The sequence below is a fragment of the Pseudovibrio sp. Ad37 genome (genome assembly GCF_001623075.1).
Classification (GTDB): domain Bacteria; phylum Pseudomonadota; class Alphaproteobacteria; order Rhizobiales; family Stappiaceae; genus Pseudovibrio.
Window position 1 is genome coordinate 1 of sequence record NZ_LMCF01000092.1, and the last position, 57,671, is coordinate 57,671.

Here is a 57,671-nt window from a genome sequence, read left to right on the forward strand (position 1 = left end):
GCCCCATCAGAACTTCAACCTGCCGTAACTTCACAACAATATCTTCAGGTTTGGGGCGCTTGATAGCCATCTATGGTCCTCCGGTTTCCTAACTATAGGCGTGGACCACTTCAAAGGGGGAGGCTCAGCACAACCATCGGCGTTGTCATGATGATGGTGCTTATGGTGCTCATTGTCAGTCAGTTTCTGGTGTTTGAGAACATTCCGGCAATGGCAAAGGATCTGATTTATTCAGTTTCTGACAATCCGATCATCATCTTGCTTATGGTCAATCTGGTCATGATCCTCATTGGCATGCTCATGGATGATATTTCCGGCGTGCTGTTGTCCGCACCGCTTTTGCTGCCAATCGTGCAAAGTGTTGGCATGGAGCCAGTTCATTTCGCAGCGGTGCTTGGCGTCAATCTGGGCATGGCAAACATCACGCCGCCAACAGCACCACTGCTTTACCTTGGAGCGCGCGTGACGGACGCCCCGGTCAACAAGATGATGAAGCCGACACTGATAATGATCGCGTTCGCTTGGCTACCAACACTGGTAATCACAACCTTTATTCCGCAGGTTGCTCTATGGTTGCCAGAACTGGTGTTCGGCTGATCAGAGTTTAGCCTCAGCTCACTCTAATGAACTGAGGCAACTCACCAATATTACTTTCACATCGGCATATATGAAGATGGCAACACCAATGTATTCCTCTTGGTGCGAGATTTCGTGCACCCAAATTGAAGCGAATTTAAAGATTGCGCTCGGGCTCTTACCCGACAAAACCAAGTTTTGTGCAGTTGTTAAAGCGGACGCCTACGGACATGGTATTGCAAACGTAATGCCTATCATCCAACGCAACAATGTTCGTTATATTGGCATCACGTCCAACGCAGAGGCACAGGCTGTTCGTGACACGGGTTACAAAGGTGATTTGCTCCGGTTGCGGGCAACAACTCGTGATGAAGCAGAAGCTGCTTTGCCTCTTCAGGTCCAGGAGCAAGTGGGCAGTCTGGAGGGGGCATTGGAACTTGCGAGTGTCCAAAGAAACAACAGTGCACCTGCAAATTACCATCTCTCACTAAATGCGGGGGGAATGTCGCGGGATGGCTTGGAGCTTTCCTCCTCAAAAGGCAAAGAGGTTTGCAAACGCATTGTCGACGTTTTGGGGTCGCACATCATTGGCGTGAGTACCCATTTTCCCTCAAATCTGCCTGAGGATCTTGAGACGAGCATCGCACGGTTTCATAAGGACGTGGATTGGGTTGTCGCCAACACCTCATTGCAACGTGAAAACTTGCTGGTGCATGCCGGTAGCACACTGACACTTGTCTCACGATGTAACCCTTACTCAGACATGATGCGCTGTGGAGCGGTGTTATACGGAATTGTAAATCCAGAGCTTGGCTTCAAAACCACCATGACATTAAAGGCAAGAGTCATAAGTCTTGGAGAATTCCCTGCTGGCAGCACGATTGGTTATGACCGTGCGACGGTGCTGAATGAAGACAAGCGGCTTGCGACAGTATCATTGGGATACGCCAATGGATATCTGCGGCGCTTTGCTGGGCTAAGCAGCGTCCTCATTCAGGGCAGAAAGCAACCGGTTCTGGGGAAAATTTCCATGAACACCATCGTTGTGGATGTCACAGATCTGACTGGTGTTGCATTGGGAGAGGAAGTGGTCTTGTTTGGCCGCCAGCAATTCGCTGAAATCACAACCCAAATGGCGGAGGCGTCCTCAGGAACCATCATGGCTGATCTCTATACAGATTGGGGTCAACGCAATCCGCGCGTCGAAAAACACACTCAGGACGTCCCGAAGGAAGAAACGTTGCTCATCTGACTTCAGATAATCTCTGCAACTGATATAAATACGCCCGCCGGAACTTCTCTGGCGGGCGTATCTCGTTTCGCTGGAATTAGTTGCGCGGTGACAGGTGAAGACCTGCAATTGTGCAGCGTACAGAACCACCAGCCAGCTCAAGCGTTGGGATAGCAAGCGGCACCAGTGTCGCAGAAGCAGAGATCCTGTCGCGTTGCTCTTCAGTCAGAATATCGTAGGCAGTTTGCGAAAGTGCGAGCAGGGGGCCATTCTTGCCCATCAACTCTATTGCATTCCCGGCAAAACCTGAGATCTGAGCATTACTCAGCTCAATCACGTCACGACCTGTCGCCTCAAGGCGTGCCACAACTTCTGACCGTCGCGCCGTATCCGTGATCATATCTGTACCGATCAGCGCAAAGTTGGTCCCAACGCACATCAGCACGTTGGTGTGGTAGATCGACGTGCCTTTGTCATCTTCAGCAGCGAACACCATTGGCTCAAAGTTGAAGTGCGTGCAAAAACGCTCCAGTGCAATTGGATTGGTTCTGTCGCTTTCCACCGCATAGGCAACACGATCAATGTGATCGAGCACCATCGCGCCGGTTCCTTCAAGATAAAGCCCATCCTGCTCAAGGCCGGAGTAGTCGATGACATCTTGAACACGATAGTCGGACTTCAGCATTTCAAGGATGTCGTGACGACGCTCCAAACGTCGGTTTTCCGCTTTCATCGGGAAAATCGCAACGTGCCCACCAGCATGCGTAGAGAACCAGTTGTTTGGGAACACACAATCGGGAAGGCCCGGAGTGTCACCTTCAAAAACATGAACGCGTACACCATGAGATTCAAGCTGCTCCACCATTGCGGTATGCTCATCATACGCTTGTTTGGCATGCTTTGAATCTGTTGTGACCTCAGCCTGAAATGCGTTATCAGCTGCTGTCTCTGCATTCACTGAGAAGTGGTGCGGGCGAACCATGACGACGGCGCCAGGCGCCTGAACGGATGTGCGGTTCATGCAGCGTCTCCGCTTTCCGGTTCTGCGCGCATCACCATGCCGAACAGGTCACGTGGGTCATCAGGATCAGCCAGCATATCAAGGTCATGGTACAAACCAGTGCCCTTAAGCTGGTCACGTACGTAGCGAAGTGCGGAGAAGTCCTCAGTTGCAAAGCCGACACCGTCAAACAAGGTGATCTGACGCTCGTCCTTACGGCCCTCAGCCTGACCCGTAATAACTTTCCAGATCTCAGTGACCGGGAAATCCTCAGGCATCTGCTGAATTTCGCCTTCAATGCGTGTCTGAGGTGGGTACTCAACGAAGACATCAGAGCGGGTCAGAATGCCACTGGCAAGTTCTGTTTTGCCCGGGCAATCGCCACCAATCGCGTTGATATGCACGCCAGTGCCAACCATATTGTCGGAGAGCACGGTGGCATTTTGCTTGTCAGCAGTACACGTTGTGATGATCTGCGCGCCCAAAGCTGCTTCTTCTGCGCTTTTGCATGCCTGCAAGGTCAGGCCACGACCTTCCAGATTACGCATGAGTTTCTCTGTTGCTTTAGGATCTACATCATAAAGCCGCAGTGTGTTGATCCCGCAGATTTCCTTCATCGCCAGAGCTTGGAATTCTGACTGAGCCCCATTGCCGATCATCGCCATGGTATGGGCGCCTTTAGGAGAAAGATACTTTGCCACCACTGCAGAGGTCGCCGCTGTACGCAGGGCGGTCAACACGGTCATTTCAGTCACAAGGACCGGATAACCGGTATAAACATCTGCCAGAAGGCCAAATGCAGTAACGGTCTGCAGGCCTTCCTTGGTGTTCTTTGGGTGTCCGTTGACGTACTTGAAGCCGTATGTCTCACCATCGGAGGTCGGCATCAGCTCAATAACACCTTCTTTGGAGTGGGAGGCCACCCGGGGTGTCTTATCAAACAACTCCCACCGGCGAAAATCTTCTTCCACATAGTCAGCGATGCCAGAGAGCATGGTCTCAATGCCAATGCGATGGACCAGCTTCATCATATTGTCGACACTGACAAATGGAACAAACGCGAGTTCTGACGGGGCAGGGGCTGACATGAGCTTTCCTCAAGTAATTACAGTTTCCCTAGTATTAACTGTACAAATTGCAAAAAACATATCAATATTGCTAAATATGAGAGATAGTTTTTGACAGATTGCTAGGCAAATTTTATATTATTGCTAAACTTATTGGTTGAGAGCACTTATGAAGCAAAACCATACAGCGAAACATATTTATGATGAGCTCGACAGGCAATTAATCAGCCTTCTGCGTTTGGATGGCCGTGCTCCAGTCTCCAAACTCTCACAGATTATGGGCGTGTCACGCGCAACTGTACAAACACGCATGGACCGCTTGCTGGAAACAGGGGCTCTGCTTGGTTTTACGGCACGAGTGCGAGAAGATTATGACAGCGGCGAAATCAGAGCTGTCATGATGATCGAAGTGATGGGACGAAACACCACCCAGGTCATCCGCAAACTGCGTGGTCTGCCTGAACTACAAGTCCTCCACACCACAAGCGGCAAATGGGATCTGGTCACAGACATCCGCGTCGAAAACCTCTCAGAGTTCGACCGCGTCCTGCGCGAAGTCCGCCTGATCGAAGGCGTCATGAACAGCGAAACAAGCATCTTGCTGTCCAGCGTTTGACTGCAAACAATTTGTCTTGTTTTCTTGCCTAATTGATCCGCAACAAGCGTTTAAGCATAGTTTGGAAGCCGCCGCGTTTCTCTTTCCGTGCTAATTCCTCTTCAGAGATGAGAAACGTTACTTGCACCACATAGCGTTCGCCTTTGAACGAAGGATGGCCGTGCCAGCTTGTTTCTGAACGTTTGAATGCAAACACGTTCCCAGCAAGCGGAGAGACTTCCTCCGCATAATCGCCCATATCGGTGTCTCCATTGAGCGCACGAATGGCACCTCCGGCGGCGTCATCCCAGTCTTCATTGAGATAGATGAGCATGGTGCAGATCTTGGATTTGGAATCGTTGTGAATACGGCCATCACCGTGTTTGGACAAACGTCGGACTGTGATCATTCGGGGCTTGTCCATTAGATCCAAACTGAGTTTTTCCGAAAGAATTTCAGCCAGTTCAGGTTTATAAAGATCATCTACAAGTTGCTTGAATGCACCAGTCGATTCAAGTTTAGATAAGGGAAGATACCCAGTCTGTTTGATGTCAGGATAATCACGACGAACATCAGCAGCTTGCTTTTGGGTCAGTACATTTCTCCCCACCAGATACTGGAAAGGAGTTATACGAGTATTGGAGTCTCTGAGAGCATCGAAATTGATCATTTTCCAACTTCCCTGACGCAGCAAAAAACAAGTGGTAGCTGTAGCACAGGTTAGAAAAGCCAGAAATTCTCAGTTCTGAGTGCAGAAAATTTGAGACTGTAATTTAAATGGTAAAGGATCAAATCGACCAGAGAGATCGCTTATGTTGATTAGGCTGTAAAATAATAGTTCACTATCAAAAAGTCTATTCTACGCGCCTAATTTCTGAGATCTAGAGAACAAGTGCATAGGGAAATGCCATTTGAAAGAAATCCTCCAATCAAATGGCATTGCAGTCTTTTTACAGATGCCACTCAGCAAGACCGATGCGTTCTGAGCTGTCTATTCGCAACGTGATAGGTTGGCTATCTTTGTCGTGCATGAGTACCGTATCCGCCCCCACACATTCGGTGAGCATGATTACGATGTTTCCTCGTGACAAACTGTCTGTGTGAATGGTTCCACCCGGAAGCATAATTGCTTTGCCATCCGGAACTTTAATATTGGCCAGCGCAAATTGGTCGTCTTTGATCTGTTTACCCACGGTAATAACGATCTCGTCCTGATCTGACGAAGCCATAAAGATATGAGGGAACTCATGTCTTTCGACGAAAAAACCATTGGCTTCTTCGAGAGAGTATTGGTGGTTAGCTGGTGTAATTTGGTATTCAACGACGTTGAGATCACATTTGTCGAACTTCACTGGAACGGTTTCGCCTTTATCAAAGACTTTCACGCCAAAGGCTTGCGTTACATCTTCGAATGCAGGCGATAACTCCGTTACCATCGGAATTTCCAGTAAAACATCTGTGCAGGAAAGACGTCCAGATGCTCCAAACACGTTTCCAGGCGCGGCGATGCTGACTGTGTTTGCATCATGCCATGTCCCTTCGATAACAGAAAAGGCGCTATCTGGGAGCGAAGACAATGATGTTTTCGTCTCCAAGATACTCTGGTGAGTGCCCGCGACCGTTTGTGAAGGAGAAGCTGGAGTAATGTGTGGGGCACTTCGATTAATAACCACATCACTCCCCGGAGGGATGATGCTATGAAGAGCATTGGTCGTGACAGCAACTTTATGGTTGACCACACGGTGTATCGATACAGCCTTTAAAGAGCTCTCTACTTTCTGACTTGGGAGTTCTGCATTGTACTTGACCGTAATTCCAACATCATTCAGGCGCCGTTCCTGATAATCTGGCAGCTTTATGCTCTTATCGGAAGAGCTTGAGCACACTGTATTCTGTAGGTTTTCTTGTACCTGCGGTGTTGATGTGGCAAGTGTGACTGGCATTCTGGTTTCCTCTCAGAACTTGCAGGACTGATGAGCCTTTCGCTCACGAAAGGTGCTCATCCTCGTCCTGACTTAATTGAAATGAACATGCTGCGTTGTGCGGTCACGTCTGCACCAAACAGACGATGAACGAGCAATCAGCGGTTTGATGAACTCAGGCCTTACTCAGAAAGCCCCTGCAACTCAGTTTCAAACTGGGCGCGTTCTTCCGGCGTGAAACCGCGTAAGTGGTTGCCATCTGTGCGTTGCGCGATTACGCTGGCGACGAACTCATTGGCTTTGTCCGCAGGGATGTCCGGATAGTTTTGAGCCACATAAAGGGCAACGGTCTGCTGATCTTCGTTGAAGTTGATGCCACCCGGTGTCGTGATCTGCTGTGGTTTAAAGCTTTCAGTCTGGGCCGCAATGTTCAGCTGTGCTCCACCAATCAGGCGTGGGTCTGCAACGGTTGCGGGCTGTGTGCGACTCAAGCCTTGCGCCAGCAGGTCTGACACGCGGATTGGTTTAGCCGCGCCACCTAGATCGTTTGCCGCTTTGCTCCGTAAATCAAAGGTATACAGCAGCTCATTAACGTTACTCAGAGATTGCTCAGCATCGTTTGCTTTGAGTGCGCTTAACAGTGCTGCCTTCTGATCCTCATATTCGCCCAGTTTTTTCAAACCAGAATCTTGCTTCAGAAGTTGCTCAAATGGCTTTGCATCCAACAGAGCCGGAAAATGTTCTGTGGCCAAAGAGCGGAACTCAGGATTGTTCTCAAGGACAGTTTTGAGCTGCGAGCTGTAATCTGCATCAAGATAATTGTGTTGGATCCCACGGCTGGACTGCATCGCAGCAGCGCCGACCACTTCCAGACCTTCAGTCTTGGTCGTACCTGTAACTTCCAGGCCCACCACGTGCTGCCAGGCCCCACCGGAAGAGAGGTCACTGAAACGCTGGTTGACGTCGTAGACTGGTTGCAATTGAGAGGCCAGTTCTCTTTCAAGGAGCGGGACTTTCTTAGCCGCCCCTTCAACCACTTCGGTTCTGCTGATTCCGCCACCACGCTGACCGACTGCATAGACCAGGTAATCTGCTTCAAAGTCTCCACCATCTGTGCTGATGGTCAAGGGGCGATTTTCACCCGCAGAGACTTTGTTGATCTGCTGATAACGGAATACAGTGCCACCATCAGAACGGTCATTACCTGCTTCCTGTGCCGTAAAGGTGGCCTCAATACCAACAGAGCGCACATCCCATGTCAGTGCCACGCCAGGCTTTTGATGGGGCTGCATCATCCAGAAGATGTTTTCCTTATCAACACCGCGTGTTGAAAGCTCCATAATCGCATCTGTGCCCGCATTCGGACCCATAACAGCCACAACACGTCCGGTCAGGTCTCGTGTGCCTGCTTCGTTACGCTGGAACTGATCCAGATCCAGACAGTTTGCAGCATTGGGGTGACCAGATTTTCTAAAATCAGCAACTTCCGGTGGGACGTGGTGGTACTCGTAGTCTGAGCGTTCAATGCCGGCGCCTGTAGCAAGGACGACCTTCTTGGCCAGAAGCGGCTCGCTATCTGCATCAGTCTGCACCTTAAAAAGACCAGTCTCGCTGTCTCGGCTGATCTGGCGGACTTCGGCATCAAGGATGTTCCCACCAGAGACCTGATCGATGCGTTGCGCATTGAGCTGAGACCATTCCTGTCTGTCAACCGGGTCCAGACTGGAGGATGCAATTGGTTCATCGCCAGGGTTCACAAGCTGTTGTGCCTGGTTGATGCACTGAGTGTAATGGCCTTTCTCATAGCCTCGTGCACCGGCCCATGGATCATTTTTGCCAACCACAAGCACGTTGTTCTTTGTGCTGTCCGCAACAATAGAGCAATCACACCGTTTCAGGCTGGTGAGGTAGGCTGCTGCCGATGTGCCTCGCCCGACACAAATCAGATCATATAGTGATTTATCAGCACCAGCGTTTCCTTGCGTCGTTGCGAGTTGATCTTTAACAGAAGACTGGGTTTCAACCGCTTTTTGTTGGTGGGATTGCAGCGCAGGGTGGGTAGTGCTCGACGCTGGACTGCTTGTTGTGTCAGCCTGTGGTGGGATGTTGGCAGGAGCAATTGTTGGTGTCGCAGAAGTCACTTGCGGGATGGTCATGGGGGAAGCCCTCGTTCTTATGAGATCAGATTTTTAGAGAGTTTTGGGGAATTTCTGTAGCGAGCTCCTGTGTGAGGAGAACGCCAGCTTTCAAAAGCTCCCTCCAACCCTGCGCGCGTTCTGCAAACTCAGAAAGGGCAGCAAAAAGGTCGTGGCGAGCCAACCCATTCATCGGAATATCCCAGAGGAGGGTGATGGTCTTATCTGTATCTGCCAACATTGCAAACCGCAGGCTGCCGGTGCCCGCCCAAGACTGATTGACCTTTAAAAAGTACTCCAGCAGATCAACCCGGTTTTCTTCTGGTAAAATACCCAACTCCGCACTGATAGCGAGGGCATGCCGGTCTTCTTCCAGCGTCGCAATCACGTCCAAACCTGAAGTGAACTGAAACAGCCAACTGTCTCTTGCCGGATCCGCAAACACGGATGCATCAACGAATAAGTCACTCACTTCCGTGACGAGTTTCGATACTTCACTCGTATCAACCATAGTTTTCCGCCCTATGTCTTGCCGCCGTCCACGGCCTTGTGTCTGCGGAAAACATTAGAACAGGTTGCAATAGGTGATTGTGCCGATAGGCATAGCTCACAGAGGTGTGATGAAAATGTTTACCTATCGGAAGCTGAGTAATGAAGCAGCGTTACCAAAATGGTCTCAGCAGGGAAGATATTCGCTGGAGCCAAAGCTGCGAAGCCTACCAAGCATTTAAGAGAGACCGTCTTCGAACTTTTGGCTCGAAGACAGTCTCTTTAGATCAAAGCAATTCTGACTGCGACAAGTGCAGGTACTGCATGAAGCGTTCGTATTGTGTGACGACGTCCGCTATCAGCTGTTCTTCGGTGTAGCCGAGCACGTCGTACTCCTGACCGCCTTGGGCAAGGAACACCTCGACGCGGTAATAGTTGGTGCCTTCTTCTTCGGTCTCGTCTTCATTTTCATCTTCGTCGATGAGATGGCCGGGGCCGATGGCTAATGCTGTTGTGAAATAGCGTTTTCGCAAGCCGTAAACAAAGACGGTCTCTTCAGACTGTTCAATGGTCAAACGATAGTTCTTTGAGCCGGTCAACGTGGCGTTGAAACCGCGCTTTTCAAACTCAGCCTGTACTTTTTCCAAAGCGGGTTTGCCGACAGTGGCCATGAAGTGGCGTGCGTCTTTCAAAGTCGCGTTTTCAGTCAGAGTTCCGATGCGTTGCCGCCAATCCACTGTGCTCTTTGTGTATTGAACGGTGGTGTGGTGCATTTGCAGGTTTTTGGTGCGCAAAGCGTCATCTTGCAAGGCTTTGTAAAGGCCAAAGCACATGAGCAGCATAACAATGAGGAAGGGCAGCGCACTGGCAATTGTTGCAGTTTGCAATGCCCCAAGCCCACCTGCCGATAACAGCACAATTGCAACAGCCCCCTGTAGCACAGCCCAGAAAACGCGCTGCCAGACAGGTGAGTTGATGTCACCGCCGGAGGTTAAACTGTCAATGACCAAGGAACCGGAGTCGGAAGAGGTTACAAAGAAGACGACCACCAGCACAACGCCTAGCATGGAGAGCACTGATGAAAATGGCATGTATTCAAAAAATTTAAACAGAGCCAGAGACACGTCAGTCGAAACTGCTTCTGCAAGGTTATCAGCTCCGCCATGGAGGATCAGATCGATACCTGTGTTGCCAAAGATTGTGAACCAGATCAGACTGAACCCTGTCGGCACAAACAATAGTCCAACGAGAAACTCGCGAATGGACCGACCACGCGAAACACGTGCGATAAAAGTGCCCACAAAAGGTGACCACGAAATCCACCAGCCCCAATAGAGCAGCGTCCAACCTCCCAGCCAGTCATCTTTTCGGTCATAGGCGTAAAGGTTGAAGGTCTTATGGATCAGGTCGCCCATATAGGCACCAGCATTTTGCACAGCAGTTTGGAGCAGGGTGACGGTTGGTCCAACAATCAAGACCAGCAACATGATGCATACAGCCAAAATGAGGTTGGTTTCAGAAAGACGCTTCACCCCGCGATCAAGGCCGGAAAAAACCGAAGCCGTTGCCATGCTGGAGATAAGCACAATCAGAACAATCTGAGAGGTTGTCGATACTGGCACATCAAACAGGTAGTTCAGACCAGCATTCACCTGAAACGCACCGTAACCGAGTGAGGTAGAAACACCGAACAAAGTGCCCAATACCGCGAATGTATCAACTGCATGACCAATCGGGCCATAAATCTTCTCACCAATCAGCGGGTAAAGTGCAGACCGTGGCAACAAAGGCAGTTGGTGGCGATAAGTGAAATACGCCAGTGATAAAGCCACCACTCCATAGATTGCCCAGGCATGCAGGCCCCAGTGGAACATGGTGATCTTCATTGCCTCACGAGCAGCTTCGATGGTTTGCCCTTCCATGCCAGGGGGCGACATGAAGTGCATGATCGGCTCAGCGACCCCAAAGAAAACCAGTCCGATGCCCATACCCGCTGAAAACAGCATGGCGAACCAGCTTTTGTAAGCATAATCGGGCTCGGCATGGTCAGGACCCAGTTTGATATCGCCAAACCGGCTCACCATGATGAAAAGGATGAACAGCAGAAAAATCGCAACTGCCAGAATATAGAGCCAACCAGTATTAGTTTCGATCCAATCCTGAATGTTGCTGTAAAACCTCTGAGAGCCTTCTGGCCAGATAACTGCTGTAATCAGGAGCAGAAAAATCAGCGATATGGAGCTGATAAAAACAGGAGGATTAAACTTGTGCTTTATTCTCATCACGTGCTTCAACAAGCGCCGAAAAATGCAAAAAAAGGGCGCACGAGTGACGAGGACTGCATTTTTCAAAGCAAAGCTATCTCAGTTGTGTAGACGGCCTCTTAAAACAATGTGTCCAACTCAGGATGGTTCTAAGCAAAACAAATATATATGCTTCGAATGACCAAAGCTGGGGCCGAGCATTTACTCCTGCCGTCACCAAGAGGCAATAGCTTTTATGTCGCGCCTGAAAGTACGCATTCTTTTTTAATTTCAAAGGCTTGTAGATTTGAGTTAAGAGTGCTCGTGCTGTGCTGTAAAGCAGCGCTGTCAAATTCAGCGGTTTCGCCTGAGAGCCCAGTTCAAAACAGCATAAAACGAGATATCTGATCGCGAGTGGGCTTTGAAATGCTCAGTTCAACTCTGTAGGGAACATCAAAGCCGGATGACTGCCATTTTGTCTTGTGTCATGTCGTGCATGGTGTAGCCGATACCCCCGGTGTTGTAGCCAGACTGACGACGACCTGCAAAGGGCATCCAGTCCACACGGAAGGCGGTATGGTCGTTGACCATGACGGCAGTGGCATCGAGACGTTGGACGGCTTGGAAGGCTGTCTCTAAGCTTTGAGTGAAAACAGCGGCCTGGAACGCAAAGGGCAGGCTGTTTGCAGTCTCAATAGCCTGTGCAATACTATCAATGCTGTAGACGCAAATCACCGGACCAAAAATTTCCTGTTGTGAAACGCGGACATTGGCGGGCGGATTCAGCAACACGGTGGGCGCATAGGTTGTCGGGCCCAGGCGTTTTCCGCCTGCCAGCAACTCGGCACCTCCATCGATAGCCTCATTCACCCATTCCTCAACCCGGTCCACCTCACCAGGTCGGATCAGAGGACCGCAATCCGTTGTCGCATCAGTCGCATCACCCACTTTCAGCAGTTTGGCAGCCTCTGCCAGCTTTTGCGCGATCTCCTGCGCTTTAGAGGGAGGAGCAAATACACGCTGAACAGAAACACAGACCTGACCAGAGTGATAAAAGCCTCCCTTGATTAAAAGAGGGATCATGTCGTCGATATGGGCATCTTCGCTGACAATGACTGGCGCTGCTCCGCCATGTTCCAAAGCGCAGCGCGCACCTGGTGTCAGCTTTGAGCGAAGCATCCAGCCAACACGTGCAGAACCGATAAACGAGAAGAATCCAACCCGCTGATCAGTGATCATCTGCTCAGCCACTTCGTTATTACAAACAACTGCACGGCACCAATCCGCAGGCAATCCGGCTTCATGTAACATGCTTACAAAAGCTAAACAGGACAGTGGTGTATCGGGAGCTGGTTTGATGATAACCGGACAGCCGGTGGCCACCGCCGGTGCCACCTGATGGACAATCAGGTTGAGTGGGTGGTTGAAAGCGCTCGCTGCAACGACCACGCCGATCGGCTCGCGCTGGGTGAACGCGATGCGGCCTGATCCAGCCTCTGTCAAATCCATCGGAATTTCGCGGCCAGTCATTTGGCCAATCTCGTGCACGCAAAGTTCCACACCATCAATGGCACGCATAACTTCCACACGGGCATCAACCAATGGCTTACCACCTTCGTTGGCGATCTGGAACGCCAACTCGTCAAAACGAGCCTCCATGAGCTGAGCTGTTTTCTTCAGGATGGCAATTCGTTGAAAGGCAGGAAGCCACTCATCACACTGACGAAAGAGACTATGCGCAGTCTCCAGAAATGCATCGACCTGCTCCCATTCACTGGTCTCCACACTGCCTATGTATTTCAGGCTGTACGGGTTGACGACATCCAGTGTCTTGCTCATATCAGACACACCTTGGCTGCAAGCTCATCAATCAAGACCCGCTGATTTTCGCTGTAATCAACGGGAATATCAACCAGATGGACCCCGCCAGCGGTAAAGGCCGCTTCAAAGGTCGGTAGCAGGTCTTCTGTGCGGGTAATCCTGTGGCCAGTGGCACCGTAACTGTTCGCATACTCGACAAAGTTAGGGTTGCCAAACTGCAAGCCCCAGTCTTCAAACCCTGCATGAGCCTGCTTCCAGCGGATCATACCGTAAGAGCGATCATCCAAAACAGTAACCACCAAATTGAGCTTCAACCGAACAGCCGTTTCCAGCTCCTGACTGTTCATCATAAAACCGCCATCACCGCAGATCGCCATGACACGACGATCTGGATAAAGCTTGGCTGCCATCATAGCCGAAGGCAGGCCAGCACCCATTGTCGCCAATGCGTTGTCCAGAAGCACCGTATTGGGTTGATGAGCCTTGTAGTTGCGGGCGTACCAGATCTTGTAGATCCCGTTGTCGAGCGCAATAATATCGAAATCACCCATCACCCTGCGTGTATCAGCGACCACCCGTTGTGGGATAACCGGAAAACGCGAAACATCACCACCTTCAGAGGTGTGCAAGTCTGTCTCTTTTTTGATGCGCTGGAAATAACTGCGATCAAAGTCCAGCGGACCGCCCAGGATATCGCCGAGCCGCGCAACGGAGCGGGCAAGATCGCCAACCACCTCAACCTGAGGGAAGTACACCTGATCAACCTGCGCAGCCTTGTAGTTCATATGGATCACTTTGGTGCCGCCATGTTCCATTAGGAACGGTGGTTTTTCAACCACGTCATGACCCACGTTGATGATCAGATCAGCGCGTGCAATTGCGCAGTGCACGTAGTCTCCATCAGAGAGTGCAGCAGTACCAAGAAACAAGTCAGAGCGCTCATCAATAACGCCTTTACCCATCTGAGTGTTGAAAAACGGAATTTGGGTCTTTTCAGAAAAAGCACTGAGCACGGAATGAGCGTCCTTACGGTTCGCTCCAGCTCCTATCAACAGCAACGGCATTTTCGCACTGCGGATCATATCAGCTGCTTCATTCAGCACCGTATCGCCAGCCACTGCATAGTAACGGGGATGGGGGTGCAAGACAGCTTCATCCGTTTCTTCAATGGCGATATCTTCGGGCAGCTCCAACAAAACAGCACCGGGGCGCTCTTCTTCCGCCACGCGGAAAGCCTCACGGATCAGGGCAGGGATGGTGTTGCCATGGACAACCGCCTTGGACATCTTACAGATCGGCTCAAACAGACTGACAATGTCAATGATCTGAAATTGCCCTTGCTTGGACTTCTTGATCGGCTTTTGCCCGGTGATCATGATCAAAGGCATGCCGCCCAGAAAAGCGTAGGCCGCCGGGGTGGCTAAGTTGGTCGCGCCAGGGCCTAGCGTCGCCATGCAGACACCCGCTTTACCAGTCAAACGCCCATAAGTGGCAGCCATAAAGGCCGCACCTTGCTCATGTCGGTTCAACACCAGTTCAACTGTGGAGGTACGAAGGGATTCAAGAACGTCAAGGTTTTCCTCACCAGGAACAGCAAAGAGGTATTCAACACCTTCCGCTTCCAGTGCAGCTACAAGACGATCAGAAGCTTTCATCGGGGCATGAGAGTCAGGCATGGGGTCTCCTGTTCAGTCAACGCTTGGCTTTAGAACTTCAGATATTCCTTTGCTCTTTTGGGAAGAGCTGAGCGAGTAATCCGAATGGTCGAAAAACGGCCTGCAAACATCATCACGAACCGATATCTCATTGCAACTCATGCCTGACGTAGGTTTGATCAAAACTGCGTTGCAAGGCTCCAGATTACTCCAATGATCTCTAAAAGATCAGAAATAGGTAAAGACAGTATGCTCTCATTTAGAATTTCCAAACTTGCATGACAGAGGTACCAGCAATTGCTCATGCTTCTGACTTGTATCGCTTCCCTTGGTTTCAGGACTGCTTCTAAACAAGATGAATTCTTAACTTGCGCACTATAACGGCCAAAATTGAGTTCATTTAGTGGATTGACCTTTCCAAAAATAATGGCGTTAAAATCACTGTTGATCTCTGACATGCCAATTTCAACAAAAACTTGCAGCCAGAACTTCTCTGGGCATATCCTTGGGAATTAAAGGACGGAATGAACGCTGGATAAAGTTCTGTTTTGGGATCAGAGGCGGGTTGCGAGGGAACAGGCGGCGACCTATATGAGCGGTGCCTTCGGTACAACTCTGGATTACTTATGGTTTTTATAAGAGTGTTCGAAGCTGAGGGGGAAGTCGAGTGAGGGAAATTCTCAGACAGTATTCGACAGAGTTGGCGAAATCGATTCCGTGCTAAATGCGCAAGTTTAGGACAATAGCCCTTTTAGGGATGCCACATTCTTCTCATAATAGAAATTTCACAATGCAGTGCTGAAAAATAGAGAGCTTTGAGGAGCATACTTCGCATGACATTTAATCGAATTCTTGCTGCGATCGGCATGACCGGAGCCTTAACAGTTGCAGCTCATGCTGAAATTGTCGTTTCTTCCAAAATTGATACTGAAGGTGGTCTTCTCGGAAACGTTATTGCACTTGCGTTGGAAGATGCTGGCTTGCCAGTAGAACGCCGCCTGCAGCTTGGTGGCACTCAGGTGGTTCGCGAAGCGCAGCTTGCAGAGCAAATCGACATTTATCCTGAATATACTGGCAACGCAGCCTTCTTCCACAATGAGGCGGACAGCGAAGTCTGGAAAGACGCCAAAGCCGGGTACGCCCGTGCAGCTGAGCTGGATGTTGGAAAGAACGGCTTGGTATGGCTTCAGCCTGCGCCAGCCAACAACACCTGGGCCATCGCTGTAACAGGAGCATTGGCCTCCCAGAACAATCTTGCCACTATGTCTGACTTCGGCGCCTGGGTTGCAAACGGAGGTGATGTGAAACTGGCGGCCTCTACGGAGTTTGTTTCTTCTCCCGCGGTTCTTCCTGCAATGCAGGAAACCTATGGCTTTAAGCTGTCTCCAGACCAGACCGTTGTTCTTTCTGGCGGTGATACGGCCGCGACAATTCAGGCCGCTGCTCGTGGTACGTCTGGCGTCAATGCAGCTATGGCATACGGAACAGACGGTGGGGTAGCCGCAACAGGCCTTGTTGTTATGACCGATGATAAGGGCGTGCAGCCAGTCTACGAACCAGCTCCGGTTATTCGCGCCGCAGTATTAAAACAGTACCCGGAGGTTGCTACCGTTTTGAACCCGATATTTGCAGGGCTGGATTTGGCCACCTTACAGGAGCTTAACGGTCGCATCCAAGTTGGTGGCGAGCCAGCAGCCGCGGTTGCAAAAGACTATCTGACCAAGATTGGTGTTCTGGACTAACCACGCGAGTTATGCCTAACAGGATCAAATCAATCGTCTCCGGACCCGGTCTTTTCTTTACAGGCCTGGGTCTGGTTGCCTTATACGCACCTTTCATGACGCTTGCCGCCAATCGTATTGTCGCGGGTGAGGGCGTCCCTGTGTGGGACGTGGCCGGACCAGAAGCCGTCATTCCCGGCTTTGCTGGCTTGCTGGCTGGGCTCGCCCTTGGTTTGCCAGCGGCCTGGCAAGTTTTACGTTTAACAGGTGCAATGATCGGAATAGCCGCGTTGATTTGGCTGCTGATGGAAGGCAGCACCTCACTTCTTGAAGGAGCTGGAACTTATGCCAGAGTATCGCTAGGTAGTGGTTTCTGGTGTTTGCTTGCAATCCTGTTACTGCTAGCGGCTGACGCTCTGTCCTCTCTTTCCCCAGGCCCCAAAATGCGCGGCGCCTTGTTGGCTGTAGCGATTGTGGTATCAGCAATGGTCTTGTGGTCAGGAGTCTTGACCGATCTGTCAATCTTCAGAGAGTACGCCAGCAGACAAGATGCCTTCTTCAATGCGGCATGGCGGCACCTCGGCCTTGCTTTTGGCTCGCTTGTTGTGGCCGCAGCTATTGGTTTCCCTCTTGGTGTGTATTGCCACCGGAACAAAAGTTTGCGTAGCGCAGTCCTGCCTGTGCTCAGTTTTTTGCAAACAATCCCGTCACTTGCCATGTTCGGCATCATGATCCCGCTTCTTGCCTGGGTCAGTAGCGCGATCCCAGGCGCCAGGGAACTGGGTGTCGTCGGGATCGGCTTTTTGCCCGCATTTCTGGCACTGGTTATCTATTCCCTGTTGCCGGTGGTGGCAAACACTGTGGCCGGTTTGGAAGCCACTCCAATCGTGACACTAGATGCAGCACGCGGTATGGGAATGACCCGCCATCAACGCCTCATACAGATTCAATTGCCACTGGGGCTTCCGGTTATGCTGGCTGGGCTGCGGATTGTTCTGGTGCAGAATATTGGCCTTGCGGTAATCGCCGGATTGATTGGCGGTGGTGGTTTTGGAACCTTTGTCTTTCAGGGGCTCAATCAGACTGCAACAGATTTGATCCTGCTTGGAGCCCTGCCAACAGTCATTCTTGCTCTTATCTCAGCAATTACAATGGATATTCTGGTCGAATTGGCCCGCCCTAATAAGATGAGGCATGGATGATTGAGATCGACAACATAACCAAGGTTTACGACGGACGGCCTGCTGTCGATGCCGTATCTATGACGATTGAGAGCGCAACAATCACCGCAATCGTCGGCACATCCGGCTCTGGAAAAAGTACATTACTGCGTATGGTCAACCGGCTTGTCGAGCCCACGTCTGGTCAAGTTCGGATCAATGGTGAACCAACTGCAGGTTTGCCAAAAAACGCCCTGCGCCGCCGCATTGGGTATGCAATTCAGGGCCATGGTCTTTTCCCGCATCACACAGTTGCCAGAAACATCGGCGCCGTGCCGCGGCTACTCGGTTGGGACAAGGACAAGATCTATACGCGTGTGAATGAGCTGTTGGACCTATTCTCCATGCCGCCAGATGAGTTTCGCGATCGCTATCCTGCCGAACTCTCAGGCGGCCAGCAACAGCGGGTAGGCGTGGCACGAGCTTTGGCATCCCGGCCCGATCTGTTGCTCATGGATGAGCCCTTCGGGGCACTGGACCCCATCATTCGAACGCGCGCGCAGACAGACTTGCACCGGATTCAACGAACACTCGGCTCCACAATCCTTCTCGTCACGCATGATATGGAGGAAGCCATACAGCTTGGTGATCAGGTAGCGGTGATGGATCAGGGACAGTTGGTTCAGCACGGCACGCCTGCAGAGATCATCACCAACCCTGCCACAGAGTTTGTTGCAGAAATGGTTGGCGGTGTCGATCGGCCGCTTCGCCTGTTATCGCTGCTTTCCGTCTCCCAGATACTTGAAGAGGGAGCTGCAGAAGGGGAGCCAATCGACGAGGAAGCCAGCCTGCGAGAGGCTCTTTCTGTTTGCCTTTGGAGCGGGCGAAATGCTGTGCCTGTAGAACGCAACGGCAATCCTATTGGCCGTGTAACACTGGAAGCGATCCGCTCCAGAGCCGAGGGGATACATGAGCCGAGCTAATTTCCTAAGGGTTATCGTTGTTTCGCTGCTGCTCGCTCTTGTCCTTCGGCCTGAGTGGTTTGCACCCATGTTTGAACCCTTCACACCGCCCGGTGCCGCCGTGATCTACGATCGTACCTCGTTGTTGTCGCTTTCTCTGAGCCATCTGGGTATCGTTGCCTTAGCCTCAGTCGCCGCAATCGTTGTTGCGGTGTTACTGGCGATCCTCGTCACTCGCCCACAAGGGAAGGCATTTTTGCCGTTGTCACGAACCATTGCAAACATGGGACAGACGTTTCCACCTGTTGCCGTTCTGGCTTTGGCAGTACCGATGCTGGGTTTTGGAGCCGGACCAACGCTTGTTGCGCTGTTTTTGTACGGCATCTTGCCAATCTTCGAAAACACAATGACCGGTCTTTCAACCTTGCCACCTGCAACTATGGAAGCAGCCCGGGGAATAGGACTCAGCCGCCGGCAACGTTTGCTTCAAGTCGAGCTTCCACTGGCGCTTCCTTTGATCCTGACAGGTGTTCGTCTCTCTGTCGTAATTGCCATCGGCACAGCAACAATCGGCTCCACCGTCGCCGCCCACACGCTTGGCGAAGTCATCATCGCAGGCCTGCTGACCAACAACACCTCCTACGTCTTACAAGGCGGCCTCATAGTCGGCCTGTTCGCAGTCCTGATCTACGACGCACTGACCCAACTTGAAGCCAGCATCCGAAAACGCCTTGGTGTGAAATAACACCGAATAAGATGACCCTTACTTCGTGGCCTTACCGAAAAAATGAATATAGGCTCAGTTTAGAAGGCGACTTTTAGGCACGGGGAGCTTTTAATCAATGCTCAAGGGCGGTTTGCAGCAGGGCCAAAGTGGATTGTACCTCTTCGCAAAGATTGTGTTTCTTCAATTCATACGTTTTCGACATCTGACCTCAATACGCGTACAAACGAAAACAGGCCCCAAAGCAGAGCTTTGGGGCCTGTTTTTATAAGCTTTTGATCAGTAATCAGCTGCAGCCGCTGGTGGAGCCGCAGGTGTCGCATTTTAGGCAGGTGCCGTTGCGGACCATGGTGAAGTTGCCGCATTCCGCGCAGCTCTCACCCTCATACCCCTTCATGCGGGCCTGAGCGACCTGACTGGCGACAGATGGCTGTGCAGCTGCAGGTGTTGCTGTGCCAACGCTTGCTGTTGCCGTCGCTTCACCACCGCGCTGGAAGGCTGTTGCAATCGCATCAGACTGAGCTGTGATCGCACCGGCCAGCTGAACAGCTGGATCGCCACCTGGGACCAGACGGAACTTTTCGGTCTGACCGCGAACAAGGCCGTGAGAAACAATCGCAGGGCTGCTCTCTTCATCCTGTCCTTCAGCAGAAGAACGGGAGGTAGACGTCGCACTGTCCAATGCTTCCGGTGGCACGTGGGCCAGGTCGTTACGACCGAGATAAGACACGGCCAACTCACGGAAGATGTAGTCAAGAATGGACGTTGCATTCTTGATTGCGTCATTGCCCATCACCATGCCAGCAGGTTCAAATCGGGTGAACGTGAACGCGTCAACATATTCCTCAAGCGGAACGCCGTATTGCAGACCAAGAGAGATCGCAATCGCGAAGTTGTTCATCAATGAGCGGAAGGCAGCGCCTTCTTTGTGCATGTCGATGAAGATCTCACCGATACGGCCATCCTGATATTCACCGGTTGTCAGGTACACTTTGTGGCCGCCAACGGAAGCTTTCTGAGTGTAACCTTTGCGGCGGTTTGGCAATTTTTCACGGTTGCGAACAGTACGCTCGATGATCCGTTCAACAACACGCTCTGCAACAGCTTCAGCGCGAGCTGCCTGTGGCTGGGCAAGGATGTCATCAACAGTGTCTTCTGCATCATCGTCTTCATCTTCCAGCAGCTGAGCGTTCAGCGGCTGAGACAGCTTAGAGCCATCACGGTAAAGAGCGTTTGCTTTCAGACCCAGCTTCCAGGAGAGCATGTAAGCTTCTTTACAGTCCTCAACGCTGGCCGTGTTTGCCATGTTGATGGTCTTGGAAATAGCACCGGAGATAAACGGCTGCGCAGCGGCCATCATCTTGATGTGACTGTCAACAGACAGGAAGCGCTGACCGATACGGCCACACGGGTTCGCACAGTCAAACACTGAGTAATGCTCTTCTTTCAGGTGCGGTGCACCTTCTAAAGTCATCGCACCACACACATGGGTGTTAGCAGCTTCAATCTCTGCCTTACTGAAGCCCATGTGGCTCAGAAGGTCAAAGTCCATATCTTCCAGCTGCTCAGCGGAAACGCCCAGCTTACCGGTCAGCAGCTCATCGCCGAGGGTCCAGCGGTTGAAGACGAACTTGATGTCGAATGCAGACCCAAGTGCTCCAGCCAGTTTCTCAAGCGCAGCATCATCAAAGCCTTTGGCCTTCAGGCTGGCACTGTTGATCGCAGGGGACTGAGAAATAGAACCATGACCAACCGCATAAGCTTCGATCTCGGCAATCTCAGCTTCTGAGTAACCAAGCGTACGCAGGGCTTCAGGAACAGCGCGATTGATGATCTTGAAGTAACCGCCACCCGCGAGTTTCTTGAACTTCACCAGCGCAAAGTCAGGCTCAATACCGGTTGTGTCACAATCCATAACCAGACCAATGGTGCCGGTTGGTGCAATTACAGTGGTCTGAGCGTTGCGGTAACCGTGTGCCTCTCCAAGCTCCAGAGCTTTATCCCATGCAAGACGGGCACGCTCAACAAGCTCAGCTTGTGGGCAGTTGGAAGCATCCAGAGGAACGGGCAGGGTGCTGAGGTTCTCATAATCCTTGCTCTCACTGTGCGCAGCACGGCGATGGTTGCGGATCACGCGCAGCATGTCCTTGGCGTTTTCCTCATAGCGAGGGAAAGAACCAAGCTCACCAGCCATTTCAGCAGATGTAGCGTAACAAACACCGGTCATGATCGCGGTGATCGCCCCACAAAGCGCACGGCCTTCGTCACTGTCATAAGCAATACCGGAGATCATCAGCAGGCCGCCAATGTTGGCATAGCCCAGACCAGTTGTACGGTACTCGTAAGACAACTTTGCAATCTGCTTGGATGGGAACTGCGCCATCATGACGGAGATCTCAAGCACGATCTGCCAGAGGCGGGTTGCATGCTCAAACTTGTCAAAGTCGAACTGCTGGTCTTCCTTGCGGAACTGCAGCAGGTTCAAAGAAGCCAGGTTACACGCGGTATCATCCAGGAACATGTACTCAGAACATGGGTTGGATGCGCGGATCTCGCCGCCCTGCGGGCAGGTGTGCCATTCATTGATGGTGGTGTGGTACTGAAGGCCCGGATCAGCAGACGCCCAGGCCGCGTAACCAATCTGTTCCCAAAGCTCAGCTGCTTTGATGGTCTTCTGGGTGCCACCGTCAATACGGCCAATCAGATCCCAGTCTCCATCTGCAGCGACAGCTTTCAGGAAGCCGTCAGTTACACGAACAGAGTTGTTGGAGTTCTGACCGGAAACAGTCAGATAAGCTTCAGAATCCCAGTCAGTGTTGTAGATCGGGAATTCAATGGTCTTGTAGCCTTGCCGTGCAAACTGAACCACACGCTGAATGTAGTTATCAGGAACCATTGCCTTCTTGGCAGCACGCATTTCGCGCTTGAGGGCAGGGTTCTTTTTAGGATCAAAGCAATCGTCGCCGCTGCCTTCGCAGTTGACGCAAGCTTTCATCACAGCCTGAAGATGCTTCTGACACACTTTGGAACCGGTTACGATGGCCGCAACTTTCTGTTCCTCGTGCACCTTCCAGGTCACAAATTCTTCGATATCCGGATGGTCGATATCAACCACAACCATCTTAGCTGCACGGCGTGTTGTGCCGCCGGACTTGATTGCACCAGCTGCACGGTCACCAATCTTCAGGAAGCTCATGAGGCCGGAGGACTTGCCGCCGCCTGCCAGACGCTCACCGCTTGCACGCAGCGAGGAGAAGTTAGTGCCGGTGCCAGAGCCGTATTTGAACAGACGTGCTTCACGAACCCACAGGTCCATGATGCCGTTTTCATTCACCAGATCATCGTCAACAGACTGAATGAAGCAAGCGTGCGGCTGCGGATGCTCATAAGCAGTCGCAGAGCGGGTCAGCTCGCCAGTTTCAAAGTCTACGTAATGGTGACCCTGGCTTGGGCCATCAATGCCATACGCCCAGTGCAGGCCGGTGTTGAACCACTGCGGGGAGTTCGGAGCAACCTTCTGGGTCGCGAGCATGTATCGCAGTTCGTCATAAAACGCCTGCGCATCAGCTTCGCTGTCGAAGTATCCGCCTTTCCAGCCCCAGTACGTCCATGTACCAGCCAGACGATCAAACACCTGACGGCTGTCGATCTCAGACCCAAAGCGCTTGTCTTTCGCCATCTTGGAAAGAGCTTTGTCGTCTGGAGCTTTGCGCCACAGCCAGGATGGAACGGTGTTTTCTTCTACCGCTTTCAGCTTGGCCGGAACGCCAGCTTTGCGGAAGTATTTCTGTGCCAGAATATCAGAGGCAACCTGAGAGAATTGCTTAGGAACCTGAATGTTCTCCAAGCGAAACACAACGGAACCGTCTGGGTTACGGATCTCGCTCGTTGCGTTGCAAAACTCAATATCTGCGTAGGGGGATTGTCCTTCCGCAGTATATCGCCGCTCAATTCTCATGTTTAGCCCCTTATCGCACCCGGTGACGGTCACCGCGGTACATCTCGGTTTTAAGAGCGCCGATAGCTAAGATTTTAACCAAAAGTCCGCCGCCGGTTTTGATTAATCCGCTATCTGGCATTTATCCTAGTAAACGCAGGTAAAGTGGCACGCAATTCGATGCTATCACAATATCTAGTGTGCTGATAATATATTAACACAATATTTAGGCTGCAATTGGCAAAAAAAGCGACCGCTGGAAGTGAATGTTAATCCAACTCCTAGCACTCGAAGCTACTTAAATGTGGTGAACTCCCAGCCGAGGCCGCACTATCCTGAACACGTCTTGATTTCGACCTCAAATTAGATTGAATCGGAAAGCATCGTCAAGCGCGATCTGTCCACTGGTTGTGTGCATAAGAGGGATCGAAACACCAAATATTGTAATCTGTGTGGATTGTGGGGAGACCCAGACCTGTTCCAAACCGGGCACAGGCAGCAGAACCCCGCCATTTCCGCAAAGCCAAGCGAAAATGCAAATTCAAGCTCATTTTTTCTGGGGGATATTTTTAGGAAAAATTATTCAGTGGATCAGAAAATTTCACGGGTAAAAAAGTCTGTGTACCCCGCGCAATTTTACGCAGTAGTTGTATGGAGAGATCATATATAGTTTCTCAATTACCTTCGGTATCTGGTTAGGTTAAATTAGCGAGCAGATATGCATCACACCTCCTTCGGCAAGGACATTTCTCAGTTAGATGTGGTTCTTGTGGAACAGTTAAAATCCACCCAAGCAATCCTAAGGGGTATCTTAGGCACCCTGAAGCTTGGGCGCGTGCGTGTCTATGACAGTCCCAAAGATGCATTACCAATGCTCATCTCGGACCCACCAGATCTGGTGTTATCCGGTTGGGAGATGAAGCCCGTCAGCGGTTTCCAGCTCTTAAAGCTTATGCGTTCAGGCCGAATCCCCGAGCTCATCAATGTTCCGCTCGTCTTTATTACGGCCTATGGCACCCGTGCTTTGGTGACGCGCGCCTTGGAAGCAGGGGCCCATCATCTGCTGGTGACGCCGATTTCATCCTCTGTTTTGAAGAAATCGCTAGAATCAATCAGCAAGGATCGCCGTCAGTTCGTCCGCAACAACGACGGTGGTTTCATTATTGATGGAACGGCAAAGCGGCTGGAACAGAATCAGGCCAAGTTCGCGGCGCTCAACAAAGCGCGCGAATACCAGAAGGATGAGAACGCACCATCACCCGAATCTGAAATGGCACCAAGACCACGCAGATCGACGAAAAGAGATGAGAATGAGCCTCTCTCACTCAAGGATCTGGAAGTTGGAAATGTTTCACCAGCAGACAAGTTCAGTCAAAACCCGTACTTGTCGCGCCGTGCCAAGAAATAACGCATAAAATAGGCGTCAGAATTGTGAAAATAATAACTGACCCTAGGATATTTAAAGCGACTTCCGGTGAATAGTTGAAACTACGGTACTCTAAGACTGGACAGGCACCCAAACACTCGTCATATTCCGGGAAAATTTACAAAGCCACCGATCTGGAAAGGCCAGACACATGAAACACCTTCTGCTTACGTTCTTCACATGGTGGAACAGTGACACGTGGGGCACTCGCTTCTTCACATGGAGAAAGGGTGAGTTCGTCGGGACCGATGACTTTGGTAACAAGTATTATAAAGAGCGCGGCGGCAAGCGTCGTTGGGTGATTTATAAAAACCTTGCTGAAGCCTCCCAGATCCCTGCCGGTTGGCACGGTTGGATGCATTACCGCACAGACACTCCGCCAACAGAGAGTGGTTATGTCGCGCGTGAGTGGGAAATCGCTCACTCTCCAAACCTGACAGGCACACCAAATGCATATCGTCCAAAAGGCTCCATCCTGACCCCGGAAAAACGTCCGGAAGTGACTGGAGACTACCACGCCTGGACGCCTGGCGAATAAGCCAGACACGAGTTACGAAAAAAGCCCGGTCAATCGACCGGGCTTTTTTAATGCGAAGATCATCGCTGATTAACCAGCATCTTCTCCGATCAGGCCGAGACGGCGATCGAGATAGTTAGCACAACTACCAATCAGACCATCTACATGGTTCTCAAAGAAGTGGTTTGCACCTGGCATTTCCTGGTGGTCGATGATGATACCCTTTTGGGTTTTCAGCTTATCAACCAGAGCCTGAACATCCTTCTGTGGAACCACTTTATCCTGCTCACCATGAATGATCAGGCCAGAAGACGGGCAGGGTGCCAGGAAGGAGAAGTCATGCAAGTTGGCTGGTGGGGCGATAGAGATAAAGCCCTCAACTTCAGGACGACGCATCAAGAGCTGCATGCCAATCCATGCACCAAATGAGAAGCCCGCAATCCAGCAAGCACGTGCATCCGGATGGATGGTTTGTACCCAGTCCAACGCCGCCGCAGCATCTGAAAGCTCACCTTGACCATGGTCGAACTGACCCTGGGAACGACCCACGCCGCGGAAGTTGAAACGCAAAACTGCGAAGCCGCGTTTCGCAAACATGTAATAGGTCTGATAGATAATCTGGTTGTTCATCGTGCCGCCAAACTGCGGGTGCAGATGAAGAACCAGTGCAATCGGAGCATTACGTTTTTTTGCTGGATGGAAACGGCCTTCTAGCCGTCCTGCAGGGCCATTGAAGATCACCTCAGGCATATACTGCAAAATCCTCTTGTTTTAGTCGGCAGCAAATGTCTGCCGGCTTTTTGGTATACCGGATCATTGTCGATTAAACTTGACTGCGAGACGCAAGTTTATTAGAACCAGTTTAGAATTATTCTACGATGAACCTCAAGGGCTACACTGAAAATCGGCCTCTATTGGAGAAAGGTATATCCAACTCGGCGCATGCACGTTATAGACCTCAACGAACTCAAAGGGAACTCTTTACCCCTTATCGTAAGCACCGTGGAAAATATCAAGGTTTCCATTTCCATAGAGACCCAATTAGGGCACTAAAGAACCCCATTTTCTGTGTTAAACTATGACAATAAACCGTGAACTGACATATTTAGACTATAACGCCAGCGCTCCGCTGAGGGAAGAATCTCTTTTAGCTCTTCAGGAAGCCTACAAAGCAGCTGGCAATGCGTCCTCTATTCACAGCAGCGGTCGGCGCGCCCGATCCATCATCGAAGATGCAAGGCACAAAATTGCAGATCTGGTAGATGGCAACCCGGCGAATATCATTTTTACGAGTGGAGCGTCAGAGGCAAACGTCACTGCATTATCGCCCACTTGGCTAAAAAATGGCGAGCCCTATATTCTGACCCAGGTTTTTGTGAGCGCAATCGAACACCCATCCATTATAGCTGGTGGTCGGTTTGCAGCCCAAAATGTTCAAAGCATTCCCGTTGATGAAGACGGGTGCGTGGTAGTGAGTGAACTGCGCAGATTGCTTGAGAAGCTGGGAGAAGATGAAACCGCGTTGGTATCTGTTATGGCTGCCAATAGTGAGACCGGTGTTTTGCAGCCCCTGCAGGAAATCGGCGTTCTCACAGAAGATTTAGGTCATCTCTACCATGTGGATGCAGTCCAGATGGCAGGGAAAGAACCACTTTCAATGGCCATGATTGGCTGCAACTCCATGTCGATCTCCTCCCATAAAATCGGAGGTCCACAAGGGGTTGGTGCTCTTATCCTCGGGAAAGGTGATTTTCGCCCCATTCCGCTGCTGACGGGTGGCGGACAAGAATCGTGGAGAAGAGCCGGAACAGAGAATACGGCAGGCATTGCAGGATTTGCGGTTGCGGCAGCGCAATCAACTAATCCTGATGAACATGCTAGGATTTCGCGCCTGCGAGACCATATGGAAGAGAGACTGAATGAACTTTCTTCAGATGCGATTATCTTCGGTAAAGATGTCGCGCGTCTTGGAAACACGACGTGTTTCGCAGTTGAAGGGATTTCAGCTGAAACCGCACTGATCAACTTTGACTTGTTTGGTGTCGCTGTTTCATCTGGGTCTGCTTGTTCATCCGGCAAAGTAGGCGCATCCCATGTGCTTCTTGCAATGGGAGTATCGGAATCATTGGCGCGTGGCGCAATCCGGGTCAGTCTCGGTTGGGCGACAACCCATGAAGATGTTGAGCGTTTTTTAGGCGCTTGGACGAAAATTTATAAACGAATGAAGCCCACATAGAAGGGGTGAACGCCGTATATAAAAATAAACGAGGACAAACCCTCGTATAAATAAGGATGCACTGTGTTGCGACAGAGCATCTGTTAAGTAAGGGCAAACGGGTCCAATAATCGTACCCAATGCGGCTTTGAACCGCGTATGGAGACAAAGCATGGCGGCAGTCCAGGAAACAATTGATCAGGTCAAAGCAATTGATGTTGATCAGTATAAATATGGCTTCGTAACCGATATCGAAAGTGAGCTTGCTCCCAAAGGGCTCAATGAAGATATCGTTGCATACATTTCGGCTAAAAAAGACGAACCGGAATGGATGCTCAATTGGCGCTTGGAAGCGTTCCGTCGTTGGAAGACGATGGAAGAGCCAACATGGGCGCGAGTTGATTACCCGAAGATCGACTTCGAAGACCTTCATTATTATGCAGCACCTAAAAAACGTGAGGGACCCAAGTCTCTTGACGAGGTGGATCCAGAGATTCTGGAAACCTACAAGAAGCTGGGCATTCCATTGTCCGAGCAGGAAATCTTGGCAGGTGTTGCACCAGAAAACCGCGTCGCAGTTGATGCCGTTTTCGATAGTGTTTCAGTAGCAACAACCTTTAAGGAAGAACTGGCCAAGGCAGGCGTTATTTTCTGCCCGATCTCCGAAGCAATTCGTGAGCATCCAGAGCTGGTTCAAAAGTACCTTGGGTCTGTTGTTCCGGTCTCCGACAACTTCTACGCAACATTGAACTCAGCTGTGTTCTCTGATGGGTCGTTTGTGTACATTCCACCAGGCGTACGTTGCCCAATGGAACTGTCCACCTATTTCCGTATCAACGAGCCGAACACAGGCCAGTTTGAGCGTACGCTGATCATCGCAGATAAAGGCTCTTATGTGTCTTATCTGGAAGGGTGTACTGCCCCTCAGCGCGATGAAAACCAGCTGCACGCTGCTGTGGTTGAGCTTGTTGCTCTGGAAGATGCACAGATCAAGTACTCTACAGTTCAAAACTGGTACCCAGGCGACTCTGAAGGCAAAGGCGGTATCTACAACTTCGTGACCAAGCGTGGCGACTGCCGCGAAAAGAACTCCAAAATCTCTTGGACACAGGTTGAAACCGGTTCTGCCATCACTTGGAAATACCCAAGCTGCATTCTGCGCGGAGATAACTCACAAGGTGAGTTCTACTCCATTGCGATCTCTAATGGTCATCAGCAGATCGACAGCGGCACCAAGATGATCCATCTGGGCAAAAATACCGCCAGCCGGATTATCTCCAAAGGTATCTCCGCAGGTGTCTCTCAAAACACCTATCGCGGGCAGGTTTCCGCGCATCGCAAGGCATCTAACGCACGTAACTTCACCCAGTGTGACTCGCTTCTCATTGGCGATAAGTGCGGTGCCCACACCGTCCCTTACATCGAAAGCAAGAACTCCTCAGCGGTGTTCGAGCATGAGGCAACAACCTCCAAGATCTCTGACGATCAGATGTTCTACTGTCAGGCCCGTGGCCTTGATGAGGAAGAAGCTGTCGCATTGATCGTGAATGGTTTTGTCCGGGACGTAATCCAGCAACTGCCGATGGAATTCGCAGTTGAGGCACAAAAACTGATTTCGATCAGCCTTGAAGGAAGTGTGGGCTAAAACGCGGACCACCGCGTTTGCCTCGTACCTATTGAAGAATTGAAAAGACGAGAACGATAGATGCTTGAGATCAAAAACCTGCACGCCGAAGTTGATGGCAACAAAATCCTTCGCGGCATTGACCTGACTGTACGCCCGGGTGAAGTCCACGCGATCATGGGACCAAACGGGTCTGGTAAGTCCACCCTGTCATATGTATTGGCAGGCAAAGACGACTACGAGATCACTGAGGGCTCCATCTCCTACAACGGCGTTGACTGGGCTGAACTTGGTGCCGATGAGCGCGCTGCTGCCGGTATGTTCCTTGCGTTCCAGTACCCGATCGAAATCCCGGGTGTTGCAACCATGACCTTCCTGAAGACTGCGTTGAATGCACAGCGCAAAGCACGCGGTGAAGATGAAATCTCCACCCCTGACTTCATGAAGCTCGTACGTGAGAAATCCAAAGAGCTGAAAGTGACGCCAGACATGCTCAAGCGTCCACTCAACGTTGGTTTCTCCGGCGGTGAAAAGAAACGCGCTGAGATTCTGCAGATGTCTCTGCTGGAACCAACTCTGTGCGTTTTGGATGAAACAGATTCAGGTCTGGACATCGATGCACTGCGCGTTGTTTCTGAAGGCGTCAACCAGCTTCGCTCCCCTGAGCGCTCCATGATCGTGATCACGCACTACCAGCGTCTGCTGGACCACATTGTACCGGACGTCGTGCACGTTCTGTCCAAAGGTAAGATCGTGAAAACCGGTGGCAAAGAGCTTGCTCTTGAACTGGAGAAAAACGGTTACGCTGATTACGTCGGCGAAGAAGCTGCTTGAGCTGGAGGGTAACCGATGAATGCTCCGGCAAAGATTCAAGAGACTAAAGCAGAGCAGAGCCTGAACGCTCAGTTCGACGCAATTTTCGCGCAAACAACGCAGGAAAACGCAAATCAACGCAAACAGGCGTGGGATGCTTTCAAAGCGAAAGGTATTCCACATCGCCGCGTTGAAGAGTGGCACTACACAGACCTGCGCACCAAGATGAACGATGCATTTGCATTGGCTTCAAAAACCGCTCCCAAAGCCGAGGCTTTGAAGGGGGCTGGTGATCTGAAGACCCATCGCATTGCCATCGTCAACGGCCGCTACGCGCCAGACCTGTCTTCAGATCAGGATGTTGCAGGCTTGAGCATCGCTCAGACCAACGGCTTCCTGGCAGCACAGCTCGGCACTGATGATGCCATGGCGCACCTCAATCAGGCTCTGGTTCAGGGCGGCATCAGCATCAAGATCGATGCAAATGCAAAGATTGAGCTGCCGATTGAGATCGTTCGTTACACCGACGGTTCCCAGGTCAGCTCCTATGCAGGCACCGCGGTTGAGATCGGTTCGGGCGCAAAAGCGCTCATTATCGAGAGCTTTGAAGGCGATGCAGATGCCGCTTACCAGTCCAACGCTCTCACAGAGATCAAGGTTGGTGACAAAGCAGATGTGCACTGGCTGAAGCTTCAGGTGGAAAGCGCAAAAGCGCAGCATATTGAGACGCTTAGCATGGAGCTGGGTGCGGAAACCAATTTCCAGCACTTCATCTACAATGAAGGTGCATCGCTGTCTCGTGCCCAACTCTTCCTTGAGTTCAAGGGCGAGGGCACCCATGCTGGCCTGCGCGGAACATCTCTGCTCAAAGACAACCAACATGCTGATATCACACTGTTTGTGAAGCATGCCGTTCCAGGATGTGAAAGCCGCGAATACTACCGCTCTGTCGTCGACGACAAAGCCCGCGCAGTTTTCCAGGGCAAGATCATTGTGGAACAAGCTGCTCAGAAGACTGATGGTCAGATGATGATCAAAACACTTCTGCTGAGCGATACCGCTGAAATCAATGCCAAACCTGAGCTGGAAATCTTTGCGGACGACGTTCAGTGCGCCCACGGATCCACCACCGGCGACATTGACGAAGACCTGCTGTTCTACCTTATGGCGCGCGGTATTCCAGAAGCGCAGGCACGCAAAATCCTCGTTCTCGCATTCCTTTCAGAAGCTATTGAGGAATTTGAAGAGGAACAGTGTGTAGAATTGCTGGAAGCAATGACACGCAGTTGGCTTCATGCCGATGATATGGTGAGCGAATGACCAAGGTCGACAACACGGCTTTCACAGCTCCATACGATGTTGAGAAGGTTCGGAAAGATTTTCCGATCCTTTCAACACAGGTCTATGGCAAGCCGTTGGTCTACCTGGATAATGGTGCGTCAGCCCAAAAGCCGACAGCGGTGATTGATGCTATCACCAAAGCCTACACCCAGGAATATGCCAATGTGCACCGTGGCTTACACTATCTGTCGAACACAGCCACCGAAAACTTTGAGGCGGCACGCGAAACCGTGCGCCGCTTCCTGAATGCTCCAAGCGTTGACGAAATTATTTTCACAAAATCAACGACTGAAGCAATCAACCTTGTGTCCTACGGTTTGGAGGATGACATGCAGGAAGGCGATGAAATCATCATCTCCATCATGGAGCACCATTCCAACATCGTGCCTTGGAACTTCCTTCGGGAACGCAAAGGCGCTGTCATCAAATGGGCACCCATTGCAGAAGATGGTACGTTTCTGCTGGATGAGTTTGAAAAACTCCTGACAGATCGCACCAAAATCGTCGCCATGACCCATATGTCCAACGTCACCGGAACTGTAGTTCCAGTGAAAGAAGTCACGCGCCTTGCACACGTACATGGTGCAAAAGTGCTGATCGACGGCTCACAAAGTGCAGTGCACATGCCTGTCGACGTTCAGGATATTGGCTGTGATTTCTATGCGATCACCGGGCATAAGCTCTACGGTCCAAGCGGCATCGGCGTGCTCTACGGCAAGAAAGAGATTCTCAACAAGATGCGCCCATTCCAGGGCGGCGGTGAGATGATCAAGGACGTGACTGAGTGTCTCATCACCTATGCTGAAGCTCCGCATCGTTTTGAGGCTGGTACCCCGCCAATTGTTCAGGCTATTGGATTAGGGGCCGCCCTTAACTATATGGAGAGTCTGGGGCGCGAGAATATCGCATTGCATGAAGCGTCCCTACGTGATTATGCAGAGCAGCGCTTAAAGGAAGTCAATTCTCTGAAGATCTTTGGCAACGCCAAGGATAAGGGATCGATCTTCTCCTTTGAGATTGAAGGGGTTCACGCCCACGATATCTCAATGGTGATTGACAGAGCGGGCGTTGCAGTTCGGGCCGGTACGCATTGCGCGCAACCTTTGCTGGCGCGTTACGGCGTGACCAGTACATGCCGTGCAAGTTTTGGCCTGTACAACACCCATGATGAAGTTGATCGCCTGGTAGAAGCCTTGCGTAAAGCGCAGATGATGTTTGGTTAGGACCTATGACAGACAACACACAAACAAGCGAGTTCTCTGACGGACCTTTGACAACTCCGGAAATTAACCAGAGTTCTGCAATTCCTGCGGAAGAGCTGGAGCGTTTGACCGGTGATATCATCGCTGCGATGAAGACCGTATTTGATCCGGAAATTCCGGTCGATATCTACGAGCTTGGCTTGATCTACAAGGTTGATATCGAGGATGACCGCACGGTTAAAATCGACATGACTTTGACCGCTCCTGGCTGCCCGGTTGCTGGCGAAATGCCGATCTGGGTCGAAAACGCAGTAAGTTCTGTACCAGGCGTTGGCACCGTGCAGGTGGATATGACCTTCGACCCCCCATGGGATCCAAGCCGCATGTCCGACGAAGCTCGCGTTGCATTGAACTTCTTCTAAGGTTCGAAAGCGCTTACAATGTATGGCACCTCGACTGTGTTGAGGTGCCCATGGAGGGTGCAAAATGGCCTCAGGATTTCAGGTACTATCGCTGACAGACGAAGCAGCTGAGTATATTCGCACTTTGCTTGATGCAAGTGATGCTGATCCGCTTGGATTACGTGTCGCCATCAAAACAGGCGGCTGTGCGGGCATGGAATACGAACTGAATCTGGTGACAGAAGCAAAGTCGGGCGATGATGTTGTTGAAGATAAAGGCGTAAAGGTCTTTGTTGATCCCGCAGCTACGCTTTACCTGCTTGGAACTGAAATGGGCTTTGAAACCACAAAGTTCCGCTCTGGTTTTACGTTCAAAAATCCAAATGAAGTCTCTGCATGCGGTTGCGGTGAATCCGTAGAGCTGCTGCCAGCTGATCTTTCAAAGTTCGCTCAGAAAAACTAGTAGCGCTCAAGTCTGAGCAGCTACGGCAATAGGTGGGATGCCGTGTCTCTTTTTAATTCATTGAAAAACGATAATCTCGAGACGTGGCATTCCTACACCAAACATGAATTTGTCCAGGGCCTTGGCGATGGAACTCTGCCAATTGCAGCGTTTAAGAAGTACCTCGTCCAAGACTATCTCTTCCTGATTGAGTTCGCACGCGCCTATGCGCTTGGCATGTACAAGTCCACTGACCTTGCTCAGATGCGAAAATGTCTTTCCTCCGCAAAAGGCATCCTTGAAGTAGAGATGGGCCTTCACATCCGCCTTTGCGAAAGTTGGGGGCTGTCTGAAAACGAGATTGTCGCAACTCCGGAAGAGCCAGCAAATCTTGCATACACCCGGTATGTTCTCGACACCGCAATGAAGGGCGATATGCTCGACTTGAAAGTCGCACTCGCACCTTGCGCTATTGGTTACGGTGAAATCGGTGCCGAGCTGGCAAAGCAAGATGGGGCAATAGATCCAAGCAATCCATATGCAGAATGGATCAAAGAATACTCCAGTGATGAGTATCAGGAACTCGCCGCTGATGCGGTGAAGGAAATCGATGATCTCGGCGCGCTCTATGCGACTGAGGCACGCTACGCCAAATTGTCTAGAATATTTAGAGAGGCCACTAGACTTGAGGCCAATTTCTGGCAGATGGGCCTCGAGCTATAATCATTCAAAAGAACACATCACATTTCTGTGAGTGGATGAAACGGGCAATAATCTTGTCGATCTTCGACTGAATATTGCAAGCTTTCAATATATTTATATCTTTTGGTGATTGCTTATGTCTTTATCCTCATTCTTTCTATCTGATAAACGCCCGGTATTCCTGAAGAATATCCGTTGTCGCCCCATGTTTGGAGGACACGGATATTACATAAATGGCAAAATGTTCGCACTCGTCCGCGAAAAGTCACTCTATCTCAAAGCGGGATCCAATAACGTGGCTGACTTTTTGCTGACTGGCCAGCTGCCTTACATTCATCAGTGTTTTGGAGAATATTTCCCGACGAACTTCTATTCGGTTCCGCTGAATATTGTCGAGGATGAAGTCCAGCTGACACGATGGATTGCAAAGGCAATACGCCAACTTGCTCAAGCCAAGGAGAGTGCGAAAGCCTCTTCGGCCTTGGATAGCCGACAAAAAAAGACGGCAATCATACGATCTGCCGTCTCGAATACGTTTCTATTTTAAAAATTAGCGCTGCTTAAGCAACCTGTGTCACGTTGGGGATCTTCTTCTCTTCCTCAGCTTTCACGAGGTTGCGGCCAGCTTTCTTGGCAGCATAAAGCGCAAGGTCCGCACGAGACACCATGCTTTCTGCACTGTCGCCAGGCCGGAAAGTTGAAATGCCAATAGAGATCGTTATGCGACCCAGGTTCTCACCGGTAGAACGCTTCACGAGTTCTTTCGCCACAACATTCTTACGGATCTTCTCCGCAATTACCTTTGCATCTTCAATGGTGGTTCTTGGTAGAATGATGCCAAACTCTTCACCACCATAACGACACGCAATATCGTTGTTCTTGACATTCTGCTTCACCGCCAGCGCCACAAGACGAAGAACCTGGTCGCCGGTCTGGTGTCCGTAGTTGTCATTGAACTGCTTGAAGTGGTCGATATCTGAAATCAACAAGGAGAGGGGAGCATGGCTCTCTTCTGTCTCCTTAACCGCACGCACAAGACTCTGATCGAAATGCTTGCGATTGTTCAGTGTGGTCAGTTCATCGGTGAGCGATTCATAACGGATCGCCTCCAATCCTTCCTGCAAGACGCCGATCTGACGGCGAGAATCAACCAGCTGCTCGCGAAGCTCTTGATTGCTCTCAGCGGTTTCAGTGGTCAGTTTTGCAAGATGAATGACAAGTTGGGAAAGCTGAGAACGATCACTGACGTTCTCAAGAGCGTTCAACGTACGGGCCAGCTCTTCACCGTATTCGGTGGTTTTGAGTGTTCCTTTATCAAGCGCAGAAATCAATTCCCGAACTTCCTCGGAGATCTTGTCGCCAACTTCGTCAATGCGCTCACCCAAACGGTTCGGCGACAAAAAGCGATTATAGATCTTCTGAGTCTCTTCAGGAGAAATTTTGCCATCACGGGCAAGAATCTTATTGATGGTCCGGTTCAGGGCACGGTTAAACCCGGAAGCGTAAGAATACCACAGCTCATAGTTGCGTGGAAACGCTGGAAGCTTATTCGTCTTGATGTAATCGAGCGCACTGTCTGCATAAACAATCGTACGCTTGAACTCGTCTTCTTGACTCATGATTGCATCACCGCGTCACGGAAAGGGCTACCCCATAATTAATAAGCTAATTTAACATTAGCTTATTTAATGGGATATACCTAACCAGTGGTTAACCTCAGGAAAATGGGCTATCGGCTTTGAACTTTGGAACGAGTTTCCCGCAGCAGGAAGGCCGGAACGTGGCTTGCATTACGGAAAATCGCATCATCTTTAGGTTGATTAGCGCGGCGACCGCCTCTTGGACGAGGTGGAGCAGCACGACGCTCAGCGTGCATTGGAACCACAGGTTGCTCTTCAAGGCCAGCTGGTACAGATTCGGTTTCCTGAACTGCTGCTTCCTGAACTTCAGCCTTAGGCTTGCGTGAGCGGCTTTTTTCTTTTGGAGTGCGGGTAGAACGGCGGCGAGACTTTTTGTCATCGGCAGGCTTGGAGAAATCAACCGGCTCTCCGACCCACTCGAGCTCTTTACCAATCACGTCGTTAATCGCTTGCAATGCTTTCTGGTCCTTGCCCGTCACAATGGAAATCGCAGTACCCTCACGGCCTGCACGCCCGGTACGTCCAATACGGTGGACGTAATCTTCTGCATGAATAGGAAGATCAAAGTTAAAGACGTGGCTCACGGTTGGAATGTCAAGACCACGTGCAGCAACATCACTGGCCACCAGAACCTTGATGTGACCCTTTTTAAAGTTGTCCAGCATGGTCATGCGAGAGCGCTGGTCCATGTCACCGTGAAGTGCACCAACAGAAAACTCATGACGCACAAGTGAACGGAAGAGGGTAGCTACATCGCGTTTGCGGTTACAGAACACGATCGCATTCTGCAGATCTTCAGCACCTTCGATCAGCTCGCGCAATTTCGCGCGCTTCTCGTAGTCTTCCGCATCAGCCGCCGCAATGCGCTGCGTCACAGTATCCGCTGTTGTAGAAGCTTTCGCCACTTCCACCTTTGCTGGGTTCTGCAAGAACGTGTCAGTCAAACGCTGAATCTCAGTCGGCATAGTTGCTGAGAAGAACAGGGTCTGACGCGTAAACGGGATAAGCTTACAGATGCGCTCGATGTCTGGAATAAAGCCCATGTCCAGCATGCGGTCGGCTTCATCGATCACGAGGATATCAACGCCTTGCAACAGCAGCTTACCGCGCTCGAAATGATCAAGCAGGCGGCCAGGTGTTGCGATCAGAACATCAGCGCCACGCTCAAGCTTGCGGTCCTGCTCAGCAAAGGAAACACCGCCGATCAGCAGTGCGACGTTCAGCTTGTGATTGACGCCATATCGATTGAAGTTGTCTTCTACCTGCGCTGCAAGCTCACGGGTCGGCTCAAGAATAAGAGTTCTTGGCATCCGGGCGCGCGCACGGCCTTTTTCCAGAAGAGTAATCATCGGCAGCGTAAAGCTTGCCGTTTTCCCGGTTCCAGTTTGAGCAATCCCGAGGACATCTCTACGTTCGAGAACGTAAGGGATGGCGCCTGCCTGAATGGCAGTCGGTTCTGTATAGCCAGAGGCTTCTACAGCGGCGAGAACTTTCTCACTAAGTCCGAGAGTGGAAAACGACATATTTCATGTTCTTTACGATAATTGAGGAGAGAAGCTGGAAGCCGTATGAGTTACAGGTTTCTCCAACCAGTTTGGCGGAACACTACATTTCTAAGCAGCGTTGTCAATAAATTCTGCGGTATAACCGATATATTCCTTCAAGTTATGCCAAGGTTGCCGAGTTATAACCTACGCAAAACTCAGCAACTATTCAGAATTAAGGGTCTTTTAAATATCCAGATCAGTCGCGAACTCTGCTCGCTCCTGAATAAAGTTGAAGCGCGCCTCAGGTTTATTGCCCATCAGCTGCTCAACCGCATTGCGGGTTTCACTCACTTCATCCTCGCCAACAACCACTTTAAGCAGCGTCCGACGCTTCGGATCCATGGTGGTTTCCTTCAGCTGAGCAGGCAGCATCTCACCAAGGCCCTTAAAGCGGCCAATTTCGATCTTGCCATTCTTCTTGAAGCTGGTTTTCAAAAGCTGCTCACGGTGCTCGTCATCCCGGGCATAAAGCGTCTTACCACCCTGACTGATCCGGTACAGCGGAGGAACAGCAAGGTAGAGGTGACCGTTATTGACCAGATCCGGCATCTCTTTATAGAAGAATGTGATGAGAAGGGCTGCGATATGCGCCCCATCAACGTCCGCATCAGTCATGATGACAATACGCTCATAGCGCAGATCTTTGTCATCGTAGTTAGATCGCGTCCCACACCCAAGGGCTTGAATGAGATCAGACAGCAGCTGATTTGCGACCAGCTTGTCCCGGCCAGCGTTCGCAACGTTCAGGATCTTACCACGCAATGGCAGAACAGCCTGTGTTGCACGATTACGAGCTTGTTTTGCTGAGCCACCCGCGGAATCACCCTCCACGATAAACAGTTCAGTGCCATCAGATTTGCTTGTAGAGCAATCTGCGAGCTTGCCGGGCAGACGAAGGCGACGAACTGCAGTTTTTCGCGCGACGTCCTTCTCCTGCCGACGCTTCAAGCGCTCTTCAGCACGGTCAACCACCCACTCAAGCAGTTTGTTTGCCTGGTTAGGAGACGCGGTCAGCCAGTGGTCAAACGCATCGCGGACAGCATTTTCAGCGATGCGAGTTGCTTCATTCGTGGCCAGCTTGTCTTTTGTCTGACCAACAAACTCAGGCTCACGCACGAACACAGAAAGCATACCAGCTGCTGACGTTAAAACGTCGTCACCGGTAATAATGGAAGCCTTCTTGTTGCCAATCAGCTCGCCATAGGCCTTCAGGCCGCGGAGCAGGGCGTAGCGCAGGCCCGTTTCATGCGTGCCACCTTCAGGTGTCGGAACAGTGTTACAGTAAGAGTTGACAAACCCGTCGCCAGCAAACCAGGCAACGGCCCATTCAACTGAGCCATGCTTACCTGTCGCCTGTGTCCGGCCTGCAAAAACTTCGTCAGTAACGCGGCGCTCTTTACCAAGAGCCTCTTCCAGATAATCCTTCAGGCCGCCAGGGAAATGGAAAGTCGCAGTCTCAGGCACCCCATTTGCTTCATCAGCAAGAGCCTTGGCACAGCGCCAACGAATCTCCACACCGCCAAACAGGTAGGCCTTAGAACGCGCCATCTTCATCAAACGGGCGGGTTTGAACTTGAGTGTCTTGCCGAATATTTCCGCATCCGGCTTAAACCGCACCATGGTGCCACGGCGGTTGTGAACATCCCCAACCAGCTCAAGGCCGCCATCAGCAAGGCCACGACGGAACGTCTGGCGATACAGCTTGCGGTTACGCGCAACCTCAACGACCAGTTCTTCGGAAAGCGCGTTTACAACGGAAATCCCCACACCATGAAGACCACCAGAGGTCTCATAGACTTTACTGTCAAACTTACCGCCGGCATGCAGGGTCGTCATAATGACTTCCAGCGCGGACTTGTCTTTGTATTTAGGATGCGGATCAATCGGGATACCGCGGCCATTATCTGTAATGGTCAGATAGCCATCATCGCCCAGGGAGACATCAATCCAGCTGGCGTGGCCTGCAACGGCCTCATCCATGGAGTTATCAATCACTTCAGCGAACAGGTGGTGCAGCGCTTTTTCATCCGTGCCGCCAATATACATTCCCGGGCGGCGACGCACAGGCTCCAGACCTTCAAGCACTTCAATGTCAGCTGCTGTGTAATCACCCTCAGCGCCGATAGGAGCGGCCTTGCCTGCGGATGATGGCTTTGCAGGTGAGGTCGGTGCGCTTGCGGCTGGTGCTTGTTTCTTCTCAGTGCTGCCAGAAGAGGATGTCAGCTCATCCATGCTTTTGGTAACATCTGCAAACAGATCATCAGGCGTGCTCATCGTACCTCTTTGGTCTTGCGCTTAAATAGTCTCGAATCAAACGGCAGTCTTGCAGGACTGAGAGAAAAGGGCAAAGATCTGCCGGAGTTCTACTCTTGTTCCTTGTGGGTAAGCGCCAGACATACGCCTTTTCGCTTACCTGAATGTGCCGAACCCCACCAAAAGCGGGCATCTGATGCCATATGCGCCATTCGCGGCGAAAATACAAATAGCATTTGTTATTGCCCCAAGGCCTGTGATCAAAACTTTACACCGGACATACACACGGCAGTTACGTCATCTGCTGCAGATTGTTGCGAGCATGCAACAGCATCTTGCGCTGACCCGAATGGTGGAAACTGACACTGGTTCATGAATGGCAAATTGGATAGTTTGCCTTGTCCATGTTTGATAGATGGTCGAACTGTGTAGGATTTTTGTCAATCAGATAAAAAGCTAGGCATTTGTAAGATCATTTGTGACAATTTGAAGGTATGTCACCTTTGGAAACAAAATTGACATTTTTTCCTTTCATAGCCTGATCACACAACGACGGTATGAAAAGATAAGAAGTCAGAACCACTGACAAGGTAGGCAGTGGTCAAGTGAGGCACTTTGATAAAAGCTCTGTTTAAAGATGAAATGGGAACGCACCACAATGCGTTGACGCGTCTTGTAACAAGCTTGAGCTGCGCCTCGGTTCTTACCCTTCTCGCACTCAACAGTGCACATGCTCTGGATACCAACAAAAGCGCAAGTGCAATGGCTGCCGTCAATCAGATGGCAAATGTCACACCTCAGCAAGCCTTGAGGGAAGGGGCCCGCGCTTACTACTCTGGTGACAAAGACAAGGCACTGTCTCCACTTCGCTACGCTGCTGAAAACGGACAGGCTATGGCAGCCTGGAAGCTCGGCAGGATGTACGCGCAAGGAGACGGTGTGCCGGAAGATGATCTTCAGGCGTTTCAGTATTTTTCCCAGGTCGTGCGCGAATACTCTTCCGATGGCCCCAAAGCACGTTCAGCCCCATTTGTCGCAAGTGCTCTTGTTGAGCTGGGCCGCTACTTCCTGACAGGTATTGGCGATAGTCCGGTTAAACAGAACACGCACAAAGCACGTGAGGTGTTCACTTATGCTGCCTCCTACTTTGGCGATGCGGATGCGCAGTACAATCTCGGCATCATGTATCTCAACGATAAGCTGCCAGATTATGACCGCCGATTGGCTGCCCGTTGGTTGAAGCTCGCAGCCGTAAAAGGCCATGTCGGAGCGCAGGCCAAATTTGGTGAACTGCTGTACTTTACAGAAGAACTGACAACCGCACGCATGACAGGTCTCAAATGGATGACCCTGGCGCGCCGGCAAGTGGTTGGCGGTGATAATGACGCCTGGATCGTCTCTCTCCACGAGAAGGCATTTTCTCTCGCCTCAGAAAAAGAGCGTCGCAATTCTGCTGAATGGGCAGACGCATGGCTGGTTAAGCGCGGCCACGTGATTGCTTCAAGCAACTAATCCACTCCCTTCTGATTTTCTTTTATAATATGACTTGACCACTCAGGTTATTTCTGCGATTTAAAACATGAGTTCAATATTCAAGTTTTGTTATTGACCTCTGTTTGGCGATTGTAGACCCCGATTGCGGGTCTCTGGAATGTACTTGGGGTGAGTCTTTTAGGCTCACCCTCTTTTTTTGCCCGCACGCCGCAGAAAAGCTAAAATTTTCACAGTCTTCACGCACATTGTTTAAGCCTCTGAAATTTCAGTCTTTTCAACAGCAGGATGCAGTTTTTGAAATTTTCTCGCATGATTTGGGAAAAACTATAAAACACGCTTGCCAAGCTTTAAAACTCTGCCTATATACCTGCCTCAACAAGACGCCGCAGGGCGTCACGTTGATGAGATCGGAGCATAGCGCAGCCTGGTAGCGCATCTGGTTTGGGACCAGAGGGTCGCAGGTTCGAATCCTGCTGCTCCGACCATTCATCAACACAAAGATAGATCGGAGCATAGCGCAGCCTGGTAGCGCATCTGGTTTGGGACCAGAGGGTCGCAGGTTCGAATCCTGCTGCTCCGACCATCTATCGACCCGAAGATTAGTTCGGAGCATAGCGCAGCCTGGTAGCGCATCTGGTTTGGGACCAGAGGGTCGCAGGTTCGAATCCTGCTGCTCCGACCATCTTCCCTTTTTCTTCCCCTAAATTTCGCAATTCAAGTAGACAGCATTGCTGTCTTTTATGCTTTTGTGCCCTCATATCTGCACAAAGTAGCGCTCCATTTGCATCTACTGTCGCACAACTCATTCAGCAGCATCGCTTTTTTGATTGAAACGGGCAGGGAAGGTCACTGACAGCGCCTCTCAACCAGTCTCGGAATAGGTCACCCTAAGTGCAGGCTAGCGCTCTGCGGCCCCTTAAATGCTCTATTGGGAAGCCGCAATACTCGCCATAAAACTACAGCCAATGCGCACATAGAAAAAGCCCGAAGGCGAGGGCCTCCGGGCTTCTTAAATCGTACGACTGTGGAATCTGCTTAGAACACGAAGAGATCCAGCACGTAGAACAGAGCGGCTGACAGGATTGCAGCCAACGGAACCGTAATCACCCAAGCAGCAATGATGGTCATGAAGTGCGAGCGGCGCACCAGCATGCGGCGCTTTTCATCCTCCTTCACAGTGTTCTGCTTAAAGCTTTCCATGCCAGTACTTTCTTTCACGAAAGCAATGCGGCGCTTGGACTTCATTGTGTACCACTCACGGAAGAAGCCAACGCCGAAGATTGCGCCAACTGCAATGTGAGTGGAACTCACCGGAAGCCCCAGCCAGCTCGCGAAGATCACTGTGATCGCAGCAGAAAGAGAGACACAGTAAGCGCGCATCGGGTTCAGCTTGGTGATCTTCTCGCCAACCATACGGATCAGCTTAGGACCAAACAGCATCAGACCGAAAGAAATACCAAACGCACCGATCAGCATAACCCAGAGAGGAATCGTCACAGCTTTCGCAATACCACCTTCCTGAACGGTGTGGACGATCGCAGCAAGAGGACCAATCGCATTCGCAACATCGTTCGCACCGTGGGCGAAGGAAAGAAGCGCTGCGGAGAAAATCAAAGGCCAACGGAACAGGATACGCAGGGACTGGTTCCGGTTTTCCATACCTTCAGACTGCTTGCGGATTAACGGACGACAAATAGCCAGTGCAGCAACAAAGGCAATTGCGCCAAGCAGTAGAGCGACCTCAATGTCGATCTTTACGATCTTCTTCAGGCCCTTCATTGCCAGATAAGTAGCAAACGCAGCGGCCATAATCGCGATCAGCAGCGGCACCCAACGACGGGCAGCAGCAATCTTGTCTTGCTGGTAGATAATGAAGGATTTGATGAAGGCCAGGAACAAGGCCGCAATAATACCACCCAGAACTGGAGAGATGACCCAGCTTGCAGCAATGCCGGACATGGTGCCCCAGCTCACAGAGCCAAAACCTGCAGCAGCAATACCGCCGCCCATCACACCACCAACGATAGAGTGGGTGGTGGAAACGGGAGCGCCGATCCATGTTGCAAGGTTCAGCCAGACAGCCGCAGAGATTAGCGCCGCGAGCATCAGCTTCACAAAGTCTGTGTAGTCTGTAATTTGCGTTGCGTCGATAATGCCCTTGGAGACCGTCTTCACGACGTCACCACCGGCAATCAAAGCGCCAGCACTCTCAAAAATGGCCGCAAGCAGCAGGGCGCCGCCAATAGTAAGAGCCTTTGAGCCGACGGATGGGCCCACATTGTTTGCTACATCATTTGCACCGATATTAATCGCCAGATAAGCACCAATACCAGCAGCAGCAACAATAATAATAGCGTTTGGATGGTCAGAGACATAAAAACCAGCCATCGCCATAGCGAACATTAGAAAAACAAATGCGACCGCAGGAGCAACCAATGGACGTGCCATTGCATTGCCGGCCAGCTCTAGCCTGGAAAACTTTTCTAAGTCTTTGTCTAGAGTAGGCTTTTTTCTAAGGTTAGACATGCTGTATACTTTTTTCGCCGCGTCTTCTTCGCGTAGTTTCTCATGCACCTGGTAGCAGGCATAACACCTGACTACAATTTTGCACCCTCCCTTCATCACAGGACAAAGGCAGGCGAGCGCACATCTTGAATGTGGCAGTGTTGCCCTCAAATGAGCGGGCACCAGAAAAACACTCGAGGAACTTTGTGTATTGAAGCTACCTTCAAGCGCTTTTATTTCCGGTGAACGCTCAGTTCGCGCGCAAACTAGTTTTGTCTCCGGTATATTTCAAGTTAAAATTACCTATAAACTTTGGAGAAGTAACTAGTCACAGAAATATCACGAAAGCTTCGCAATTTCTTAATTAAAATTCGCCCAACGTCAAGTCCGGTAATACTGGAAATAAAACCGCAATTATTGCACTTAAGGTCGCAATGAGTGCATCTATAGCTATTTACTAAGAGAAATCGGTATAGCTTGACCAAGTGCATTGACACCAATGGCATAATTGGAGAAGAAACAGGAAAACTGGTATATCGCGTTGGAGAGTGTGTTTCCGAATCCAATGCGAAAAAGAGAGGTTATATGGTAGCTCGCATTTACAATCCAGCCAAAACTGCAATGCAGTCCGGAACAGCCAAAACCAACAACTGGGTGCTGGAGTTCGATCCACAGTCCCCAAAATCCATTGATCCGCTGATGGGCTATACTTCATCAGGTGATATGAAGCAGCAGGTAAAGCTGAAGTTCCCGACTAAGGAAGAAGCGGTCGCCTACGCAACACGCAATAATGTTGCATACCGCGTTGATGAAGAAAGCAAACGCAAGCATCGCCGCGCATCCTATTCAGATAATTTCCGTTTTGACAGATTATCTCCGTGGACACATTAAGTTTCAGCATTGAGATTATTCTCTAACGGCCTTATGAAACATCCCACGCAACGGGCGATCCACTCGCCCTTGCGAAAGCGCGGTCCCTTAGCTCAGCTGGATAGAGCACCGGCCTTCTAAGCCGACGGTCGCAGGTTCGAATCCTGCAGGGATCGCCAATTTTTTCAATGGCTTAGCTGTTTCGTCCAGAAAGCAGACCCGACCGTTTTACAGTAATGTTCCCTTTTAGCCCTACTCGCTCCCATGACTTGAGTTTGAGCCATGTTTGACTAATGTTTCCCTGGGATGCTGTCTAGGTCTTTGATGTCACGCCAATACTGAGTAACAATCTATCATCTGCCTAACCCTCATGCTGCATCCATCGCTTTTCTGCAACAAAGTTTCAAGCCACCACTCGTCCGCGGCTTTCCACGCGTATTGGTGTGCATACATCATTTATCCTTGATGTTTGCTCCGACAACGCGCTCTTCCCAACCCGGAGCTGATGGAGGTGTAAAGATCCCTCGCGCGATCATGAGGTGCACCTGTTCTTGAAGTGCTTTTGTGTACTGCGGTGTATTGTAAGCTGTTTTATCCTTGTTCATGTTTGCAGGCAGAATAGGCTTTTCGTAGATCTTTTGGATGACCTCAGTCCGTAGATCTTTGATCCAATTCGCAACCTGTGCTGAGATGCGAAACTCTCGAAGTGCTTCGACATCAACTTCGCCCGCCATATAAGAGTCTGCCGCCACGGTCTTTTGCGAAAGGACCTGCCCATCATATCTGATGATCTGGGATCTCCCATCTGACATGCTAATAGGTTCATCTCCGAGATTAACACTAGCTGTCGCCATTTGGGACGCGACAACATACATTGTGTTGAACAAAGCGTGCGCTTTATTTTGGATCTCATATGCTTCCGAATACGGGCTTGGTAGATTCACACGACACAGTATTTCGGCGCCATTCATAGCGAGACCGCGAATATACTCAGGATAGGAGCCGTCCATAGCCACACTTATGCCGATCTCAGTCTTCGCGACAGGGAAAAATGCATCCAAGCCAGATCCAAACATTTCTTCCCATTGCTCCATAACATCATGAGGCGTTGAACAATGTTCGCCGGGATACAACACAGAGTTTTTTGTATGGCGGAGGATAATTTCACCTTCTGGGTTAAACAGGATACCTTCATTGAAATAGCGCCCTGGAAACTCTGGGCGATAAGTTCGAACTCCTGCAACGAGATATACTCCATACTGCTTGGCTAACTCACCAAAGCGAGCCATCTCAGGGCCGTCAGCAGTAAGCGCAATCTTGTCGATATACTCATTGGGATCCATATCATAGAGTTCATCCGGGAAGCCTTGCACTGCCGCTTCCTGTAACACGACCAGCTTTACCTGTTTTTTTGTGGAAGCGAGCCAAACCGCCGCACCAATCAACGCGTCAATCCGATCGAAAACACCATCCATTTCATTGCGATTCTTCACAAAGACGTAATTGAATGTGAGGCAGACCGCATTGTATGGAGCAATGTAAGATTGGTTCGTCATCTGAAGTCTCCTCATCAATTAACTTGGTACTGTCTGCATATTTGAATGCTAAAGCTTCATCAGTTTGCGGGCATTTTCTCGGCCAATGTTCTGTAGGTTGGCAGAATTGATATCAAGCGCGTCGAACCACTGTGCTGCTGCAACTGCATCCTCGTAAGGGTAGTCGGTTGAAAACAGCAACCGATCAGCACCAAGTAAATTCAATGTAATCATGAAGGATTGTGTACTGAAATTTCCGGCAACCGTAGCAAAAAAATATGCCGAAAATAATACGAGATTTCCTTCTCCGCTTCGTAACCTTTGGAGAAATCTTGCAACCAACGATCTGAGCGCCACACTGTAAAAGCATAAGCTTCTGCTAGGTGACCAAGTACGATGTTTAAGTTGGGATGCCTGTCGAATAAACCTGATCCGATCAGTCTATAAGAATGCAGGAGTGTTTCCACCGCAAATCCAAACACCGGCCCCAGCATAAATTCATGCCCTTTGTACGCGCAAGTTTCACTAGGCATCGCCGGATGAAGATAAAAGGGCACATTAAGCTCTTCAACCGTTTGCCAGAACGGAGCATATTCAGGGGTATCGTAGTAGATGGCGCGGCCATCATCCATTCGGCTGTATCCGTCAACCAAAGCCCCAACAAAGCCGAGTTTATTGACGCACCTAGTCAATTCTTCTATCGCGGCCTCCGGATGGTGCATTGGCAGGGCAGCAAAACCGGAGAACCGCGACGGGTTCGCGGATACTTTTTCAGCAAGATAGTCGTTGTAGCGGCGCGCAATACCTACAACCTCACCTTCAGGGGCTCCCTGACAACTTGCGCGAGGGAAAGAACCATACGTTCGATACCTGCCTCGTCCATGGCTTCGAGCCGCTTACTCCCAAAGTCACTGCCGCATTAGTATATCCGATCAATCCACTCTTCGGTTGCTCCAGCAGCTCCCATCGGTGCGACATCACTGCGTGACATCACATAGTGTTCTTCAAGTCCAATCTTGTTTCGCATTTTAGAGTTCGCCTCTATCACTTGGCTTTAGTGCACGAAGAAAAACTCACCTAACGGATTAAGAAGTAACAACGAGCACAGAAAATAAGGATAAGATTAAATGGCGTATACGAGTAATAGGTTTAATCGTATCAGGTCTTTTTCGATGCCAAAGTACACAACTAGACCTGTATCTATCATTAACATCAAGCCACTTACTATTTATGGGATATTTAGTGTCATATTCATCAATATATTTACCTGACATTACTTAATTAGTAGATATATGTACTAAATTTAAACATTATAATTATTAAGATGGGGCTAATCAAGACAACTCACCTTCTTCAGATGCAGCTTTTTGTTCCAATGTGGTCAAACCAAATAAAATCTTCAGTTTTGAAATGCTCAAAATCCCAGCGAAACTGAGGGGATGTAAGGTGTTCAATCAGTGGCAGTTTTAATAAATTCCTCTAATAGATCATTGTGCACGCCACATTTTTGCTGTAATTGACGGCAAAACACGCCCTAGGGGAAATCAACGAGTTGAACTGCGTGCAAAAATCATCTGACATTCGTACGAACTGGACGCGTGAAGAGGCTGAGTCTCTTTACAACCTGCCGTTTAATGACCTGCTGTTTAAAGCTCACTGCGTTCATCGCGAGCATTTTGATCCCAATGAGGTCCAGCAAAGCCAGCTCTTAAGCATCAAGACAGGCGGTTGCCCGGAAGATTGCGCTTATTGCAGCCAGTCGGCTCGCAACAACACCGAGCTCTCCGCCTCAAAGATGCTTGAAGTGCAAATGGTGCTTGAAGAAGCCAAAAAGGCGAAAGAAGGCGGCGCAACCCGGTATTGCATGGGTGCAGCCTGGCGCTCTCCGAAAGATCGCGACATGCGCGCCATTGAATTGATGGTGGAAGGTGTCAAAGATCTTGGCATGGAAAGCTGCATGACGCTTGGCATGCTGACGCCTGAGCAAATTTTGCGCCTCAAAGATGCTGGCTTGGATTATTACAATCACAACATCGACACCTCAGAGCGCTACTACAGCGAGGTTATTACAACCCGCAAGTTCTCAGATCGTATCTATACTCTGAATCTGGTCAAGGAATCCGGCATTAAAGTCTGTTCTGGCGGCATCGTCGGCATGGGTGAAAAAGATATGGATCGCCTCGATATGCTGGTTTCTCTGGCGACTCTGGAAGAGCATCCGGACAGTGTGCCGATCAACATGCTTATTCCAATTGAAGGCACACCGCTGCAGGACGCCGAACCGGTTGACCCGATTGACTTCGTTCGCCTGATTGCTGTTGCGCGTGTCATGATGCCAAAATCTCATGTTCGCCTGTCAGCAGGCCGGACAGAAATGTCTGATGAGACGCAGGCAATGTGTTTCTTTGCTGGAGCAAACTCCATCTTCAAAGGCGAAACACTGCTCACCACAGACAACCCGGAAGACTCCAAGGACGCAGCTTTGTTCAAACGCCTTGGTATCCGCCCTATGGGGCTGAAAAGCTGTGCGGCTGAGCATGAGCCTGCTGAATAAGCACCAAGGAGCGCTCGAGCGTCTGGCAGAACGGGGCAGGTCCCGTTCTCTGCTCAAAGCGCATGGCTGCGATTTCTCGTCCAATGACTATCTGGCGCTGACAACAGCGCCAGAAATGCGTTTAGCGGCAGAAAACGCTCTTGCCCGTGGTGTCAGTCTCGGCGCAGGCGGCTCGCGCCTCTTGCGCGGCAATGATCCTGAACACGAGGCGCTTGAGCTGGAAGCTGCAAAACTGTTCAACACTGAGCGATCCCTTTTCTTTGGTGGGGGATACAACGCCAACATGGCGCTGTTCTCAACCCTGCCGCAGCAGGGCGACCTTGTCCTGCATGACAGCCTTATCCACGCCAGTGCACATGACGGCATGAAGTTGGGTGCAGCCCAGTCCATGGCCTTTAAGCACAATCAGGTTGAGGATGCGCTGGCACGTATTACCCAGTGGCGCCAACAAGGCGAAACAGGGCGGATCTGGATCGCCTGCGAAAGCCTTTACAGCATGGATGGTGATCAGGCTCCAATCAAGGACCTGATGGACCTCGCTGACACACACGATGCATTCTTGCTGGTAGATGAAGCCCATGCAACAGGCGTGCTGGGTGAGGGCGGCAAAGGCCTGGCAGCAGAGTTTGAAGGCCGCGAAAACATCATTTCGCTCCATACTTGCGGCAAAGCTCTTGGAGCCTCAGGCGCACTTGTTTGCGGACCTGCTGTTCTGATCGACTATCTCATCAACCGTGCGCGCGGGTTCATCTATGCAACCGCGCCATCGCCTCTGGTCGCAGCCATCGTGCGTGCCTCGCTAAAGCTGGTGCAGGATCAGCCAGAACGACGTGACCAGCTTGCTGACCTCGTGGCCCATGCAAATGCTGAGATGAACCGTGTGTGCGGACAAAAGGGCCGCGGAACGCATATTCTTCCGTTCCTTATTGGCAACGACAAACGCACTATGCAGATTGCAAAGGCATTGCAGGAACGCGGCTTTGATATCCGCGGCATTCGCCCGCCAACTGTACCACGGGGCACATCCCGCTTGCGAATTGCGTTGACCTTGCATGCAAGCAAGCAAGATGTATCCAGCATGTTTGAAGCGTTTGCTGAAGAAATGGACCTTGTTCCGTCATGACAAAACCAATCGTAGTTACCGGAACTGATACCGGTATCGGCAAAACAATTTTCTCTGCAGCGCTAACACAGGCACTGGCCGCCACTTACTGGAAGCCCGTTCAATCCGGACTGGAAGAAGAAACCGACACACAGGCCGTGGTGCGTCTGACAGGCTGCAGAGCACTGCCAGAGACATACCGTTTGCAGGTTCCCGCTTCTCCGCATTTCTCAGCGGAAGCAGAGAATGTTGTGATCGACACGGAGAGCCTGACAATGCCTCAGGTCGATGGACCGCTCGTTGTTGAAGGGGCAGGTGGCCTCATGGTGCCGCTCACACGCGAGACGCTGTACATTGATCTCTTCAAAAAGTGGCAGGCACCAATTGTGCTATGCGCTCGCACTGGCCTTGGCACCATCAATCACAGCTTGCTTTCCATTGAAGCGCTGCGAGCACGTGGCTGCAATCTGCTCGGCATCGTGTTTATCGGTGAGGAAGTGGCAGATTCTGAGCGTACGATCGCAGAGTATGCAGGTGTCAAAAAACTTGGGCGCTTGCCACTGCTGAAACAAATCACCCCAGAAACAATAAGAACAGCGTTTGCAGAGAATTTCCGTCTGGAAGACTTCTGTCTGCAAAACGGGGAGAACGTATGATGTCCAAGCGCTCACCAATCTGGCATCCCTTTACTCAGCATGCTGTGCTGACGGAAATGACCAAGATTTCAGGCGGCTCTGGCGCTTACCTGACGAAGGATGATGGTGAAAAGCTGCTTGATGCCATTGCCTCCTGGTGGGTCGTAACCCACGGCCATTGCCATCCCCATGTTATTGGCGCGATCAAGGAACAGGCTGAGAAGCTGGATCAGGTGATCTTTGCAGGCCATACCCACGAGCCCGCAGAGCGCCTTGCACAACAGCTGCTCAAATGCACACCTGACGGGCTGGACTATGTCTTCTTCTCAGACAGCGGCTCCACCAGCGTGGAAGTGGCACTCAAAATGGCGCTCGGCTACTGGCATCATCTGGGCGCAAATCGCCAGCGCATCGTCGTCATGGAAAACAGCTATCACGGCGATACCATCGGCACCATGTCCGTTGGCGAGCGTGGCGTTTTCAACCAGCCTTATAATCCGCTGCTGTTTGATGTGGCCAAAGTGACATTCCCAACTGCAGGCAATGAGCAGACTACAATCGATGAGCTGGAAAAGCTTTGTGCGCAAGGCGATGTCGCAGCCTTCATAGTTGAGCCACTCGTTCTGGGTGCTGGCGGCATGCTGATGTATTCCGCTGAAACCCTACGGGCGCTTTATGAGGTCTGCAAGAAGCGTAACGTCCTGTTCATCGCTGATGAGGTGATGACGGGCTGGGGCCGTACAGGCAAGATGTTCGCTTGTGAGCACGCCCAAATCACACCAGATATCGCGTGCTATTCCAAAGGTCTGACGGGTGGTTCTCTGCCTCTTGCCGTTACCATGTGCTCCTCAGCAATCTATGATGAGCATTATTCCATGGACAGAAGTAAAACCTTCTTCCATTCCAGCTCTTACACAGCAAACCCAATCGCCTGCGCCGCTGCTGTCGCCAATCTGGAAATTTGGGAAAATGAACCAGTCTATGACCGCATAGCAAAGCTCATGCAAATGCAATCCGTAGGCCTTGCGCGCTTCAAAGACGATGGCCGTTTCACCAACATCCGTCAAACCGGCATCATCGCCGCTATGGATATCAACGTGAAGGATCACGGATATCTGTCTGACATCGGCCCGCGCCTCTATGAGTTCTTCAAGTCAAAGAACCTGCTGCTGCGCCCGCTTGGCAACACACTCTATTCCATGCCGCCATACTGCGTCACTCAAGGCGATATTGACCAGATCTACGATGCAATAGCTGAGGCTGCTGATGAACTCCTTTAAGGACCGCGGCGGACTAATCGGCTTCGGGCATTACGCACCAGAACGCCGCGTACTGAATGCGGAAATCGAGCAGGATCTGGGACTGGAAGAAGGCTGGATCGAACGCCGCACAGGCATTCGCGAGCGCCGCTATGTCTCGTCAGACCAAGCGCTGACAGACATCGCCCTGCCAGCAGCTCAAATGGCCATTGAAGACGCAGGTATTGATCCTGCTAAAATCGGCCTGACACTGCTGGCAACCAGCACACCAGACCATCTTTTGCCACCCTCAGCACCTCTGCTCGTGCACAAACTGGGGCTGCCAAACTCCGGTGGCATCGATATGGCAGGCGCTTGCGCAGGATTCCTCTACGCACTCGCCATGGCAGATGCCTATGCCAAAGCGCAAGGCATTGCGGTTCTCGTCGTCGCAGCCAATATCTTAAGCCGCCGCATCAACCCGGTAGAACGCGCCAGTCGCGTGCTATTTGCCGATGCTGCTGGTGCCGTTGTGGTTCTGCCACCAGCACATAAAGAGCAGGGCATCCTTGCTGCTGATCTGGCATCTGATGGTGCTTATTACGACCTCATCAAAATCCCCGGCGGTGGCAGTCGCAATCCATACAGACCGGATATGGCCCCCAATGAGTACCTGATGAGCCTGCAAGGCGGGCAGACGGTCTTCGCCAAAGCGGTCAACACGCTCACGGACTCAGCAATGAAAATTCTGGGGCAGGCGGACATCAAACCGTCAGAGGTAGATCACTGGGCACCCCATCAGGCCAACTCCCGGATCATTCAGGCTGTCGGAACCAATCTTGGAATAAACGCCGATAAGACACTGATAACACTGGGGGAATACGGCAATAGTTCAGCAGCCACCATCCCATTCAGCCTCTCCAAGTGTCGGGAAAATCGAAGCTATAAGGCGGGTGACAAAATTCTATTGTCTGCCATAGGCGCGGGCTTCGTCAGCGGGTCCTTGTTGATCGGCATGTAGCAAAAGCGCCCACTCGTGGTGGAAAGACGAGCGGGCGCGTGCGCATCAAACCGCAGTTATTTTGATGCGCTGTCCAGATAAGCCAACAGGTTCTCGATATCTGCTGGCTTCTTCAAACCGGCAAATGCCATACGGTTTTTGGCAAGAATTTCTTCGGCTTGGCGAGAAACTCGGTCAGAGACTCTGTATCCCACGTCACATCAGCACTTGCCATAACCTTGGAATATTTGAAGCCCTCAACAGCAGCGGCCTGACGGCCAATCACACCGTGCAAGCTTGGGCCAACTTTGTTCTGCCCTTCCTTCATGCTGTGGCATGCCTTGCACTTCTTAAAAACCTTCTTGCCCGCCTTCACATCCCCCGCAAACGCCACTTGAACTGGTGCTGGAACCGCAACCGATTCAGCTGCCGCCTGCTTCCCATCTGTTGTCAGCACAAGGCGAAGGGTAACCGGCACCGTCCGTGTAATCCCGTTCAGCTTGGCAAGTGTTTTCAACTGATCCACACCCGCATTCACACCCGCTTCCTCAGTTCCCAAAAACACCATGTCATTGGTAGTCGCTAGAACTTTGCTGTCGGAAATACGCGCTACAAAAACCTCTGTCTCTACCGGGATTTCGGTGCCCAGCAAATTGAGGGTGGCTTCCAGATCAACAACAGTGGTTGCACCAACTGCAAGCTGGTTCAGCTCAGCAGTGTCCAGCTGCGCAGTCAGATCAGCAGACCCGATGCTTTGGAACACGATCTGGCGCATACGCTCATTGCGGATATCGATGTTGGTCTCAACAGAACCCAGATCAATTGTCAGCTGCAGCTTGCCATCTTCCGAGACAGAGCCGGAGAGTTTCTCAAAGCTGTTCACTTCCCCCACGGAGTTCTTTTTGATGGTGCCGTATGAAAGGCGTGAGCTGTCGCTGTCCACGCTCCAGGTTTGTGCAAGGGCACTGCCAGACAACAGTAAAAGCATCGCGGAGGTGCGGAAAAGGGTTTTTACCATAGGTATGTCGCCTTCGTGATTTGATGTGATTGACGATTTTTGGTTGCTATCAATTGAGGAACACACGACAGCTGGCTTTTATTCGATGTATTTTGGAAAAAAATATCAGAAACGTTTTCAAAGTGACCTAATCACCCTCATGCCCCGGCTCTGGCGCTTTGCACTTTCGCTTGCAGGGCAAAAGGATCTGGCGGACGATTTGGTGCAGGCCACATGTCTGCGGGCATTGGAGCGGGAAAGCCAGTTTCAGGCAGGTTCAAACTTTGCCGCCTGGACCATGACCATTTGTCGGTCCATCTGGTTGAATGAAATGCGCAGCCAGCACCTGAGGAAAACCGGCCAGCTCGACACCGCCATCGAATCCAGCCTCATCGACCCGTCTCCATCCCCTGAAACGAATATTTTCGCCGCTGAAGTGTTTAAACAGGTGATGCGACTGCCAGAAGGTCAGCGCTCTGTGGTGGAACTTGTCTTCGTAGAGCAATTCACCTATCGCGAAGCAGCCGCAATTTTAGGTATTCCTATTGGAACGGTCATGAGTCGCTTATCTGCAGCCCGTAAAACGCTTGCACCTTTAAAGCAGGAACAAGCCAACCAGATGAAGAAGGGAGAGCTGGCATGATGTACACCGACGAACACCTACGGTCTTATCTGGCAGGCTCTCTGGACCTTGAAACCGCGCAGCAAATAGAAGTGGATCTGGAGAGCGATCCGATCCTGGAACAACGCCTGCTGGCACTTGAAGGCCTGCTCCCCGTCGTTCAGCAAGGCTTTGCAGAGATCCCTGACGCTGATCACCTGAAACAGCTGGAAGACAAGATCTTCGCACAGCCAATCCCTGCAAACGATCATGCAGTCGCTCCAACCTTTGTCCGCACATGGGGCACCCGCGCAGCAACGCTTGTGATTGGCTTGGCCATCGGAACAGGCCTCATGCACTGGGCAGATGACACAACTGACTGGCGGCAGGAAGTCGCAAGCTATCAGGCGCTTTACGTCAAAGAGACAATCGCATCCCTGAACAGGTCCGAGGATGAACTGAAACAAGAGCTGGCTGAAGCCTCAACCGCTGTAGGCCAGCAGCTGAACCTTTCAGACCTCAATGATCTGGAAGGCTTGAAACTACTGCGAACCCAGGTTCTGGGCCATGAAGGCGCACCACTCATCCAGATCGTCTTTGCAGACCCCAACGGTGCCCCGGTTGCATTCTGCATCCTCAAAGACACAGATGCCGCCGGAACCATCATGCAATCCACCAGCCTCAAAGGCATGGCCTCCGCTGACTGGACCGGCAACGGCTATCGTTACCTCGTTATTGGAGGCCAAAACCAAAGCCGCATCGACACCGTCGCCGAGCAAATCCACTCCCGCGTTTTGTAGGCAAGGAGAGCATCACACAAATCTTTCTGTCAGTATCTGTCAGAGCAAGCGCCGCGGGGAGGATCAGTATGCTAGGTCTTTCGGATTGCTGACTGGGACTTTGCGTTGATGAAAACATACGACGAGATTGAAACGGAGACTGAAGATAAGCTTGCAAGCCGTGTCTGGTTTCACCTGATGCGGGCCCACCGCTATCTTTACCCACGCTTTGAGCGCAGTTTGCGAACGCATGGCATTGATAACCCGGTCTGGTATGAAATTCTGCTGGAGGTTGAACGTGTGGGAGAGCAGGGGGCAAAGGCCTCTGACTTGCAAGACCATCTGCATATGGCGCAGTTCAGCATGTCACGGCACATCGCCCGTATGGAAAATAAGGGGCTGATTGAGCGTCGTCCAGATAAAGAGGACGGACGCGCGCAGCTGATTTTCCTGACACCTCAAGCGGCCCATGCCCACGAGGAAATCTGGCCGCATTATTTCAAAATCATCCAGCAGGAAGTCGGAGAACGTCTCACCAAGAAAGAGGCGTTTGAGCTTTTCAAACTGCTGACCAAGCTCTACGAATAAAAAGGGCCGCTAAACAGCGACCCCAATATCTCTTAAAACCTGTAGTTCGCCGTCAGACTGAAGGACCGCCCCGGTTCCTTCAGAGTGTTTACTGACTGGTAGTCACCACCATACGTTCCGCGATCTGAATAATCCTCATCAAAGATGTTGTTTGCCTCAAGTCGAAGCTTCAAACCATCAACCTGCTCTGGTTCGTATTCCGCAAACAATCCGACAACTGCATAGCCATCCAGTGTTCGATTGGAGTCACCAGATCTTGTGTCATAATCGAATGCCCCTTGCACATCTCCACCGATTGTCAGATCGTAGTCTTCCAGTTCATGAGAAACGTTGAAAGCAATGACTTGTCCCAGTGGGGCAACAAAGTCCTGAGCAACATAGGAGTCAGCTGCATTGCCATCGACTTCGACACGCGTGTTGGAATAAGTGATTTTTGCCGAACCTGAGGCCCACTTATAGCCCGCAGCCAAGTTGAAGCCTTCGGTAAGAACATCGACATTAGCGTCGCGCGAGCGCGCATCGCTAATGTCAGTTCTGAAGACTTCACCTGAGAGCAAAAAGCCGGAACGTTCAAACTCAAGCCCAGCAGTCACATTGTGAGAACGTGATGGCTTGATATCAGAGTAATCCCATGAGGAACTGAAGGTATAATTGTCTTCAAGTGCGATCCCACCAAAAACAGTAGCATATCCTGCTTTAAGCTTCAGTCCCTCCAAGACCTCATAGGATGCCGAGCTGTTGCCACTCAGACCAGTGACAGAAGTATCGAAATCTCCAAGACCTTCAAAACGCTGATGGTCAAGACGTAAGCCCGCTGACAGTTTCAATGCTGACGATGGTGTCCAACGTACCTGTCCAAAACCGCCAAAGTTATGAGCAACCTCTTCCAAATCAGAGGATGGGTCATCGTAGTTTGCGGTCTTCCTGTAAAAATCAAATCCGGTTGTGAAGCCAATATCCTCAGTTAACCGGAAAGTGTTTGCAACTTTGCCGTTCAAGGTATTGGAAGTCCCGTTGCTTCCATGTGGCACAGGCACATCAATGTTACTCTCACTGAAGCCAAGCACGATCTCAGGGTCATAAAGGTCTGTTGGTTCCAGATGCTCATAACGGAATGAGAAGCTCTTACGCATCGTATCATAAATGCGGGTCGGTGAAGTGCCTTTGAAAGCACCAAAGTTAGCACGATAAGGACGCTCTTCCTTATCCTTCAGCATCATACCGGAAATCTCAAACCGGTGTCCGCTCTCTGAGGAGTAGCCGGCTTTGAGTAAGCCGGTCTGCAAGTTTGCTCCGGTTCCCGGGATTTCCCAGTCGCCGCCAGAGGTGTAATCCTGCCCCTTGGCGTTTTTAGCGAAGGCCAGAATATCAAAGCCGTTGTGCTCCGCAAAGCCAGTCAGAGCTTGGGAGAACGTGTTGCCGTTTGTATCAAAGCTCAGCGTGGCTTTGCCGCCCATGGTCTCACCATCTTCCAGCAGGTCCAGTGCGTCAATCAGCTGAAAGGCGATCGAACCGCCCAGAGCATTTGGCCCAGAATCAGCTGCAGCAACACCCGCATCCACACGCACCGCACGTAACAGTGCTGGATCAATGGCATTAGCTGTCACATGGTGGAACGCACGGTTGTTTTGCATCGCACCTTCAATGGTCATGTTCAGGTTGAGAGCATCTACACCATTGACGAAGATTTTCTGGGCAATCGGGATACCGCCCCCAACCGTTACTGAGGCATTCTCAGCAAACACATCACGAAGATCGCCCATCTCTGCGGCTTCAATCGCTTGAGTTGAAACGTAGATTGAGGTGTTTCTGTCAGCAGCCACTGCAAAGCGGTCATTGTTGAAACTGTAGACAACAACAGGGTCCAGCTCCTCGCTGGCATCCACACTATCCTGCGCTGCAGCCCCGGTAGAAAAATAAGCACCGTTTAAAACACAAACGGAAACAAGCAAACGCCACCGAAGTTTCTTCATTAGGATCCCCACCCGCATATTGGCCGTATTACCTACGGCGAATCAAATATGAGATAATTACTCATGTTTATGCGCGAGGGTATATTGGAGCGCAATTATAGATGCAAATGCATCTATATCTATAAACCTGTGCGATTTGATCGCTGAATTGAAATCACCATAAAATGCAATGTGTTATGTGATTTTCATCAAAATTTAATCTGTGTGTATCTGCCGAATTTGATAGGGGTGTTCAAACATCACCGCGCACAAAGCAAAAAAAGCCCCCGCTAAAAGTATAGCGAGGGCCTTACAATAAAAAGAGATTTAAGCCTGGCGCTGGCCCATCTGATCATCAAGTGTGAGCAGGTGCCAACGGTCATCACCAGCAGCTTTCACTTGGTCCAGAACACGGCGGAACAGATCTTCTTCTTCAATCTGCTCTTCAAGGAACCAGTGC

General features: G+C 50.9%; 50 protein-coding genes and 4 tRNA genes (1 of these 54 running past the window's edge). 32 read left to right on the forward strand and 22 right to left on the reverse strand.

Annotated elements, in window-relative coordinates:
- The first annotated feature begins 72 nt into the window (after positions 1-72).
- Together PsAD37_RS14800 and alr are read left to right on the forward strand one after the other, a co-directional pair.
- Positions 73-597 (forward strand): TRAP transporter large permease subunit, encoded by a 525-nt coding sequence (locus PsAD37_RS14800; RefSeq protein WP_275078327.1) that lies wholly within the window; start codon positions 73-75, stop codon positions 595-597.
- An 88-nt stretch (positions 598-685) separates the two neighbouring features.
- Positions 686-1,828 carry an alanine racemase gene (gene alr / locus PsAD37_RS14805; protein WP_244272533.1) on the forward strand — a complete coding sequence of 381 codons (1,143 nt, stop codon included), beginning with the start codon at positions 686-688 and terminating at the stop codon, positions 1,826-1,828.
- A gap of 76 nt (positions 1,829-1,904) precedes the next feature.
- Here alr and ctlX read toward each other — a convergent pair whose 3' ends face one another.
- The gene (gene ctlX, locus PsAD37_RS14810; protein ID WP_063296812.1) at positions 1,905-2,828 is read right to left on the reverse strand and encodes a citrulline utilization hydrolase CtlX; all 924 of its coding nucleotides are present in this window, start codon (positions 2,826-2,828) and stop codon (positions 1,905-1,907) included.
- On the reverse strand, positions 2,825-3,895 hold the full coding sequence (locus PsAD37_RS14815; RefSeq protein ID WP_063296813.1) for an ornithine cyclodeaminase: 1,071 nt from the start codon (positions 3,893-3,895) through the stop codon (positions 2,825-2,827). The genes ctlX and PsAD37_RS14815 overlap by 4 nt, the downstream gene beginning before the upstream one ends.
- A gap of 148 nt (positions 3,896-4,043) precedes the next feature.
- Here PsAD37_RS14815 and PsAD37_RS14820 point away from each other — a divergent pair, with 148 nt between their 5' ends.
- Positions 4,044-4,490, forward strand: a complete 447-nt coding sequence (locus PsAD37_RS14820; protein WP_057465180.1) for an Lrp/AsnC family transcriptional regulator — start codon at positions 4,044-4,046, stop codon at positions 4,488-4,490.
- A gap of 28 nt (positions 4,491-4,518) precedes the next feature.
- Here the strand turns inward: PsAD37_RS14820 and PsAD37_RS14825 are convergent, their stop codons facing one another.
- The 8 genes from PsAD37_RS14825 to PsAD37_RS14860 all read right to left on the reverse strand — a co-directional run bounded on the left by PsAD37_RS14825 (position 4,519) and on the right by PsAD37_RS14860 (position 15,192).
- Entirely contained in the window at positions 4,519-5,139 is a 621-nt protein-coding gene (locus tag PsAD37_RS14825) for a 2OG-Fe(II) oxygenase (RefSeq protein ID WP_208991892.1), read from the reverse strand.
- 280 nt (positions 5,140-5,419) lie between these two features.
- A complete protein-coding gene (locus tag PsAD37_RS14830) occupies positions 5,420-6,412 on the reverse strand; it encodes a hypothetical protein (RefSeq protein ID WP_063296814.1) in 993 nt (330 codons plus the stop codon).
- A 161-nt stretch (positions 6,413-6,573) separates the two neighbouring features.
- The gene (locus tag PsAD37_RS14835) at positions 6,574-8,547 is read right to left on the reverse strand and encodes a hypothetical protein (protein WP_063296815.1); all 1,974 of its coding nucleotides are present in this window, start codon (positions 8,545-8,547) and stop codon (positions 6,574-6,576) included.
- Positions 8,548-8,572: 25 nt separating this feature from the next.
- Complete coding sequence (locus PsAD37_RS14840; RefSeq protein WP_063296816.1) at positions 8,573-9,037, reverse strand: type III secretion system chaperone; 465 nt, start codon at positions 9,035-9,037, stop codon at positions 8,573-8,575.
- A gap of 265 nt (positions 9,038-9,302) precedes the next feature.
- Positions 9,303-11,297, reverse strand: a complete 1,995-nt coding sequence (locus PsAD37_RS14845; protein ID WP_063296817.1) for a BCCT family transporter — start codon at positions 11,295-11,297, stop codon at positions 9,303-9,305.
- 414 nt (positions 11,298-11,711) lie between these two features.
- A complete protein-coding gene (locus tag PsAD37_RS14850) occupies positions 11,712-13,097 on the reverse strand; it encodes an aldehyde dehydrogenase family protein (RefSeq protein ID WP_063296818.1) in 1,386 nt (461 codons plus the stop codon).
- Positions 13,094-14,755, reverse strand: coding sequence for an acetolactate synthase large subunit (locus tag PsAD37_RS14855; protein ID WP_063296819.1), 1,662 nt, complete (start codon positions 14,753-14,755; stop codon positions 13,094-13,096). Before PsAD37_RS14855 ends, PsAD37_RS14850 begins: the two co-directional genes overlap by 4 nt.
- 158 nt (positions 14,756-14,913) lie before the next feature.
- On the reverse strand, positions 14,914-15,192 hold the full coding sequence (locus PsAD37_RS14860) for a hypothetical protein (RefSeq protein WP_063296820.1): 279 nt from the start codon (positions 15,190-15,192) through the stop codon (positions 14,914-14,916).
- Positions 15,193-15,567: 375 nt separating this feature from the next.
- Between PsAD37_RS14860 and PsAD37_RS14865 the strand changes: the two genes are divergently transcribed.
- Genes PsAD37_RS14865 through PsAD37_RS14880 form a run of 4 tightly spaced genes read left to right on the forward strand, consistent with a single transcriptional unit; the run spans position 15,568 to position 19,322 of the window.
- On the forward strand, positions 15,568-16,476 hold the full coding sequence (locus PsAD37_RS14865; RefSeq protein ID WP_063296821.1) for an ABC transporter substrate-binding protein: 909 nt from the start codon (positions 15,568-15,570) through the stop codon (positions 16,474-16,476).
- 11 nt (positions 16,477-16,487) lie between these two features.
- On the forward strand, positions 16,488-17,657 hold the full coding sequence (locus PsAD37_RS14870; protein WP_063296822.1) for an ABC transporter permease: 1,170 nt from the start codon (positions 16,488-16,490) through the stop codon (positions 17,655-17,657).
- Positions 17,654-18,598 (forward strand): ABC transporter ATP-binding protein, encoded by a 945-nt coding sequence (locus PsAD37_RS14875; protein ID WP_063296823.1) that lies wholly within the window; start codon positions 17,654-17,656, stop codon positions 18,596-18,598. Before PsAD37_RS14870 ends, PsAD37_RS14875 begins: the two co-directional genes overlap by 4 nt.
- On the forward strand, positions 18,585-19,322 hold the full coding sequence (locus PsAD37_RS14880) for an ABC transporter permease (RefSeq protein WP_063296824.1): 738 nt from the start codon (positions 18,585-18,587) through the stop codon (positions 19,320-19,322). The genes PsAD37_RS14875 and PsAD37_RS14880 overlap by 14 nt, the downstream gene beginning before the upstream one ends.
- Before the next feature lie 265 nt (positions 19,323-19,587).
- Here PsAD37_RS14880 and PsAD37_RS14885 read toward each other — a convergent pair whose 3' ends face one another.
- Positions 19,588-23,259 (reverse strand): vitamin B12-dependent ribonucleotide reductase, encoded by a 3,672-nt coding sequence (locus PsAD37_RS14885; protein ID WP_063296825.1) that lies wholly within the window; start codon positions 23,257-23,259, stop codon positions 19,588-19,590.
- 697 nt (positions 23,260-23,956) lie between these two features.
- Here PsAD37_RS14885 and PsAD37_RS14890 point away from each other — a divergent pair.
- On the forward strand, positions 23,957-24,646 hold the full coding sequence (locus PsAD37_RS14890; protein ID WP_063296826.1) for a two-component system response regulator: 690 nt from the start codon (positions 23,957-23,959) through the stop codon (positions 24,644-24,646).
- Positions 24,647-24,815: 169 nt separating this feature from the next.
- Positions 24,816-25,202 carry an NADH:ubiquinone oxidoreductase subunit NDUFA12 gene (locus PsAD37_RS14895; RefSeq protein WP_057465168.1) on the forward strand — a complete coding sequence of 129 codons (387 nt, stop codon included), beginning with the start codon at positions 24,816-24,818 and terminating at the stop codon, positions 25,200-25,202.
- A 69-nt stretch (positions 25,203-25,271) separates the two neighbouring features.
- Here the strand turns inward: PsAD37_RS14895 and PsAD37_RS14900 are convergent, their stop codons facing one another.
- Positions 25,272-25,931: an alpha/beta hydrolase gene (locus PsAD37_RS14900; RefSeq protein WP_063296827.1), complete on the reverse strand. Its 660-nt coding sequence runs from the start codon at positions 25,929-25,931 to the stop codon at positions 25,272-25,274.
- Between the two features lie 328 nt (positions 25,932-26,259).
- Between PsAD37_RS14900 and PsAD37_RS14905 the strand changes: the two genes are divergently transcribed.
- The 9 genes from PsAD37_RS14905 to PsAD37_RS14945 all read left to right on the forward strand — a co-directional run bounded on the left by PsAD37_RS14905 (position 26,260) and on the right by PsAD37_RS14945 (position 34,468).
- The gene (locus PsAD37_RS14905; protein ID WP_063296828.1) at positions 26,260-27,417 is read left to right on the forward strand and encodes a cysteine desulfurase family protein; all 1,158 of its coding nucleotides are present in this window, start codon (positions 26,260-26,262) and stop codon (positions 27,415-27,417) included.
- Positions 27,418-27,568: 151 nt separating this feature from the next.
- Positions 27,569-29,041, forward strand: a complete 1,473-nt coding sequence (sufB, locus tag PsAD37_RS14910; RefSeq protein ID WP_057465165.1) for a Fe-S cluster assembly protein SufB — start codon at positions 27,569-27,571, stop codon at positions 29,039-29,041.
- Positions 29,042-29,101: 60 nt separating this feature from the next.
- The gene (gene sufC / locus PsAD37_RS14915) at positions 29,102-29,854 is read left to right on the forward strand and encodes a Fe-S cluster assembly ATPase SufC (protein ID WP_057465164.1); all 753 of its coding nucleotides are present in this window, start codon (positions 29,102-29,104) and stop codon (positions 29,852-29,854) included.
- 15 nt (positions 29,855-29,869) lie between these two features.
- Positions 29,870-31,153 carry a Fe-S cluster assembly protein SufD gene (gene sufD / locus PsAD37_RS14920; protein WP_063296829.1) on the forward strand — a complete coding sequence of 428 codons (1,284 nt, stop codon included), beginning with the start codon at positions 29,870-29,872 and terminating at the stop codon, positions 31,151-31,153.
- Entirely contained in the window at positions 31,150-32,397 is a 1,248-nt protein-coding gene (locus PsAD37_RS14925; protein ID WP_063296830.1) for an aminotransferase class V-fold PLP-dependent enzyme, read from the forward strand. Before sufD ends, PsAD37_RS14925 begins: the two co-directional genes overlap by 4 nt.
- Positions 32,398-32,402: 5 nt before the next feature.
- On the forward strand, positions 32,403-32,798 hold the full coding sequence (locus PsAD37_RS14930) for an SUF system Fe-S cluster assembly protein (RefSeq protein ID WP_063296831.1): 396 nt from the start codon (positions 32,403-32,405) through the stop codon (positions 32,796-32,798).
- Between the two features lie 64 nt (positions 32,799-32,862).
- Entirely contained in the window at positions 32,863-33,240 is a 378-nt protein-coding gene (locus tag PsAD37_RS14935; protein ID WP_063296832.1) for an iron-sulfur cluster assembly accessory protein, read from the forward strand.
- 42 nt (positions 33,241-33,282) lie between these two features.
- Positions 33,283-33,942, forward strand: coding sequence for a thiaminase II (gene tenA, locus PsAD37_RS14940; protein WP_063292040.1), 660 nt, complete (start codon positions 33,283-33,285; stop codon positions 33,940-33,942).
- Between the two features lie 115 nt (positions 33,943-34,057).
- Positions 34,058-34,468: a TfoX/Sxy family protein gene (locus tag PsAD37_RS14945; protein ID WP_082597102.1), complete on the forward strand. Its 411-nt coding sequence runs from the start codon at positions 34,058-34,060 to the stop codon at positions 34,466-34,468.
- A gap of 13 nt (positions 34,469-34,481) precedes the next feature.
- Here PsAD37_RS14945 and PsAD37_RS14950 read toward each other — a convergent pair whose 3' ends face one another.
- From PsAD37_RS14950 to parE, 3 genes are all read right to left on the reverse strand, one after another.
- Complete coding sequence (locus PsAD37_RS14950; protein WP_063296833.1) at positions 34,482-35,540, reverse strand: GGDEF domain-containing protein; 1,059 nt, start codon at positions 35,538-35,540, stop codon at positions 34,482-34,484.
- Between the two features lie 110 nt (positions 35,541-35,650).
- Entirely contained in the window at positions 35,651-37,084 is a 1,434-nt protein-coding gene (locus tag PsAD37_RS14955) for a DEAD/DEAH box helicase (RefSeq protein ID WP_057465156.1), read from the reverse strand.
- 207 nt (positions 37,085-37,291) lie between these two features.
- Complete coding sequence (gene parE / locus PsAD37_RS14960) at positions 37,292-39,382, reverse strand: DNA topoisomerase IV subunit B (protein ID WP_063296834.1); 2,091 nt, start codon at positions 39,380-39,382, stop codon at positions 37,292-37,294.
- A gap of 594 nt (positions 39,383-39,976) precedes the next feature.
- Here parE and PsAD37_RS14965 point away from each other — a divergent pair.
- From PsAD37_RS14965 to PsAD37_RS14980, 4 genes are all read left to right on the forward strand, one after another.
- Positions 39,977-40,873: a tetratricopeptide repeat protein gene (locus PsAD37_RS14965; RefSeq protein WP_208991893.1), complete on the forward strand. Its 897-nt coding sequence runs from the start codon at positions 39,977-39,979 to the stop codon at positions 40,871-40,873.
- Positions 40,874-41,263: 390 nt separating this feature from the next.
- Positions 41,264-41,340, forward strand: a tRNA-Pro gene (locus PsAD37_RS14970).
- Positions 41,341-41,361: 21 nt separating this feature from the next.
- A tRNA-Pro gene (locus tag PsAD37_RS14975) sits at positions 41,362-41,438 on the forward strand.
- 22 nt (positions 41,439-41,460) lie between these two features.
- Positions 41,461-41,537, forward strand: a tRNA-Pro gene (locus PsAD37_RS14980).
- Between the two features lie 353 nt (positions 41,538-41,890).
- Here PsAD37_RS14980 and PsAD37_RS14985 read toward each other — a convergent pair.
- A complete protein-coding gene (locus PsAD37_RS14985; RefSeq protein ID WP_193778273.1) occupies positions 41,891-43,381 on the reverse strand; it encodes an inorganic phosphate transporter in 1,491 nt (496 codons plus the stop codon).
- 564 nt (positions 43,382-43,945) lie between these two features.
- Between PsAD37_RS14985 and PsAD37_RS14990 the strand changes: the two genes are divergently transcribed.
- Positions 43,946-44,251: an ETC complex I subunit gene (locus tag PsAD37_RS14990; RefSeq protein ID WP_057465385.1), complete on the forward strand. Its 306-nt coding sequence runs from the start codon at positions 43,946-43,948 to the stop codon at positions 44,249-44,251.
- 81 nt (positions 44,252-44,332) lie between these two features.
- Positions 44,333-44,409 (forward strand) — tRNA-Arg (locus PsAD37_RS14995).
- A gap of 273 nt (positions 44,410-44,682) precedes the next feature.
- Here the strand turns inward: PsAD37_RS14995 and PsAD37_RS15000 are convergent.
- The 3 genes from PsAD37_RS15000 to PsAD37_RS27605 are packed head-to-tail and all read right to left on the reverse strand — an operon-like array spanning position 44,683 to position 46,568.
- Positions 44,683-45,786, reverse strand: a complete 1,104-nt coding sequence (locus tag PsAD37_RS15000) for a nitrilase-related carbon-nitrogen hydrolase (protein ID WP_063296836.1) — start codon at positions 45,784-45,786, stop codon at positions 44,683-44,685.
- A 48-nt stretch (positions 45,787-45,834) separates the two neighbouring features.
- On the reverse strand, positions 45,835-45,999 hold the full coding sequence (locus tag PsAD37_RS29420; RefSeq protein WP_084407826.1) for an amidohydrolase family protein: 165 nt from the start codon (positions 45,997-45,999) through the stop codon (positions 45,835-45,837).
- Positions 45,996-46,568, reverse strand: coding sequence for an amidohydrolase family protein (locus PsAD37_RS27605; protein ID WP_084407828.1), 573 nt, complete (start codon positions 46,566-46,568; stop codon positions 45,996-45,998). Before PsAD37_RS27605 ends, PsAD37_RS29420 begins: the two co-directional genes overlap by 4 nt.
- 758 nt (positions 46,569-47,326) lie before the next feature.
- Here PsAD37_RS27605 and bioB point away from each other — a divergent pair.
- Genes bioB through PsAD37_RS15035 form a run of 5 tightly spaced genes read left to right on the forward strand, consistent with a single transcriptional unit; the run spans position 47,327 to position 52,315 of the window.
- A complete protein-coding gene (bioB, locus tag PsAD37_RS15015; protein WP_063296858.1) occupies positions 47,327-48,319 on the forward strand; it encodes a biotin synthase BioB in 993 nt (330 codons plus the stop codon).
- Positions 48,303-49,442 (forward strand): 8-amino-7-oxononanoate synthase, encoded by a 1,140-nt coding sequence (locus tag PsAD37_RS15020; RefSeq protein WP_063296838.1) that lies wholly within the window; start codon positions 48,303-48,305, stop codon positions 49,440-49,442. The genes bioB and PsAD37_RS15020 overlap by 17 nt, the downstream gene beginning before the upstream one ends.
- Positions 49,439-50,077, forward strand: a complete 639-nt coding sequence (gene bioD, locus PsAD37_RS15025) for a dethiobiotin synthase (protein ID WP_063296839.1) — start codon at positions 49,439-49,441, stop codon at positions 50,075-50,077. The genes PsAD37_RS15020 and bioD overlap by 4 nt, the downstream gene beginning before the upstream one ends.
- Positions 50,077-51,336, forward strand: a complete 1,260-nt coding sequence (locus PsAD37_RS15030) for an adenosylmethionine--8-amino-7-oxononanoate transaminase (RefSeq protein WP_063296840.1) — start codon at positions 50,077-50,079, stop codon at positions 51,334-51,336. Before bioD ends, PsAD37_RS15030 begins: the two co-directional genes overlap by 1 nt.
- Positions 51,323-52,315 carry a beta-ketoacyl-ACP synthase III gene (locus PsAD37_RS15035; protein WP_063296841.1) on the forward strand — a complete coding sequence of 331 codons (993 nt, stop codon included), beginning with the start codon at positions 51,323-51,325 and terminating at the stop codon, positions 52,313-52,315. The genes PsAD37_RS15030 and PsAD37_RS15035 overlap by 14 nt, the downstream gene beginning before the upstream one ends.
- 112 nt (positions 52,316-52,427) lie before the next feature.
- Here the strand turns inward: PsAD37_RS15035 and PsAD37_RS29170 are convergent, their stop codons facing one another.
- Positions 52,428-53,312 carry a cytochrome c family protein gene (locus PsAD37_RS29170; RefSeq protein WP_244272531.1) on the reverse strand — a complete coding sequence of 295 codons (885 nt, stop codon included), beginning with the start codon at positions 53,310-53,312 and terminating at the stop codon, positions 52,428-52,430.
- 25 nt (positions 53,313-53,337) lie between these two features.
- Here PsAD37_RS29170 and PsAD37_RS15045 point away from each other — a divergent pair, with 25 nt between their 5' ends.
- The 3 genes from PsAD37_RS15045 (at position 53,338) to PsAD37_RS15055 (ending at position 55,259) form a co-directional block, all read left to right on the forward strand.
- Positions 53,338-53,934: an RNA polymerase sigma factor gene (locus tag PsAD37_RS15045; RefSeq protein WP_244272532.1), complete on the forward strand. Its 597-nt coding sequence runs from the start codon at positions 53,338-53,340 to the stop codon at positions 53,932-53,934.
- Entirely contained in the window at positions 53,931-54,692 is a 762-nt protein-coding gene (locus PsAD37_RS15050) for a hypothetical protein (RefSeq protein ID WP_063296843.1), read from the forward strand. Before PsAD37_RS15045 ends, PsAD37_RS15050 begins: the two co-directional genes overlap by 4 nt.
- Positions 54,693-54,800: 108 nt before the next feature.
- Positions 54,801-55,259: a MarR family winged helix-turn-helix transcriptional regulator gene (locus PsAD37_RS15055; protein ID WP_063296844.1), complete on the forward strand. Its 459-nt coding sequence runs from the start codon at positions 54,801-54,803 to the stop codon at positions 55,257-55,259.
- A 32-nt stretch (positions 55,260-55,291) separates the two neighbouring features.
- Here the strand turns inward: PsAD37_RS15055 and PsAD37_RS15060 are convergent, their stop codons facing one another.
- Positions 55,292-57,232 (reverse strand): TonB-dependent siderophore receptor, encoded by a 1,941-nt coding sequence (locus tag PsAD37_RS15060; protein ID WP_063296845.1) that lies wholly within the window; start codon positions 57,230-57,232, stop codon positions 55,292-55,294.
- A gap of 306 nt (positions 57,233-57,538) precedes the next feature.
- Positions 57,539-57,671, reverse strand: the final stretch of a protein-coding gene (locus PsAD37_RS15065) for a ferritin (protein WP_063296846.1). The gene runs 362 nt beyond the window's last position; only the last 133 of its 495 coding nucleotides appear in the window; the start codon falls outside the window, past its right edge — the gene reads right to left on this strand; its stop codon occupies positions 57,539-57,541.

What these genes read in the sequence shown, in the direction of transcription:
- PsAD37_RS14860 (WP_063296820.1), bottom strand. Translation starts at nt 15,192, where the DNA reads ATGTCAGAGATCAACAGTGATTTTAACGCCATTATTTTTGGAAAGGTC.
- ctlX (WP_063296812.1), bottom strand. Translation starts at nt 2,828, where the DNA reads ATGAACCGCACATCCGTTCAGGCGCCTGGCGCCGTCGTCATGGTTCGC.
- PsAD37_RS15030 (WP_063296840.1), top strand. Translation starts at nt 50,077, where the DNA reads ATGTCCAAGCGCTCACCAATCTGGCATCCCTTTACTCAGCATGCTGTG.
- PsAD37_RS29170 (WP_244272531.1), bottom strand. Translation starts at nt 53,312, where the DNA reads ATGGTAAAAACCCTTTTCCGCACCTCCGCGATGCTTTTACTGTTGTCT.
- PsAD37_RS14895 (WP_057465168.1), top strand. Translation starts at nt 24,816, where the DNA reads ATGAAACACCTTCTGCTTACGTTCTTCACATGGTGGAACAGTGACACG.
- sufB (WP_057465165.1), top strand. Translation starts at nt 27,569, where the DNA reads ATGGCGGCAGTCCAGGAAACAATTGATCAGGTCAAAGCAATTGATGTT.
- PsAD37_RS15060 (WP_063296845.1), bottom strand. Translation starts at nt 57,232, where the DNA reads ATGAAGAAACTTCGGTGGCGTTTGCTTGTTTCCGTTTGTGTTTTAAAC.
- PsAD37_RS14875 (WP_063296823.1), top strand. Translation starts at nt 17,654, where the DNA reads ATGATTGAGATCGACAACATAACCAAGGTTTACGACGGACGGCCTGCT.
- sufC (WP_057465164.1), top strand. Translation starts at nt 29,102, where the DNA reads ATGCTTGAGATCAAAAACCTGCACGCCGAAGTTGATGGCAACAAAATC.
- PsAD37_RS14815 (WP_063296813.1), bottom strand. Translation starts at nt 3,895, where the DNA reads ATGTCAGCCCCTGCCCCGTCAGAACTCGCGTTTGTTCCATTTGTCAGT.
- PsAD37_RS14905 (WP_063296828.1), top strand. Translation starts at nt 26,260, where the DNA reads ATGACAATAAACCGTGAACTGACATATTTAGACTATAACGCCAGCGCT.
- PsAD37_RS14985 (WP_193778273.1), bottom strand. Translation starts at nt 43,381, where the DNA reads ATGTCTAACCTTAGAAAAAAGCCTACTCTAGACAAAGACTTAGAAAAG.
- PsAD37_RS14885 (WP_063296825.1), bottom strand. Translation starts at nt 23,259, where the DNA reads ATGAGAATTGAGCGGCGATATACTGCGGAAGGACAATCCCCCTACGCA.
- PsAD37_RS14840 (WP_063296816.1), bottom strand. Translation starts at nt 9,037, where the DNA reads ATGGTTGATACGAGTGAAGTATCGAAACTCGTCACGGAAGTGAGTGAC.
- PsAD37_RS29420 (WP_084407826.1), bottom strand. Translation starts at nt 45,999, where the DNA reads ATGATTACATTGAATTTACTTGGTGCTGATCGGTTGCTGTTTTCAACC.
- parE (WP_063296834.1), bottom strand. Translation starts at nt 39,382, where the DNA reads ATGAGCACGCCTGATGATCTGTTTGCAGATGTTACCAAAAGCATGGAT.
- PsAD37_RS14800 (WP_275078327.1), top strand. Translation starts at nt 73, where the DNA reads ATGGTCCTCCGGTTTCCTAACTATAGGCGTGGACCACTTCAAAGGGGG.
- PsAD37_RS14925 (WP_063296830.1), top strand. Translation starts at nt 31,150, where the DNA reads ATGACCAAGGTCGACAACACGGCTTTCACAGCTCCATACGATGTTGAG.
- PsAD37_RS14865 (WP_063296821.1), top strand. Translation starts at nt 15,568, where the DNA reads ATGACATTTAATCGAATTCTTGCTGCGATCGGCATGACCGGAGCCTTA.
- PsAD37_RS14825 (WP_208991892.1), bottom strand. Translation starts at nt 5,139, where the DNA reads ATGATCAATTTCGATGCTCTCAGAGACTCCAATACTCGTATAACTCCT.
- PsAD37_RS14835 (WP_063296815.1), bottom strand. Translation starts at nt 8,547, where the DNA reads ATGACCATCCCGCAAGTGACTTCTGCGACACCAACAATTGCTCCTGCC.
- PsAD37_RS14900 (WP_063296827.1), bottom strand. Translation starts at nt 25,931, where the DNA reads ATGCCTGAGGTGATCTTCAATGGCCCTGCAGGACGGCTAGAAGGCCGT.
- PsAD37_RS14850 (WP_063296818.1), bottom strand. Translation starts at nt 13,097, where the DNA reads ATGAGCAAGACACTGGATGTCGTCAACCCGTACAGCCTGAAATACATA.
- PsAD37_RS14890 (WP_063296826.1), top strand. Translation starts at nt 23,957, where the DNA reads ATGCATCACACCTCCTTCGGCAAGGACATTTCTCAGTTAGATGTGGTT.
- PsAD37_RS14950 (WP_063296833.1), bottom strand. Translation starts at nt 35,540, where the DNA reads ATGAGTCAAGAAGACGAGTTCAAGCGTACGATTGTTTATGCAGACAGT.
- PsAD37_RS15035 (WP_063296841.1), top strand. Translation starts at nt 51,323, where the DNA reads ATGAACTCCTTTAAGGACCGCGGCGGACTAATCGGCTTCGGGCATTAC.
- PsAD37_RS14930 (WP_063296831.1), top strand. Translation starts at nt 32,403, where the DNA reads ATGACAGACAACACACAAACAAGCGAGTTCTCTGACGGACCTTTGACA.
- PsAD37_RS15055 (WP_063296844.1), top strand. Translation starts at nt 54,801, where the DNA reads ATGAAAACATACGACGAGATTGAAACGGAGACTGAAGATAAGCTTGCA.
- PsAD37_RS14880 (WP_063296824.1), top strand. Translation starts at nt 18,585, where the DNA reads ATGAGCCGAGCTAATTTCCTAAGGGTTATCGTTGTTTCGCTGCTGCTC.
- PsAD37_RS15020 (WP_063296838.1), top strand. Translation starts at nt 48,303, where the DNA reads ATGAGCCTGCTGAATAAGCACCAAGGAGCGCTCGAGCGTCTGGCAGAA.
- sufD (WP_063296829.1), top strand. Translation starts at nt 29,870, where the DNA reads ATGAATGCTCCGGCAAAGATTCAAGAGACTAAAGCAGAGCAGAGCCTG.
- PsAD37_RS14820 (WP_057465180.1), top strand. Translation starts at nt 4,044, where the DNA reads ATGAAGCAAAACCATACAGCGAAACATATTTATGATGAGCTCGACAGG.
- PsAD37_RS14945 (WP_082597102.1), top strand. Translation starts at nt 34,058, where the DNA reads ATGTCTTTATCCTCATTCTTTCTATCTGATAAACGCCCGGTATTCCTG.
- PsAD37_RS15000 (WP_063296836.1), bottom strand. Translation starts at nt 45,786, where the DNA reads ATGACGAACCAATCTTACATTGCTCCATACAATGCGGTCTGCCTCACA.
- PsAD37_RS14990 (WP_057465385.1), top strand. Translation starts at nt 43,946, where the DNA reads ATGGTAGCTCGCATTTACAATCCAGCCAAAACTGCAATGCAGTCCGGA.
- bioD (WP_063296839.1), top strand. Translation starts at nt 49,439, where the DNA reads ATGACAAAACCAATCGTAGTTACCGGAACTGATACCGGTATCGGCAAA.
- PsAD37_RS14870 (WP_063296822.1), top strand. Translation starts at nt 16,488, where the DNA reads ATGCCTAACAGGATCAAATCAATCGTCTCCGGACCCGGTCTTTTCTTT.
- PsAD37_RS14855 (WP_063296819.1), bottom strand. Translation starts at nt 14,755, where the DNA reads ATGCCTGACTCTCATGCCCCGATGAAAGCTTCTGATCGTCTTGTAGCT.
- PsAD37_RS15050 (WP_063296843.1), top strand. Translation starts at nt 53,931, where the DNA reads ATGATGTACACCGACGAACACCTACGGTCTTATCTGGCAGGCTCTCTG.
- PsAD37_RS14830 (WP_063296814.1), bottom strand. Translation starts at nt 6,412, where the DNA reads ATGCCAGTCACACTTGCCACATCAACACCGCAGGTACAAGAAAACCTA.
- PsAD37_RS14955 (WP_057465156.1), bottom strand. Translation starts at nt 37,084, where the DNA reads ATGTCGTTTTCCACTCTCGGACTTAGTGAGAAAGTTCTCGCCGCTGTA.
- alr (WP_244272533.1), top strand. Translation starts at nt 686, where the DNA reads ATGTATTCCTCTTGGTGCGAGATTTCGTGCACCCAAATTGAAGCGAAT.
- PsAD37_RS14845 (WP_063296817.1), bottom strand. Translation starts at nt 11,297, where the DNA reads ATGAGAATAAAGCACAAGTTTAATCCTCCTGTTTTTATCAGCTCCATA.
- PsAD37_RS14935 (WP_063296832.1), top strand. Translation starts at nt 32,863, where the DNA reads ATGGCCTCAGGATTTCAGGTACTATCGCTGACAGACGAAGCAGCTGAG.